At 32.0% G+C, this 50,252-nt stretch carries 45 protein-coding genes (1 of these 45 only partly in view); 21 read left to right on the forward strand and 24 right to left on the reverse strand.

All coding sequences use genetic code 11. The features are described from left to right. The 5 genes from BM024_RS10835 to BM024_RS10855 form a co-directional block, all read left to right on the forward strand. Nucleotides 1-197 carry the 3' portion of a chloride channel protein gene (locus tag BM024_RS10835; RefSeq protein WP_090680110.1) on the forward strand. It extends 1,618 nt beyond the left edge of the window, so 197 of the gene's 1,815 nt are visible here — the last part of the coding sequence; the start codon falls outside the window, past its left edge; its stop codon occupies nucleotides 195-197. A 422-nt stretch (nucleotides 198-619) separates the two neighbouring features. Further along, nucleotides 620-1,447: a serine O-acetyltransferase EpsC gene (gene epsC / locus BM024_RS10840; protein WP_090680111.1), complete on the forward strand. Its 828-nt coding sequence runs from the start codon at nucleotides 620-622 to the stop codon at nucleotides 1,445-1,447. A gap of 11 nt (nucleotides 1,448-1,458) precedes the next feature. Then, nucleotides 1,459-2,394, forward strand: a complete 936-nt coding sequence (gene cysK / locus BM024_RS10845; protein WP_090680113.1) for a cysteine synthase A — start codon at nucleotides 1,459-1,461, stop codon at nucleotides 2,392-2,394. Nucleotides 2,395-2,529: 135 nt separating this feature from the next. Then, nucleotides 2,530-3,345, forward strand: coding sequence for a 5'-nucleotidase, lipoprotein e(P4) family (locus BM024_RS10850; RefSeq protein WP_394333276.1), 816 nt, complete (start codon nucleotides 2,530-2,532; stop codon nucleotides 3,343-3,345). Nucleotides 3,346-3,420: 75 nt separating this feature from the next. Continuing rightward, entirely contained in the window at nucleotides 3,421-3,849 is a 429-nt protein-coding gene (locus BM024_RS10855) for a hypothetical protein (RefSeq protein WP_090680118.1), read from the forward strand. A gap of 93 nt (nucleotides 3,850-3,942) precedes the next feature. Here BM024_RS10855 and BM024_RS10860 read toward each other — a convergent pair whose 3' ends face one another. From BM024_RS10860 to BM024_RS10870, 3 genes are read right to left on the reverse strand one after another with little or no spacing between them, the layout of a single operon-like run. Next, on the reverse strand, nucleotides 3,943-4,698 hold the full coding sequence (locus tag BM024_RS10860) for a LytR/AlgR family response regulator transcription factor (RefSeq protein ID WP_090680119.1): 756 nt from the start codon (nucleotides 4,696-4,698) through the stop codon (nucleotides 3,943-3,945). After that, nucleotides 4,698-5,063, reverse strand: a complete 366-nt coding sequence (locus BM024_RS10865; RefSeq protein WP_143077764.1) for a hypothetical protein — start codon at nucleotides 5,061-5,063, stop codon at nucleotides 4,698-4,700. Before BM024_RS10865 ends, BM024_RS10860 begins: the two co-directional genes overlap by 1 nt. Before the next feature lie 2 nt (nucleotides 5,064-5,065). Then, nucleotides 5,066-6,418 (reverse strand): 2TM domain-containing protein, encoded by a 1,353-nt coding sequence (locus BM024_RS10870; protein ID WP_090680122.1) that lies wholly within the window; start codon nucleotides 6,416-6,418, stop codon nucleotides 5,066-5,068. A 405-nt stretch (nucleotides 6,419-6,823) separates the two neighbouring features. On the opposite strand from BM024_RS10870, the gene BM024_RS10880 reads away from it, so the two are divergent. Beyond that, on the forward strand, nucleotides 6,824-7,372 hold the full coding sequence (locus BM024_RS10880) for an IS1096 element passenger TnpR family protein (RefSeq protein WP_090680125.1): 549 nt from the start codon (nucleotides 6,824-6,826) through the stop codon (nucleotides 7,370-7,372). Nucleotides 7,373-7,444: 72 nt separating this feature from the next. Continuing rightward, nucleotides 7,445-8,509, forward strand: coding sequence for a nucleoid-associated protein (locus tag BM024_RS10885; RefSeq protein WP_090680186.1), 1,065 nt, complete (start codon nucleotides 7,445-7,447; stop codon nucleotides 8,507-8,509). 173 nt (nucleotides 8,510-8,682) lie between these two features. Here BM024_RS10885 and BM024_RS10890 read toward each other — a convergent pair whose 3' ends face one another. The 3 genes from BM024_RS10890 to BM024_RS10900 all read right to left on the reverse strand — a co-directional run bounded on the left by BM024_RS10890 (nucleotide 8,683) and on the right by BM024_RS10900 (nucleotide 10,665). Continuing rightward, entirely contained in the window at nucleotides 8,683-9,462 is a 780-nt protein-coding gene (locus BM024_RS10890; RefSeq protein ID WP_090680127.1) for a hypothetical protein, read from the reverse strand. 376 nt (nucleotides 9,463-9,838) lie between these two features. Then, nucleotides 9,839-10,315, reverse strand: a complete 477-nt coding sequence (gene ybaK, locus BM024_RS10895; protein ID WP_090680188.1) for a Cys-tRNA(Pro) deacylase — start codon at nucleotides 10,313-10,315, stop codon at nucleotides 9,839-9,841. A 113-nt stretch (nucleotides 10,316-10,428) separates the two neighbouring features. After that, complete coding sequence (locus BM024_RS10900; protein ID WP_090680129.1) at nucleotides 10,429-10,665, reverse strand: hypothetical protein; 237 nt, start codon at nucleotides 10,663-10,665, stop codon at nucleotides 10,429-10,431. A gap of 201 nt (nucleotides 10,666-10,866) precedes the next feature. Here BM024_RS10900 and BM024_RS10905 point away from each other — a divergent pair, with 201 nt between their 5' ends. The 8 genes from BM024_RS10905 (at nucleotide 10,867) to BM024_RS10940 (ending at nucleotide 19,924) form a co-directional block, all read left to right on the forward strand. After that, on the forward strand, nucleotides 10,867-11,817 hold the full coding sequence (locus tag BM024_RS10905; RefSeq protein WP_090680131.1) for an isopenicillin N synthase family dioxygenase: 951 nt from the start codon (nucleotides 10,867-10,869) through the stop codon (nucleotides 11,815-11,817). Between the two features lie 7 nt (nucleotides 11,818-11,824). Beyond that, on the forward strand, nucleotides 11,825-12,175 hold the full coding sequence (locus BM024_RS10910; protein WP_090680133.1) for a translation initiation factor: 351 nt from the start codon (nucleotides 11,825-11,827) through the stop codon (nucleotides 12,173-12,175). 18 nt (nucleotides 12,176-12,193) lie between these two features. Further along, nucleotides 12,194-13,063 (forward strand): nucleoside phosphorylase, encoded by an 870-nt coding sequence (locus BM024_RS10915; RefSeq protein ID WP_090680135.1) that lies wholly within the window; start codon nucleotides 12,194-12,196, stop codon nucleotides 13,061-13,063. A gap of 537 nt (nucleotides 13,064-13,600) precedes the next feature. Further along, the gene (locus BM024_RS10920) at nucleotides 13,601-15,121 is read left to right on the forward strand and encodes a succinate CoA transferase (protein WP_090680137.1); all 1,521 of its coding nucleotides are present in this window, start codon (nucleotides 13,601-13,603) and stop codon (nucleotides 15,119-15,121) included. Nucleotides 15,122-15,425: 304 nt separating this feature from the next. Next, nucleotides 15,426-16,274, forward strand: coding sequence for a substrate-binding domain-containing protein (locus tag BM024_RS10925; RefSeq protein ID WP_090680139.1), 849 nt, complete (start codon nucleotides 15,426-15,428; stop codon nucleotides 16,272-16,274). Between the two features lie 23 nt (nucleotides 16,275-16,297). Next, complete coding sequence (locus tag BM024_RS10930; protein WP_090680141.1) at nucleotides 16,298-17,233, forward strand: transglutaminase domain-containing protein; 936 nt, start codon at nucleotides 16,298-16,300, stop codon at nucleotides 17,231-17,233. Nucleotides 17,234-17,429: 196 nt separating this feature from the next. Next, the gene (locus BM024_RS10935; RefSeq protein WP_090680142.1) at nucleotides 17,430-18,563 is read left to right on the forward strand and encodes a TlpA disulfide reductase family protein; all 1,134 of its coding nucleotides are present in this window, start codon (nucleotides 17,430-17,432) and stop codon (nucleotides 18,561-18,563) included. Between the two features lie 239 nt (nucleotides 18,564-18,802). Beyond that, nucleotides 18,803-19,924: a redoxin domain-containing protein gene (locus BM024_RS10940; protein WP_090680144.1), complete on the forward strand. Its 1,122-nt coding sequence runs from the start codon at nucleotides 18,803-18,805 to the stop codon at nucleotides 19,922-19,924. 160 nt (nucleotides 19,925-20,084) lie between these two features. Here BM024_RS10940 and dnaN read toward each other — a convergent pair whose 3' ends face one another. From dnaN to BM024_RS10965, 5 genes are all read right to left on the reverse strand, one after another. After that, nucleotides 20,085-21,203: a DNA polymerase III subunit beta gene (gene dnaN / locus BM024_RS10945; protein WP_090680190.1), complete on the reverse strand. Its 1,119-nt coding sequence runs from the start codon at nucleotides 21,201-21,203 to the stop codon at nucleotides 20,085-20,087. Nucleotides 21,204-21,281: 78 nt separating this feature from the next. Beyond that, complete coding sequence (gene gldG, locus BM024_RS10950; RefSeq protein WP_090680146.1) at nucleotides 21,282-22,976, reverse strand: gliding motility-associated ABC transporter substrate-binding protein GldG; 1,695 nt, start codon at nucleotides 22,974-22,976, stop codon at nucleotides 21,282-21,284. Further along, on the reverse strand, nucleotides 22,973-23,698 hold the full coding sequence (gldF, locus tag BM024_RS10955) for a gliding motility-associated ABC transporter permease subunit GldF (RefSeq protein ID WP_090680147.1): 726 nt from the start codon (nucleotides 23,696-23,698) through the stop codon (nucleotides 22,973-22,975). Before gldF ends, gldG begins: the two co-directional genes overlap by 4 nt. Nucleotides 23,699-23,703: 5 nt before the next feature. Continuing rightward, a complete protein-coding gene (locus BM024_RS10960) occupies nucleotides 23,704-24,000 on the reverse strand; it encodes a putative quinol monooxygenase (RefSeq protein WP_090680149.1) in 297 nt (98 codons plus the stop codon). A gap of 1 nt (nucleotide 24,001) precedes the next feature. Further along, a complete protein-coding gene (locus BM024_RS10965; protein ID WP_090680151.1) occupies nucleotides 24,002-24,844 on the reverse strand; it encodes an SAM hydrolase/SAM-dependent halogenase family protein in 843 nt (280 codons plus the stop codon). A 97-nt stretch (nucleotides 24,845-24,941) separates the two neighbouring features. Between BM024_RS10965 and BM024_RS10970 the strand changes: the two genes are divergently transcribed. Then, entirely contained in the window at nucleotides 24,942-25,922 is a 981-nt protein-coding gene (locus BM024_RS10970) for a PhoH family protein (RefSeq protein ID WP_090680192.1), read from the forward strand. Nucleotides 25,923-26,030: 108 nt separating this feature from the next. Here the strand turns inward: BM024_RS10970 and BM024_RS10975 are convergent, their stop codons facing one another. From BM024_RS10975 to BM024_RS10990, 4 genes are all read right to left on the reverse strand, one after another. Next, nucleotides 26,031-26,519: a hypothetical protein gene (locus tag BM024_RS10975; protein ID WP_177190204.1), complete on the reverse strand. Its 489-nt coding sequence runs from the start codon at nucleotides 26,517-26,519 to the stop codon at nucleotides 26,031-26,033. 36 nt (nucleotides 26,520-26,555) lie between these two features. Next, nucleotides 26,556-27,506: an NAD(P)-dependent oxidoreductase gene (locus BM024_RS10980; RefSeq protein ID WP_090680152.1), complete on the reverse strand. Its 951-nt coding sequence runs from the start codon at nucleotides 27,504-27,506 to the stop codon at nucleotides 26,556-26,558. A gap of 100 nt (nucleotides 27,507-27,606) precedes the next feature. Further along, nucleotides 27,607-28,674, reverse strand: a complete 1,068-nt coding sequence (gene serC, locus BM024_RS10985; RefSeq protein ID WP_090680193.1) for a 3-phosphoserine/phosphohydroxythreonine transaminase — start codon at nucleotides 28,672-28,674, stop codon at nucleotides 27,607-27,609. A gap of 72 nt (nucleotides 28,675-28,746) precedes the next feature. Continuing rightward, entirely contained in the window at nucleotides 28,747-29,805 is a 1,059-nt protein-coding gene (locus BM024_RS10990; protein ID WP_090680154.1) for an acyl-CoA reductase, read from the reverse strand. A 74-nt stretch (nucleotides 29,806-29,879) separates the two neighbouring features. Between BM024_RS10990 and BM024_RS10995 the strand changes: the two genes are divergently transcribed. Continuing rightward, nucleotides 29,880-30,230, forward strand: a complete 351-nt coding sequence (locus BM024_RS10995; protein ID WP_090680156.1) for a 4Fe-4S dicluster domain-containing protein — start codon at nucleotides 29,880-29,882, stop codon at nucleotides 30,228-30,230. Between the two features lie 87 nt (nucleotides 30,231-30,317). On the opposite strand, the gene BM024_RS11000 is transcribed toward BM024_RS10995, so the two are convergent. Beyond that, nucleotides 30,318-32,375, reverse strand: a complete 2,058-nt coding sequence (locus BM024_RS11000; protein WP_090680158.1) for an LTA synthase family protein — start codon at nucleotides 32,373-32,375, stop codon at nucleotides 30,318-30,320. A gap of 415 nt (nucleotides 32,376-32,790) precedes the next feature. On the opposite strand from BM024_RS11000, the gene rpmH reads away from it, so the two are divergent. The 4 genes from rpmH to mgtE all read left to right on the forward strand — a co-directional run bounded on the left by rpmH (nucleotide 32,791) and on the right by mgtE (nucleotide 38,870). Beyond that, complete coding sequence (gene rpmH / locus BM024_RS11005) at nucleotides 32,791-32,952, forward strand: 50S ribosomal protein L34 (RefSeq protein WP_090680160.1); 162 nt, start codon at nucleotides 32,791-32,793, stop codon at nucleotides 32,950-32,952. A gap of 128 nt (nucleotides 32,953-33,080) precedes the next feature. After that, on the forward strand, nucleotides 33,081-35,930 hold the full coding sequence (carB, locus tag BM024_RS11010; RefSeq protein ID WP_090680162.1) for a carbamoyl-phosphate synthase large subunit: 2,850 nt from the start codon (nucleotides 33,081-33,083) through the stop codon (nucleotides 35,928-35,930). A gap of 142 nt (nucleotides 35,931-36,072) precedes the next feature. After that, nucleotides 36,073-37,422 (forward strand): DNA recombination protein RmuC, encoded by a 1,350-nt coding sequence (locus BM024_RS11015; protein WP_090680164.1) that lies wholly within the window; start codon nucleotides 36,073-36,075, stop codon nucleotides 37,420-37,422. A gap of 131 nt (nucleotides 37,423-37,553) precedes the next feature. After that, entirely contained in the window at nucleotides 37,554-38,870 is a 1,317-nt protein-coding gene (mgtE, locus tag BM024_RS11020; protein WP_090680166.1) for a magnesium transporter, read from the forward strand. Between the two features lie 123 nt (nucleotides 38,871-38,993). Here the strand turns inward: mgtE and BM024_RS11025 are convergent, their stop codons facing one another. The 8 genes from BM024_RS11025 to BM024_RS13750 all read right to left on the reverse strand — a co-directional run. Beyond that, the gene (locus tag BM024_RS11025) at nucleotides 38,994-39,593 is read right to left on the reverse strand and encodes a hypothetical protein (RefSeq protein WP_090680167.1); all 600 of its coding nucleotides are present in this window, start codon (nucleotides 39,591-39,593) and stop codon (nucleotides 38,994-38,996) included. Nucleotides 39,594-39,667: 74 nt separating this feature from the next. Continuing rightward, on the reverse strand, nucleotides 39,668-40,369 hold the full coding sequence (locus BM024_RS11030; RefSeq protein WP_090680169.1) for an OmpA family protein: 702 nt from the start codon (nucleotides 40,367-40,369) through the stop codon (nucleotides 39,668-39,670). A gap of 17 nt (nucleotides 40,370-40,386) precedes the next feature. Beyond that, nucleotides 40,387-42,372, reverse strand: coding sequence for an OmpA family protein (locus BM024_RS11035; RefSeq protein ID WP_090680171.1), 1,986 nt, complete (start codon nucleotides 42,370-42,372; stop codon nucleotides 40,387-40,389). A gap of 11 nt (nucleotides 42,373-42,383) precedes the next feature. Next, nucleotides 42,384-43,316, reverse strand: coding sequence for a PorP/SprF family type IX secretion system membrane protein (locus BM024_RS11040; protein WP_090680173.1), 933 nt, complete (start codon nucleotides 43,314-43,316; stop codon nucleotides 42,384-42,386). 184 nt (nucleotides 43,317-43,500) lie between these two features. Continuing rightward, on the reverse strand, nucleotides 43,501-44,757 hold the full coding sequence (locus BM024_RS11045) for a T9SS type B sorting domain-containing protein (protein ID WP_090680175.1): 1,257 nt from the start codon (nucleotides 44,755-44,757) through the stop codon (nucleotides 43,501-43,503). Between the two features lie 6 nt (nucleotides 44,758-44,763). After that, a complete protein-coding gene (locus tag BM024_RS11050) occupies nucleotides 44,764-47,316 on the reverse strand; it encodes a hypothetical protein (RefSeq protein ID WP_090680176.1) in 2,553 nt (850 codons plus the stop codon). Beyond that, nucleotides 47,306-47,824, reverse strand: coding sequence for a ferritin family protein (locus BM024_RS11055; RefSeq protein ID WP_090680179.1), 519 nt, complete (start codon nucleotides 47,822-47,824; stop codon nucleotides 47,306-47,308). Before BM024_RS11055 ends, BM024_RS11050 begins: the two co-directional genes overlap by 11 nt. Before the next feature lies 1 nt (nucleotide 47,825). Beyond that, on the reverse strand, nucleotides 47,826-50,252 hold a 2,427-nt coding region (locus tag BM024_RS13750; protein ID WP_090680181.1), incomplete at its 5' end, for a beta strand repeat-containing protein.

Raw genomic sequence — 50,252 nt, forward strand, 5'->3', positions numbered from 1 at the left:
CACCACTTAAAGATCTTATTGAAAGACCATTAATTGTGTCCTATTCCGACAGTACCGAAATAATTATTGAAACAATTGAAAGCAATAAAGTAGATTACGTTCTAGTACAAAAAGACAAGAAATATTTTGGATATCTAGAAAAAAGCGATCTACTTGAGGCCTACAGAATAAGCCTAAAACAAATGAGAATTGAATAAAAAAAAAGCTACCTTTGGAAAGGTAGCTTTTCTTTTTCATAGCAACTCTATGTTTTTCGTATTGGACAGAACAACAAAACAACAAAACCAAATTCTATTCTTGAGTAGCCATCTCTAAATAGTTTAAAATTTAATCCCATCACAATCTCGAAACACAAAGATGTTTTTTACTCTTTATTTGAAGACAAATGTAACACAAATTCCAATATTTCCTATAGCCAAGACTGCATTTTAACATCAATTATCGTTTAGCGATACCCCTTGTTAAATATCCATTTTCCAAAGTTCTCTTCTACTGTATTTTGAAATACATTAATCTTTTGTTATTAGTTTTTGTTTAAATATTTTTTTAAAATAAAATCCTTAGTTTTGTTATACATCTCGCTTAAGAGCCCTAAAATACATTAATTTTTAACATTACTATGACAAATCAATTCTTCAATAAATTACTTGAAAACAATTTAGGTAGCGATATATATTTCGACAAGAAAAGAATTGAAAAATTTACTGATAACCTTTTTCACTTCCTATTTCAATTAGAGGATCGCAAATATCACTCTAAAGAAGCATTACAAATTAGAATCGACCAATTCAAGAATGAATTGACAGCTCTTCTATTCAATATTAATAAGGATGCTGATTACACTAAAAGTGTTGTAGATTCTTTTTTTGATTCTTTGCCGAAAATTTATTTTAGTCTATTAGATGACGCACAATGCATATTAGATAATGACCCTGCCGCGACTTGTCTTCAAGAAATTTTTATATCATATCCTGGTTTCTATGCTATTTCTATTTATCGTTTTGCCCATCAATTACATCAACAAAAAGTCAAACTGATTCCAAGAATATGGACGGAATATGGTCATAGTAAAACTGGAATAGATATACACCCTGCAGCTGTAATTGGTAATTCCTTTTTTATCGACCACGGAACAGGTATTGTTATAGGCGAAACATGTATCATTGGAAAAAATGTAAAACTATATCAGGGTGTCACATTAGGTGCTATTTCAGTAGCCAAAGAAAAAGCAAATACGAAAAGACATCCTACAATTGAAGATGATGTTGTTATTTATGCTGGTGCAACAATTCTTGGAGGAGAAACCATTATAGGAGAAAATAGTGTCATTGGAGGAAATGTATGGATTACTAAAAGCGTAATTGCAAACTCAATCATATACAGTAAAAGTAAAGCTTACTCAAAGAACCAAGATACCGTTCCCACTCCAATTAACTTTATTATTTAAATATTTATATTATGAAAGTCAATTCTATATTAGAAACCATTGGAAATACTCCACATGTCAAAATAAATAAACTCTTTCCAAATAATTCAAACGTTTGGATTAAAGTAGAGCGCCAAAATCCTGGCGGTAGTTTAAAAGACCGTATTGCTCTAGCAATGATAGAAGATGCTGAAAAAGCTGGTATAATAAATAAAGACACCACTATAATTGAACCTACATCAGGTAATACTGGTGTCGGTTTAGCAATGGTATGCGCTGTAAAGGGCTACAATCTAATTCTAGTTATGCCAGAGTCAATGAGTATTGAAAGAAGAAAACTAATGGCTGCCTATGGAGCGAAATTCATCCTTACTCCAAAAGAATTAGGAACAGCTGGAGCTGTAAAGAAAGCCACGCAACTCGTTGAAGAGACTCCTAATTCATGGATGCCAAATCAATTTGAAAACAAGTCAAACCCTAATATTCATGCTACAACTACTGCTCAAGAGATTTTAAAAGATTTCCCCCAAGGAATTGACTACTTAATTACCGGAGTGGGAACTGGAGGACACATTACTGGAATTGCATCTGTTTTAAAACAAAAGTTTCCAAATCTGAAAGTATATGCTGTAGAACCAAAACTTTCTGCTGTTTTAAGTGGAGACAAAGCTGGACCACATCCTTTACAAGGAATTGGGGCTGGATTCATTCCAGAGATTGTAAATCCAGAACTATTCGATGGAATCATCACTATCGAAAAAGAAGAGGCTTACGCTTATACCATGAGAATTGCAAGAGAAGAAGGAATCCTTGCTGGGATTTCAACAGGAGCTTCCTTAGCTGCTGTTGCTAAAATTCTACCAAGCATAAATGCTGAAGCAAAAATCTTAACTTTCAATTACGACACTGGGGAACGATACTGGTCAGTAGATGATTTATTTGATGAAAGCCAAGCTATCATAAAATAGGTAAATACAAATCTCAAAAAAGTCCTCTCTATTCTTATAGGTGTAAGAATAGAGAGGACTTTTTTAAATAAAATAATTAATTAGTCTAAGGAACCCTAATCAAAGTCTTATTTTTGCAGTATATAAAAAAGAAAAATAATGAAAAAAACTATTCTTACAGTTGGATTAGTTTCCACATTACTTGTAGGTTGCTCAACAAACAAGATAAACCAATCGTCTTCTAAAACACCGTACTCAAACATTGAATTAAATGGAAAATTGTATGCAGCAATTTTTCAACAAAGTACAGCTGAATACCAAGCATTATGTATTCAAGCTTTTAATATAGCTACTTTGCAATTAGATTTATTGTTAAAAGAAAATCATTCAAGACCCTTAGCAATTGTTACAGATATAGACGAAACTTTCTTAGACAACTCTCCTTATGCTGTACAGATGGCAAGAGAGGGTAAAGTTTTTGATGAAGCTACGTGGAATTCATGGACATCAAAAGGCAATGCAATACCATTGGCAGGAAGTCTTGATTTTTTTAATTATGCTGCTTCTAGAGGTGTTGATATTTTTTACATTACGAATCGAAGTCAGAATGATAAACAAGGGACTTTAGAAAATTTGAAAAGATATAATTTTCCTTTTGCCGATAAAACACATGTTATAGTTAGAGATATTGAATCGAGCAAAGAAACTCGAAGACAAAAACTTAGCGAAACTCATGAAATAGCTATGCTATTAGGTGATAATCTTTCTGATTTTTCTGTTGTATTTGATAAGAAAACTATGGTGGAACGTGTGGAAAACGTTCATAAAAACGCAAGTCTATTTGGTAAGAAATTTATAATACTTCCCAACACAGGGTATGGAGATTGGGAATCAGCAATTCTTGATTACAAAAGAGATTGGTCTTCTACTCAAAAAGACTCTATCTATAACAGTAAACTAAAAGGTTTCTAAGGTATTGTAATACTTAACATTGTTTAATACAAAAGTAGTATCTTTGCAAAAATAATTTTCAATAACTTTATTTCAATGAAAAAATACATTTTAATTACCGCTTTAGTCCTGATGGGAGCTTTAACTTCTTGTAGTAGTGATGATAATAAAGATACAGCAGCTGCTTATGAAGGAACTTGGATAGCTGATGATTTATCATATAAATTTGGAGAAAACACAATGAATCATAAATTCATTGAAATGCCAGGAGATGATTATGCTGTTTATGACAATGATAAATTAGTTCTTACAGCAGATACTGCTACACTTTATGAATATAAAAAATCTATAGGTAGCGAAACTATTCTAAAAGCGAGTGTCAAGGATAATGTTATTTCTTTTGAAGATAGTGACTATCCTGCAAGAACTATCATTGGTGTACAAAACAATAGACTTACTGTTGTTTATGATATTACTATGAGAGGCTTTACACTTCCTGTGACCGTTATTTATAACAAAAAATAAGAATTATTTTCAGTTAAATAAAAAACCTCTTCTTTAGAGGTTTTTTCATTTAACCTCAATTCCAACTAGTTACTGGATTTTTAAAATAAAAGATTACTCAATCCATCTTTTAAAATCATTTACACGTTCCCTACTCACCAACCACTCTTCAGTTGTATTCATATTCTGTAATATCAACTTTAATCGCGAATTACTATAAACCATAATTTCTTTCACCTCCGGCAATGAAATTATATGTTTTCTACTGATTCTAAAGAAATACTTAAGATCTATACAGTCTTCCAATTGTTCTAATGAAAAATCTATTAAATAGTCTCTATTGTCTTTTGTTCTAATATAAGTTGACTTGTTCTCACTAAAAAAACCGACTATTTCCTTCAAAGTTATAACCTTAATTTGATTACCTATTTTGATAGTAAATCTTTCTTTATACTCCTTCCGATTTCCTTGCATAAACGACTTAAATACTTGAAGTTGCTCTGAAAAATCAAAAAAAGAAGCACGTTGATCCATAAATTTCTGAATAGCATGATTCAACTCTTGGTCTTGTATCGGCTTTAAAATATAATCAATACTATTCAATTTGAAAGCCCGTAGGGCATATTCATCGTATGCCGTAGTAAAAATTATAGGACTCTTCACCTCCACTTGCTCAAATATTTCAAATGAAAGCCCATCCGATAATTGAATATCTAAAAAAACTAATTCCGGAGCTTCATTATTCTGAAACCATAGTATAGATTCTTCTACTGAAGATAAACGCACTAATACTTCATATCCTAGCTTATTTATTTTTCGCTCTAATAACCTTGCCGCAGGTTTCTCGTCTTCAACAATAACAATCCTCATTACTTATATAAATTAGATTTACTAATAGTTTCTAAGTATTTATTTTCCGTTGACTGATTGTATTTGTCATAATATCTCTTGACCAAATTTCTTTGCCAAATTTTTAATAATGGTAACCTATCAGCGTAATACAACGCAAATTGAACTAACAAACAAAAAGTCCAAACAAGAGGTACTTCATAGATGGAAATAAAATTTCCGAAGTGCACATTCTCTAAATTCAAATAGTAAATAAACAAATACGCTCCATTAAACAATAAATAAAACAACACTTTATAATACAATCTACGCAAGCGTCTAATGCGATAAATTGCATATTCGTTTTGTGCTTCTACTAATTTTGAAGTTGGGATTAAATATTCCATAACTAACTCCATTTTTCAGTTTTTCTCTTTTCCTTATCAATCCATTCTTGCATCTTTCTATCTTCCCAATTCTTTCCCAAGAACAAGTTGTAGTCATATACTTTCATTCCTTGTGATACAATTCCAATTCCCCAAGCAAATAATGGAATTAAGAACCACAAAAAAGAAGGTTCTGTCAATAGATTAATTGCCATTAAAAACAGATTAACAGCTAAATAGGTTGTAAGGTGCCCATAAAACTTCTTGAGTTCTTCAACTTTCTTTTTTGCTTTTATTAATACTAGCTCCTCATTGTTGTCTACTAATTCCATATCATATGTTTTTTTAATTAATATTGGTATTTTAACGATAAAATTTTCTTCTGTTTGATTTAAAATCACTTTCCTATCTGTTAATATTGCGTATCTGTTTGCAATATTTTCCAATCCAATTCCAACTCTTCTCTCGTGGTTTACTTTTTTATTGAGATTATTCTCAATCATCAGGTAATTATCTTTTTCTTTTATTGAAATATGTATAGGACTTAAGCTTGACACCTTATTATGTTTGATAACATTTTCGAGCAACAATTGTAATGCTAATGGTACTACTTTACCTTCTTTCAGTAACAAACTATCAGGAAAACTATATGTCAGGCCATCTTCATAGCGCATCTGTAATAATTCCATATAACTTTTAGCAAAACTAAGTTCTTCTTCTAACATTACTAATTCCTTGTTTTTCTGATCTAAAATATATCTATATATTTTTGATAGAGAATTGGTAAACTCTTGTGCTTTTTCAGGACTCTCGTCTATTAGAGCATTTAAAACATTAAGGCTATTAAACAAAAAATGTGGATCCAGCTGATGTTTCAAACTTTCAAATTGCGCGGATACATTTCCAGTCAATACTTTTTGTTGGGCTAAAAGCTTCTGTTGTTTACTACTTGAAAAGTAAATAGCATAAGATATATATACCAAAACCCCAAGAAAAAAACTTGTTTTCAAGATTACTTTGAAACTATCTAAAGAGAATATAGATGTCATTGATAACTGAGAGATAAACAATACATCAAACATTGCAAACAAAAAAGAAATGAATATTGTTAGAATCAAGTTGATAAGTGCAATCAAAAAAGGGATTGTATAATAATATTCTCTTTTACTTATAATATCGTCTAAATATATCGCTTTCCATTTTCGAATGATATTAACATTAATAAACAAAATTAATGAAGCAACCACCAAAAAATAAATTAAAAACTTACCTGTAGTAAAGATGTTACCGTTTAAGTCTTTTATTACAAAAAACAAGAAAAGAATAAAACCAACTAACATTAAACGCTTAAATATGCTTATAAAGTAATCACTCATTCCAATTATCTTTTTTTTGTTTACAATTATCTTCTCCAGAAAAAAAATCTCTCCTTTTCTCTACTACTTGTTTTGTTGTGATATCTAATTTACATCTTATAACTTGTAAATCATCTAGCTTTTCAAAAATTTGATTTGTCAAAAATACACTTAGAATTAGAAATAGTTTCATGATGATTTTTTTTATTTATAATTCAAAAGTCTGAAACTCAAATGGACAAACAAAAAGAATACTACCGAACCGTCTATTAAGTATACTGAATTGCAACAAAGTCATTATTCACGTAATAAATTGAGATTCAGAACAACTAAAATAGAATCTTAAAAATATTAGAAAATCGAGTATTAATAACCTGTTTAAAGAATATTAAGTTTAAATTTGTCCTTCACAAAACAGAGTTAACCATGGTTTATAAATTCAGAGTAATCCTTGATACAGAAGAAGATATCTTTAGAGATATTGCCATTTCAAAAGATGATACTTTAGAAGATTTGCATAACGCAATTGTCAATTCATTTGGTTTTGACGGAATGGAAGCAGCTTCTTTTTACGCTTGTGATGACGAGTGGACACAATTAGAAGAAGAAATTTCCTTATTTGATACAAGTGACGAACCAGGAGAACACAAAACCATGAGTTCTTGTACCTTGGGAGATATTTTAGATGAAGAAAACACTAAAATCATCTACGTATATGACTTTTTAAATATGTGGACATTTTTCGTCGAATTAGCAGCCGTGGAGGAAGATGAGCCAGGAGCTACTTATCCTGAGGTGATTTTTGCACATGGAATTCTGCCAAGTGAAATCCCAACCAAAAGCTTCGGAACAGATCCCGTATCAAATGAGGACATTTACGATGAATTCAACGATGATTATGATGATGAAGATTTTGATCTTTATGGAGATGGAGAAGATTTTGAAGATATTGGATACGAAGACAACTGGAATTAGTTCTATATTTTTCCCTTTTACATTTATTAATACCATGTAGGCAAAATTATGCCTACCTTATATTTTATTGCTATGATTAATCTATTCAATACTCATATTGAAACGCTTTCTCTTCACAGAGTAGGTAACAAAAGTAGGAATGAGGCTTATTTCTTATCTGATATACCTTATAACTTAAATGATGAAATTGCTCCATTGTTAAAAGAGTATTTTTTTAAACCTTTTAGAGAAAAAGAAGAGAACTATTTTCAATTCGCTCATGATGTTGATTTAGAATTCAATGAAATGTATAATTTTGCATCAGAGATATTCAATACACCAACTGTGGAAAATGTACATGAAGTATCTAAAAAAATCACCAAACACTTATTCGAACAATCAAACCACCCACATATTAAAAATGGAGAGGTTTACGTTTCATATTTAACAAATGTTTCTATCGATAACAACATTGTTGATGCAATTGGAATTTTTAAAAGTGAAATAAAAACAGATTTTTTACAATTCGAAGAAAATGGTTCTAATTTGGAAATGGTACTACAACAAGGTATTAATCTACACAAATTAGATAAAGGCTGTTTAATCTTTAACTACAAGAAAGAAGAAGGCTTCAAAATATTGACCATTGACAGTAATAGATATGATGCACGTTATTGGTTAGAACATTTTCTTTCTGTAGACGCTTTTCAAGATGAAAACTTCATGACAAAAAAATATTTGAAATTTTGTCAAGACTTTGCTAAAGATGTTGTTTTACCTGCAGAAGATAAAAAAGAAGAAGTTATGTTCATGAATCGTTCTGTAAACTACTTTGCAAAAAATGACGAATTTGAAGAAACTAATTTTTTAAATGAAGTTATAGACAATCCTGATTTGATTTCCGAATTTAAAAATTACAAGGTTGACCGTGGGGAAAAATACAGCATTGAAGACACAACAAATTTCCCAATTGCTAATAATGCTGTAACTGATGTTAGAAAAAAACTAAAGAATGTAATTAATTTAGACACAAATGTTCAAATTAAACTCGACTTCATAAATCCAGAAAGTGCAGAGAAATTTGTAGAAAAAGGCTGGGATGAAGAAAAACAGATGTATTACTACTTAATATATTTCAATAAAGAGCAAAAGCAATAGAAGGTATTTTATTCCGTTAATTAAGAACCACTTATATAAGTTACTCTTAATTAACTCTGAAATTCTATTACAAATTAATTTTCTTCTAGATATTATTAAACAAACAAAAAAGCCGATTCATATAATATGAATCGGCTTTTTTGTATAATTTATAATCTAGGATACATTATGCCTTAATAAGTATCCTTAATAAAAGAAAGCTTTAGCTTTTCTTTTTGGAATAGATACAGAAATTCTTCATTGACTTCAAATCTATCACACTCCTGTAGAACCAAAAGCAACTCCTTTTCGTTAAGAAACTCCTCGTTCTTAGGTTCAGGTGCCATAATCACTTCAAAGTCTATAAAATCACCCTCACATCTGATATTCCCATAGATCATGTAATTCCCCCCACTCCCAGAAAAACTTCTAGTATGAGTATCTATACAAATCATTGGTATTTGATTTATATTTAACTGTTCAATTCTTTTATCTTCAAATGTCTGAAATATCCAATTTCCAGACAACTCGTGATTATACTGATAATAACCAAAACCAGCAAAATCTACAACAATATCCTTTAGTTCCTGCTTTCTCACAAGTCGAACAGCAACAGAATGATCAAATCTGCCATCTAAAAATTCTCTTGAGGTTTCATCTTCATAGATTACAATCTCAATTTCTTCATTTTTAGTTTCTGAAACAAACACACGTCCCTCACCTTCTGTTCTTGCTTCAACAAAAGGAAACACAATTCTCTGATTCGGTTTTATACTAGTATAAACAATCCCATTCTTACTTATCGAAATGGATTGCAGGGATTCCTGCGCTATGGCTTTAAAAAACGTTCCTTCTAAATCTGGTTTATTTAAAAGATCATGCTTTTTACTTATTTTCTCATCTTGCGACTTTAATTCGTTTGCGTTATCCATACCCGAACTTGGGAACAATGACACGGTTAATGCAACAATCATATAATAACTTTTTTACAAAGATAAAGTCAAACAACATACCAACTAAACCCCTTTAAGTGCTTTTAGTAATTATTTAACCTTTACAGATTAATAATATTTTTTAAAAATTCCTTTCACTCAATTCTTCACCTACTTTAATTCAAAATCCAATTGTATTTAGTATTTGAAGTATAATTATACCGATTACAACTCAAGGTGTTATCATAACATTAACAAGCCATGTATCTTATGTTTAAAAAAAGACATATAACAGAAGTCTAACAAAACAGTTAAACACTAATATTCAATAGATTAAACAGTAAATACTTTCTTAAATAGAAAGGGAATTTGATATTCTTATAAAATAGAAAAGGACTAATTAACACGAAAGGTCAACTCATAAAGTCAAAGAGTTGACTTTGGCTCTTGTAACATCTAGAAAATCTTCAACTTGAATCTGAATTACAATTCCTATTTTACCTCCGCTTATAATAATAGTCGATATATTCTCTATGCTTGAGTCTACATATATTTTAAAGTTCTTTTTTAAGGCAATAGGAGAACAACCACCTCTATGATATCCTGTTAAGGCGAACAACTCTTTTACAGGTAATAATTGTAAACTTTTCTCTTTAACAAGTTTAGATGCTTTTTTTAAATCCAATTCTTCCAAAACAGGTACTAAAAAAACGAACACCCCATTTTTCTTATCAATAGTTACTAGCGTTTTAAAAAACGTTAAAGGATTTCCATCTATTTTTTCACATACAGATATTCCGTCTATTTTACCATCATCGATATCATAAGAGAATATTTTATAAGGAATTCTTAAAGTGTCTAAATAACGTAATGCATTTGTCTTAGATTGTTTCACAGCTTTATTCACTTAATGATGCTAACAAAATACAAACATACTTTTAATTAAAGAAATTGTCTACTTTATGATTCAAATACTATATTAGTACAACTCTTAATTAGCTTATTCTATTAAATCAATTTTGCCTTATATCCGGTTCTCCCCATATTATTGACGAAGTCATTTTGGCAATTGCACAAACAATAAACCTTGATTATAGGTTGGCTATAATCAACATATAAAGGAACAAAAGAATCAGGGAGAGGTTTAATTAGATCTTCAATAGGAATACGATCAAAGTCTTTATTAATCTCAATGAAGACTAACACCATAAATTCTCCTTTTTTCATTTCAATAGGCAAAATCATACATAACAAATTTAAATCAACAAATCTAATATATAAATTATTTTTCATTTGACCACATTTAATTCGAAAAATTAACACATACACTCTCCATTTCCTACTATAGCTCTTTTTCTGCGCACTAAATATAGTTTCATACTTATGCAAAAAAATTGTAATTTTGATACTTTAAAACCCAAGTATGCATCCTTAATAATTTAAAAAATGCAAAACATTCCTAGTGTTGACTTGCGTGATTTCCTATCGGACGACCCGATACGTAAACAGAAATTTGTAAATGAAATCGGAAAAGCTTACGAAGAGATTGGCTTCGTAGCATTAAAAGGTCACTTCTTAAATGACGAATTAGTTAAAAACTTGTATCAAGAAGTACGTAATTTCTTTGAATTACCTTTAACCATCAAAGAAAAATATGAAATTCCAGGTATCGGTGGACAGCGAGGCTATGTATCTTTTGGAAAAGAACATGCGAAAGGCAGAAAAGAAGGTGACTTAAAGGAATTTTGGCATTTTGGTCAATACGTTGAAAACAATCCAAAATTAGAAAACGAGTATCCAAAAAATGTAGAAGTTTTAGAACTACCTAACTTTAATAGAACAGGAAAAGAGGCTTATCAAATGCTTGAGAAAACAGGGGTTTATGTTTTAAGAGCTTTAGCCTTATATTTAGGTTTAGATGAATTCTATTTTGATTCTTTTGTGAAAAATGGCAATAGCATATTAAGACCTATTCACTATCCTCCAATAAAAGAAGAACCGAAAAATGCATTAAGAGCTGCTGCTCATGGAGACATAAACCTTATTACATTATTGATGGGAGCTCAAGGAAAAGGGTTACAAGTTCAAAATCACAATGGGGAATGGATTGATGCAATTGCTGAAGAAGATGAACTGGTCATAAATGTTGGAGACATGCTATCTAGACATTCTAATAATCGCCTTAAATCGACTATCCATCAAGTGATAAACCCTCCTAAAGAACTATGGGGAACTTCTAGATACTCAATACCTTTTTTCATGCATCCAATAAGTGAAATGCCACTAAATTGTCTAGAAAATTGTATTGATCAGAATCATCCAAAACAATTTAGCGATATTTCGGCAGGAGAATATCTTCATGAACGATTGGTTGAATTAGGTTTGATAAAAAAATAATAACGCAATGGCAAAGAAAAGCAATAGCTTACAAGATTTAGGTGGATTTGTATTTTCTACAAACGATAGTTTTTCATTCGATGCGGAAGAATCATCTATTGAAACACTCCCTCCAAATCAACAGAAATTAGAAGCTCATCTCGACAAAAAAAATAGAGCAGGAAAAGTAGCAACAATAATAAAAGGCTTTGAAGGTTCAGACGAAGATCTTAAAAACCTAGCTAAACAGCTTAAAAACTTTTGCGGTGTCGGAGGAAGTGTCAAAGATGGAGAAATACTAATACAAGGTAATTTTCGAGACAAAATCATGACACTTCTAGTCAAGGAGGGTTATAAAATAAAAAGAGTGGGGGGTTAATATTACAATAAACTATTTATGGAAATTAAATCATCAGAACTTATTCTAAATCCAGACGGTAGTGTTTACCATCTTAACATCAAACCTGAAGATCTTGCTGAAAATATAATTTTTGTTGGAGACCAAGATCGTGTTGAAAGAATCTCAAAACACTTTGACTCTATTACTTTCCAAACTCAAAAAAGAGAATTCAAATCTCAAACTGGATATTATAAAGGCAAGCGATTTACTGTGATCTCCACAGGCATAGGACCAGATAATATAGATATTGTAATGAATGAGATAGATGCCTTGGCTAATATCGACTTCAATACAAGACACATCAAAAAAGAAATTTCTACTTTAAATATTGTAAGAATAGGTACTTCTGGCTCATTACACAAAGATATCCCAGTCAACAGCTTTTTATTATCAGAATATGGAATAGGTATGGACAATATGCTTCACTCCTACCTATCTGAAGCAGTTTGTGACAAGATATTAGAAGAGGCATTCATGGAACATACTCAATGGAATCCTATAATGGGAAGACCTTATGCTGTTTCTTGTAGTAAAAATCTAGCTGCTAAATTAAAATCAAATAATATCTTTGAGGGAATTACAGCTACAGCTGGCGGTTTTTATGGAGCACAAGGTAGAATTTTACGTCTACCCATACAAAACCATTCTTTAAATACACAATTAGAATCCTTTAACTTCAACAATAAAAGAATTACTAATTTAGAAATGGAAACTGCCGCTATCTACGGCATGAGTAAATTACTGGGTCATAATGCAGTCTCAATGAATGCAATCATTGCTAATAGAGCAAACGGAACATTCTCGGAAGACCCATATGCCGCTATCGACAAGTTGATTCTATACACTCTTGAAAAGCTAAGCAAATAAAACTCTAAATTTCAAATTTATAGCGACCAATGTAAATACATTGGTCGCTTTTTTTTGACTATTTAACAACTACACCTAAACAATAAAATAATCCATTAGGCATATATTTTAGACAACAATAAACTTCTCCAATTCACTACTTGAAACTGCTGTAAAAACTTATTAACTATTTTACAATTTCCTCAAACGTCTAGAATTTAAAACTACTTTCTTAACAAAACACAATAACCCAACATATTAAAGAAAACATCTTAAATAAATACCTAAATTATAATAAAACAAAAATAAATAAAACTTAATTACTGTTTACGTAAAAATGTTAAATATTTAAAAGATTAATAATACTATTTTTAAGGTAACAATCATACACAAGAGCCGCAATCAATTGAAAAAAAATCATTATAAATCAAAATACACTGTATAATTGACTTTTTTAAACAAAGCTATTAACAATACTGTTCTAATAATTTCAAACAAAACTTTGATTTATATTTAAAAATATGGCTATTTTTAGGAACTTTTAATTTACAAATAAACATGACAAAAGAAGACATACAGTTAGATAGGATCAAGTTTGACGACTATAAGAAAAAGATTATTAGTGCAGAGGAGGCGGCAAACTTAATTCCAAACAAAGCTGTTGTAGGGGCAAGTGGTTTTACAAAAGCAGGAGATAGTAAGTCTGTATTGCCAGCATTTGCTCAACGAGCAGCTAAAGAAGATGTAGCCATATCATTAATTACTGGCGCTTCTCTTGGTCAAACTACTGATGCAGATTTAGCTGCGAACCACGCACTGATACGCAGAATGCCTTTCCAAGCTGATGCAGTATTAAGAAAAAGTATTAATAATTCAGAAGTAAAATATGTTGACCAACATCTTAGTGAAACCATAGAACAATTACAATGTGGTCATATAGCTCCAGTAGAATTTGCAATCATAGAGGCATCTCATATAGATGAAAATGGTTTTATATATCCAACTACCTCAATTGGAAACTCAGCCTATTTTGCTGCTGCAGCTGATAAGATTATAATAGAGATAAATACACAAGTACCTACTTCTTTCAGCGGAATTCATGATAATTGTGTACCCTCAAAATACCCTAACCGTGAAATTATTCCAATTCAAACAGTTAAAGACCGTATTGGAGAGAATTTTATCCGTCTTGACCCTTCAAAGGTTATTGGAGTTGTATTCACAAACATATTAGACACTCCTGCCCAACTATCTGAACCTGATGTTAAAACAACAGCTATTTCTAAAAATCTTTTAAAATTCTTTGTAGAAGAAATTGAAAAAGGAGCACTAACAAAATCCCTTCTCCCATTACAAGCAGGAATTGGTAAAGTTGCAAATGCGGTTCTAACAGGTTTTATTGATGGTCCTTTTGAGAATCTTACTATGTACTCCGAAGTATTACAGGATAGTACATTTGATTTATTCGATTCAGGAAAGATGACTTTTGCTTCAGGTTCTTCCATAACCGTAACAGAAGATTGCTATCACAGAATTATAGACAACTTTGAAACTTATAAAGATAAATTAATTCTACGTCCTCAAAACATTAGTAACGCCCCTGAAGTAATACGTCGTTTAGGAATTATAGCAATCAATACTGCTATCGAATTTGATATTTACGGAAATGTAAATTCTACTCATATTGGAGGAAATAAAATGATGAATGGTATCGGTGGTTCTGGTGATTTTGCACGAAACGCATACTTAAGTATTTTCGTTACGCAAGCTGCTTCTAAGAACAACAACTCTATTTCACATGTATTACCAATGGTATCCCACGTTGATCACACTGAACACGATGTAGATGTTTTAGTAACAGACCAGGGGTTAGCCGACCTAAGAGGTCTTTCTCCAAGGGAAAGAGCTGAAGTAATTATTGAAAACTGTGTACACCCTGATTACAAAAACGAAATAAGAGATTACTATGAAAGAGCTAAAGAAAAAGGAGGACATACTCCCCATATTCTCGAAGAGGCTTTTAATTTTCATATTAGATATTCAGAAACAGGTTCTATGAAACCACAACAAGAAAAGTGATATAAAAAGAATCATTTATCTTAAGCTTCAAAAAAGTGATAACGCAAAATTCTAGATTTGCGTTATCACTTTTTTTTTATCATCACTACTTCTCAAATTATGACTAAGAGTTTTAACTTAAATTATATCTATCTCAGTCTCTTAAGCTCCAATTCATCTAAACATAGTAATCTCATTACGCAAGGGCTTCCGTTGAAACACTCAAAACAAAGAATAATCTTTGACTAACTTTTTTTATTGGTTTTAACCTATAATTATTCAAATTAGCTTTCTCTTTTATTATCTTAGCAATTAAATTTCGAAAATGAAGAAAGTTAGAATTGTTGGCGTGCCAGAGCACTTTAATTTCCCTTGGAATATGTGTATTGAAAATGGAGAGTTTAATGATGGCGGTATAGAACTTGAATGGTCAAATATACCAGAAGGTACAGGGAAAATGTGTCAAATGTTAAAGAACAATGAAACAGATTTAGCTGTTATTCTAACAGAAGGAATTATAAAAGACATTACATTTGGAAATCCAAGTCAAATTATTCAAGAATTCGTTTCTTCACCCTTATTATGGGGAATACACGTTGCAAATGATTCCGAGTTTAAGAAAACAGAAGACTTAAGAAATAGAAGGGTTGCTATTAGTCGATTTGGCTCAGGTTCTCATTTAATGGCAATAGTACATGCCAGACAAATGAATTGGAATCCAGACGAACTGGAGTTTATTGTCGTTAACACCTTAGAAGGAGCTATAGAATCTTTATCAAAAAATAAAGCTGATTATTTCATGTGGGAACGTTTCATGACACAACCGATAGTAGATAAAGGTATTTTTAGACGTCTTGATGTTTGTCCTACACCTTGGCCTTCTTTCGTTATTGCAGGGAGGACGGATTTTATAAATAATAACTCAACTGTACTAGAACAAATATTAGATATTATAAACACAACAACAGAAGAGTTCAAACTAATACCAAGCATAGACCGGACACTAGCTGTAAAATACCACCAAAAATTAGAAGACATCCAAGAGTGGTTACAATTAACCCAATGGTCACAAAGTCAAATTAAAACAAAATCACTTTTAAAAGTACAACAGACACTTAAAAATTTAAATTTGATAGAAAACACTTTAGAACACGAATCATTAATCCGTTCCTAAAAAAAACGAAACGGTTGTCTTTTATGAAAGATAAGTCCATAGATTTTAATAACAAAAAATGGTATTCAAAGCTTGCTTTACCCAAGCCTTTGGACTCTATTATTATTTTTGTTCTAAATATTCTATTGACTATCCCAATATTTATCATCTTACATCAAAACATTATTGACCCGAATTGGCCATTTCAAATTGACCGTATTTTATTATTTACAAGCATATTAATTACCTTACAACTTATCCTTAGGTTATTAAAAACGTTTTTAGTTCTTTGTATAATTGGCTATTTTGCCTTTCTAATTTGGGGTACTTTATTCGGAGGATACAGTCTAAGCTCTGTATATGAAGATTATCGAGCAATTGTTTATTCAATGGCTGAAGACCCAAATCCTCAAGATGTTATTATAGCAAAACTGCTTCCTTTCCCTAATAAAAATAAAATTATTAATGCTATTGAGTTTAATAACCCAAAGGTTCGTAATTTTGCTTTATTAGCTACTACTAAACATTTTACAAACATTAAAGGACATAACGAATACAGACAAATTATACAATGTTTTGCAATTTTTAAAGAAGTCAGAAATCGCTGGAATTATGTAAATGACCCTAAAGGTCGAGAATATATAGCTACTGCTTCTGAGTCACTTATGCACTTTTCGGGTGACTGTGATGATCATGCTATTTTAATGTCAGCTCTTATTAGAGCAATAGGTGGTACACCTAGAATAATACACACCAAAGAACATTTATATCCCGAGATGTTAATTGGTACCAAAGCAGATTTAGATAATATTATTTATTTAATCAAAGAGGTATTATTTAAAGATGAAAGTCTTGGAAAAGAAATTCACTATCACATTGATGAACGTGGTCAAGTGTGGCTGAATTTAGATTACACTGCTTTGTATCCAGGTGGTCCATTTATGTCTAAAGAAATACTTGGAGCACTTACTTTAAATTAAAAAGACTCTCTCCCTATCTCCTCCCCTTCTCGTTTTATCCATTGGACAAACCCACACTCCCAATTAGAAGCTAATATTTATAATTACTTCATGCCCTTTCTAATATCATTAATATTAAAAAGCAAATAAAGTTTTATTCTAAAAATTCACAAAATAAAAACTATTAACTACAAATAATTTTAAACTATGTCACACAATGAAAAAAATATTTTTTATTCTCGTAGGAGTCTTTTTAATAATGACCTCTTGCAAACAACAACAAGATAGCTTTACTATAATAGGTAAGACAACAGGAATTAACGATGGAACAACCGTAGTTTTATGTAGACACGTAACAGCCATACCAGATACTGTTGCAACAACACTACTTAAAGATGGTAAATTTGAATTTAAAGGTGTTGCCGACAAACCCTATTTAGCATCCATTAAGTTCGATGATGACAATCGAAATACAATGAAACTAATTCTAGAAAACGGGAATATCACAGTTCATTACGATGCTAAAATAATGGAAAACACCAAAGCAAATGGTACTAGACTAAACATCCAATATACTGAGATGCAATTAGGGCAATTGAAAATCATAAGAGAAGAAGAAGCATTTAATGAAAAAGCTAAAATACTATATGAAAAAGCTATTGAAAATGAAGACATTGAAACAATGAATTCACTCGGCCAACAAAAAAATGAATTCCAAATAAAAATCAGGGAATATATTAAAGATTATATCAATGAAAATAATGACGATTTATTAAGATTATTGTTATTATATAACTACTCTATATATAATGATGCCCTCTCTCCTATATCAAAAGGAGTAGCTTATGAAGCATTCAATAACCTGAGTACTAATATGAAGAGATCAGAATTAGGTATAGGGCTAGAATCTTATTGGAGAAAAGAATTTTCTCTCCTAAACGGAGACAAAGCACCTGAATTTACTGCTCCAGATACAGAAGGAAAAGTAATTTCGTTAAAAGATAATTTAGGTAAAATTACAATACTAGATTTTTGGGCATCTTGGTGTGCACCTTGTCGTGCAGAGAATCCCAATGTTGTAAAGTTATATAAGAAATACCATAAAAAAGGACTCAACATTATTGGAATCTCCGTTGATGAAAATGGAGAGCAATGGAAATCAGCCATAATACAGGACAGCTTACCTTGGATCCAAGTCTCAAATCTTAAAGGTATGAAAGACCCTATAGCTAAAGAATACTCAATAAAATCTGTACCAACAGTCTATATATTAGATGAAAATGGTATCATTATAGCTCGTGACCTTAGAGGAAAAGATCTAGAAGAAAGAATTTCAAAACTACTCAAATAAAAAACTCACAATCAATAAGAGGCTATTACATAACACATAGCCTCTTTCTTTTTGATATCGCTATTAAATTCAAAATAGTAAGAGTATTAAACATTTCCCCTCTTTATAGACTAGTAAAGTAAAATATTTTGTTAAATCATCCGATTGAGACAGCACTATATAGGACTAAATTGTTTTTTACCTATATTTGTTACAAACAATAATTTATAATACACCAATTAATAAAACAAATTAGAATAATGAAAAAAATCTTTTCAATTTTAGGAGCTGCAGTAATCTTAGCTTCGTGCAACAATAATACCGTTGATGGTTATGCCATTTCTGGTGAAGTTAAAGGAGTAGAAGACGGAACAAAAGTGTTTTTGAAAAAACAAGTAGGAATGGATTATCAAAGTTTAGATTCAACAGAGGTAAAAGCTGGAAAATTTGAGCTTAAAGGTTTGGTTGAGGAAGTTGGTCTATCAGCATTAACTTTTGGAAGTGATGATGTAAATATTCCATTAGTATTAGAAAACGGAAAAATCAATGTTAAATTTAATGCTGAAAATATTGAAGAATCAAAAGTAAGTGGAACTAAAAACAATGACTCATTTAATAGTTTCAATGAAAATGTAAGTAAACTACGTAAAGATATTCAAGAATTTCAACAAAACGCTAATTCAATATTTGAAGAAGCAAGAAGTACAAACAACAGTAAAGTAATGGACTCATTGTTAGCAATTAACGATGAAAAAATGGAAAATTTAAACAATTACAATAAAACTTTTATAAAAGAAAACAATGATTCTTATATAGCTACTTTGCTATTAAGTCAAATGGCACAAGGTGGCGCAGTACAACCTGAAGAAGCTCAAGAATTGTTTTCTAAATTCACGGAAGAAGCAAAAAAATATCAACCAAGTAAAGAATTATCTGAATTCCTAGGTAAAATAGCAAAAGTAAGTATTGGACAAAAAGCACCAGATTTTTCGGCTCCAAATCCAGAAGGAAAAGAAGTTTCTTTAAAAGAAAGTTTAGGAAAAGTAACTATTATTGATTTTTGGGCTTCGTGGTGTTCACCTTGTAGAATCGAAAATCCTAATGTAGTTAGAATCTATAACAAATATCATGAGCAAGGTTTAAACATAATTGGAGTTTCATTAGATAGAGATGCTGATAGCTGGAAACAAGCTATTGAAAAAGACCAATTAACTTGGACTCAAATTTCCCACTTACAATATTGGAACGACCCTATTGCTAAAGAATATTCTGTTAAAGGAATTCCTGCTACATTTATTCTTGATGAAAATGGAATAATTGTTGCAAGAGACCTTAGAGGTGATGAATTAGAAAAGAAAATTGCTGAGCTACTAAACAAATAGTCAAATAATAGCATATATTAAAAGCTATCTCCATAACAAGAGATAGTTTTTTTTTGACATTAATAAAAATGTGCAATTAAAACTTTTAAACGTCAATAAACAAAAAAGGTGTTCCAATTAAAATTGGAACACCTTTTTTGTTTATTATTACAATATTTTATTAGCTATTAAGCATTACAGGCATAACTAACATAGTAACTGTCTCTCCGTCATCTAATCCATCAACTGGAGTCAAAATACCCGCACGATTAGGCAAAGACATCTCTAATTGAATCTCATCTGACTGTAGATTATTCAACATCTCAGTTAAGAAACGAGAATTGAATCCTATTTGCATATCATCTCCTTGATAATCACAAGTAAGTCTTTCATCTGCCTTATTAGAATAATCAATATCTTCTGCTGAAATATTTAACTCCGTTCCAGCAATTTTCAACCTGATTTGATGGGTAGTTTTATTTGCATAAATTGCAACACGACGAACAGAACTTAAAAACTGTGCTCTATTAATCAATAATTTATTAGGATTTTCCTTTGGAATAACTGCTTCATAATTTGGATATTTTCCATCAATTAGTCTACAAGTTAAAGTATAACTATCAAAAGAAAATTGTGCATTTGAATCATTATACTCAATAGAGACTTCTGCATCTGAGGTCATTAAAATATTTTTTAAAATATTTAACGGCTTTTTAGGCATAATAAAATTTGCCTCGCTTGAAGATGTAATATCTACTCTTGAATATTTTACTAATTTATGAGCATCTGTAGCAACGAATATTAATCCTGATGGAGCAAATTGAAAAAACACTCCAGACATAACTGGGCGCAAATCATCATTACCTGCTGCAAAAATAGTTTTACTGATTGCCGTTGCTAAAATCTCTGCAGGAACCTCCGTTTTTGAAGGATCATCAAGTGATTCTGCCTTTGGAAATTCTTCACCATCAGCATAAGCTAAAACATACTTTCCTAAATCTGAACTTATTTCAATAGTATTATTGTCTTTAACTGTAAACGTCAACGGTTGTTCAGGAAAAGTTTTTAGAGTTTCTAAAAGTAACTTTGCAGGAACCGCAATACTTCCTTGACTAGTAGACTCAATTTGTAAAGCAGCAGACATAGTAGTTTCAAGATCTGATGCAGAAACTTTTAATTCACTATTATTTAATTCAAATAAAAAATTGTCTAAAATATGTAATGTATTACTGCTATTAATGACACTACCTAGAATCTGCAGTTGTTTAAGCAAGTAAGAACTCGATACTATAAACTTCATATTAATTATCATTTTAATTGTAAAAATAACCTTTTACAAGTTACAAATATATTAGATTAATACTAATAAAGAAAGGTTTTAATCTACCTTTTTAGCGAATTTTCGTTTTCTCAAATAAGTTAAAACACATCCAAATAATACTAAAAGCACTATAGGAATCACTATTGTAATTATTTGAATAAAACGATAACTTTCAAATACTTTTTGTTTGTCTAGCAAAGGAAAATAAACTTCTTTTGTTCTAAGACTAATCAAACCACTATCATCCAAAAGGTATTGAACCGAATTCATAATAAACTCTTTGTTTCCGTAAAGTTTATTTGTCCACTTATCATAACCTAATTCAAGAGGTTCATAGTTTTGGTCTAATTGATTTCTGATAATATCTCCATCAGAGATAACAATCATTTTATTTGGCACACTTTCAGTCGAAAAAGAATCGACTTTAAAAGGCAATACCCTATTCTTAAACACGGATTCAAATTTCCCCTCCATTAACACAGCTAAGTTAAACCCCGCATGTAATTTCAGTTCATCCTCATTAACAACCTCATTTAAAACATCCAGGCTTAATTCCGAAGGAGTACCAAATAAACTTGAATAGGGTGAGCTTTTTAGCAATATCGTTTTCTTAACTGTGCTTTTCAAAGTGTCAATCGGACTTGTAAAATCAAACCGAATTCCATCAACATTATTCACGATTGCGTGTTTTGAATCAGGATAAACAAATGGTGCAAATTTCCATAAAAAATCCTGATATTGTGTTTCGCTTCCTTGTCTACCAACAGCTAGCTTAATTGGTGTTGCAACTTCATCCTTTACTAAAACTGGATTAATCCTAACCCCGTATTTAAAAAACAATTCACCAAGACTTTGATCTTTCGCAAAAACAGGCATACTACCTGTTTTTTGCAAGCTGTCAAAATCAGCTTGCACCTGATCCATCAACCACATCATTTTACCTCCCTTCATAACAAACTGATCTAAAACCAATAATTGTTTATCAGTAAACGGGGTTGTTGGTTTTGCAACTATAGCTAAATCAAATTTTAATAACTCAGCTAAAGTCTCTGTAGATTTTTCGCCTACAAATTCTAAAGAATAAGGAGCTATATGATAATTCTCACGAATGCTCTTCAAAAAATCAGCAATATAAATATCGTCTAATTCGCCATTACCCTTTAAAATAGCAATCTTTTTAGTCTTTTCTGAAATAACTTTATTTATTGATTCAGTAATTGCAAACTCTAAATGTTGAACAGAACTAATAACTTTTTCCTCAGTATTCGCTCCCATCATATTTTTCAGAAGTTGTATCTTAGAAGAACGTTCCCCAGCAGATGCAATAGCCCAAGGAAACACAACTTCCTGACTTTGCTTTCCTTTATCATTTACTGAAATACTAATAGGTTTTAATCCATAATCTAGTAGCAATTGCATATTTTCACCCTCAGAACCATCATTAGCCAAAGGATTGATAAATTGAAATTTAATATTATTATTTCTAGTTTGATACTCTTCTAATAACTGTCTAGTTTCTGTTTGCAACCTTCTAAATTCATAAGGAAAATTGCCTTCCAAAAACACATCAATTACAATTTCTTCATGAATATTATCTAACACCTTAAGAGTTACCTCCGATAATGTATATCTTTTATCCTGAGTTAAATCAAACCGTTTGTAAAGAAAACTACCTGCAATATTCAGAACTATTAAAATCACAATAACTCCTAGAAATGATTTGAAGCTATTTATTTTAGTCATGTTTTTCATTTCTTCAATAATTTTAATTTAAAAACAGTAGCTCCTAGAAATAATGCAGAAAAACTAATAAAATAAAGTAAATCTCTCGTGTCTATAACTCCCCTACCCATACTTTTAAATCGATAGCTAATTCCCACCTTCTCAATCCATAATCCTGCATTTCCTAAAACCTTAGATAACTCTTCCAATCCTAGAAAGAAAAACAAACACAAAAGAACAGCAATTATAAAAGCTACTATCTGATTTTCTGATAGAACGGAACTAAAAATCCCTATGGATGTATAAGCAGAAGCTAAAAACAATAGTCCAAAATATGAACCAATAATACTTCCGTAATCTAATGTCATAGTAGCCAAGCTAAATTCAGAAAGAACATATACATAGAAAACAGTCGGTAGAATTGCAATACAAAATAACACGAAGGCCCCCATGAACTTTCCAAGAACAATCTGCCAAACAGTCAAAGGCTTAGTAAGCAGCAACTCTATTGTGCCTTGTTTAAGTTCCTCTGAAAAACTTTTCATTGTTACTGCAGGAATTAAGAACAAAAGAATCCAAGGCGATAGTTTAAAAAAAGGCGACATATCTGAAAAACCTGATTGAGGAATATTGAACTCAGTATTCAACCCCCATAAAAACAATCCATTCAGTACTAAAAAAACCACAATTACGAGATACCCCATAACTGATCCGAAAAATGATTTAATCTCGCGTAATAATATCGATTTCATAGAATCTAATTAAGGGTTGCTATCTTATCAACACTCCAAGCCTCAGGTTTATCTTTAAACAAAGTTTTTACGAATGGCCATATTTCTCTAAATGTTTCAGAATTTTTATAATTTTCCAAATTCTGAACATCATTCCAATAGCTATATGTAAAGAACACATTAGACTGATTTTTATCCTTATATAATTCTAGAAATTCACAACCTGGAAAATAACGAATCCTACTTTTAATAGTTTCAAAATACTCTAAGAATTCTACAACTTTATCCTCTTGAAAGCTAAGTTTCACGATACGTATAAACATATTATAATATTATTTCATCTGGTTTATCTTCAAATTCAATAGTAATTGAGTCTCTAAGTTCAAGACCAATCAAGCTTTTAGGTGATCCTGGTCCATTTGGACTTGAGTGAAATATACTGATTTGCAAATAATCTAAATCATTAAAAATAGCTAACAAGTCACCCACTTTATCATTTATTGAAACACTTTCTGAAGTATTAAAGTCGGAAAAATACTTATTTATTTTCTTAATAAACCTATTTTTTACTTTAATCTCAAAATTCCTACCATTTCTAATATCCTCAAAAATAGATTTACTGATATTTGTTATAGCATTACCAAAATGATCTTCATATATCACATTTCCACGAATGACTCTTCTATCAGAGGATATAGTAAGATTAACCCCACTAAATTGTGTTATTTTATCCGTTAAAACACCAACCTCTTCAAGTTCTTTTCCTTGATTCAATTGTTTTACAGCATTAATAAAAACATCTATAGATTCTTCAAAATTTTCATGGTGTAAATATACGACTTGGGCTCTATCTGGTTCTTTAAATAAAAAACTTAAGGTTCCGTTATCGGCAGAAACAAAATAATGACCATCAAACAAAACTAATATTGGTTTTGTCGATTCTGTTATTTCACAACTTACTGCGACTATATGAATAGTCCCTTTCGGAAAGTGCTTGTATGCTGCAGAGACTACAAAACCTGCCTCTTCTATATTGTAAAAGCTAACACCATGGGAGATATCTATGACCTCATTTTCAATTCCTTTAGAGCGTATTTTTCCCTTAATCGCTCCAACGAAATAATCTTGATATCCTAAATCGGTTGTAAGTGTAATTATTCTATGCATTATATTTTTTTACTATAACAATAAGAATATATTGTTTTTTATGTTAGCTTTGAGTAGTACAAAATTAGTTTATTTTTTTAATTAAATCTTATTGCTTTTGAACGAAAGAACATTTGAACTTACAGGTATTACAGCAAATGAGTTTTGGGGTCCACAAGACATCCATTTAGAAACATTGAAACAGCTTTTCCCTAAGCTAAAATTAGTTGCAAGGGGCTCCATTTTAAAATCATATGGTGAGAATGAAATACTTGATGAGTTTGAGCTTCGTTTCGAACGTATAATCAAATATTTTTCCAAATTTAATAAAATTGACGATAATGTTATCGAACGTATAGTTATGGACAACGGTCCACAAACTATGTCTTCTTCGGAAAACATTCTTGTACACGGCGTTGGAGGAAAAATCATTAAAGCTATCACCCCGAACCAGCAAAAATTAGTTCATTTCGTAGAAAAAAACGACATGGTTTTCGCCATAGGTCCTGCAGGAACTGGTAAAACATACACAGGAGTAGCATTAGCTGTTAGAGCGTTGAAAGAAAAACAAGTTAAAAGAATCATATTAACAAGACCAGCTGTAGAAGCAGGTGAAAACCTTGGTTTTCTTCCTGGAGATATGAAAGAAAAGCTTGACCCTTACATGCAACCATTATATGATGCACTTAGAGACATGCTTCCACCTCAAACACTAGACGATTACTTACTCAAAGGTATTATCCAGATAGCTCCATTGGCTTTTATGAGAGGAAGAACACTAGATAATGCTTTTGTAATATTAGACGAAGCTCAAAACACCACTCATTCACAAATGAAAATGTTCTTGACTAGAATGGGGAAACATGCGAAATTTATAATTACAGGAGATCCTGAACAAATTGATCTACCAAGAAAAGTTAGTTCTGGTTTAAAAGAAGCACTTCATATCTTAAAAGACGTGGATGGAATTGGAATGATTTATTTAGATGATAAAGACATCGTAAGACATAAATTAGTTAAAAAGATTGTAAACGCTTATAAAGTTATGGAAAACAGAAAAGATACAATTTCTGTTCAGGATATACCAGTTTCAAATTAACTACACAAATATTTAAACAAAAAATGATCTGAGAATCCTCAGATCATTTTTTGTAATATCGTTCAAAAATTTAAAATTTCCCTGAAAGGACTGCAATTGATAAATCTTTTATTTAAACATATCTTTTAATGCATCCATAGCTCCACCACTTTCAGAAGATTTATCTTTATTAAATAGATTATCAGTTATCCCTCCTATCATATCTCCTATTCCACCACCAGAAAAAGCTCCAATTAAATCTTTAAAATCAAAACCGCCTTCTTTAGATTTAGAAACTATAGTTTCTATTACTTTAGGTATAATACTATTTGCAAAACTAGTCGAAGTTCCTTGATCTATACCTAACTTTCCTGATAAACTCCCTACCAAGTTAGTAATCATTCCTGACACAAGTGGATTTGAAGCCAAATTCGTAGTTCCACCTTGAAATAAATCGGTAACCTGACTCAAATTTCCCGAAGAAACTGCTGTCTTAAACCCAGATAATATAGAATTCCCTGTTTCTTCTGTAACTTGTTTTGTTAAATCTGTTGGAAGCCCATTGTTGCCTTCCTGATTACTTACTTGCTCTATTATTTTTTTTATTTGATCTATCATTTCTTTTCCTATTTATGTTGATATTAAAAATAAGAATTATTTTTTGATCTTCAATATTTTTTCAATCAATTCAGCATCAATAGATTTCTTACTCTCTTGAGTAGCACTATTAATATTTGGCGATAATGAAAAAGCTGGTTGCATCAAAACTTGAATAGCAGGATTTGGTTCCTCTTCAAAACGATCTAAGCCAGCAAATAAAATAGTTTCTTTATTAATTTCTTCTACTAAATCCACTTCATTAATAGCTTCTGGATAAGCACAATTTATTACTCCTATCAGATTATTAGCAACCTCAAATGAATTTGCATTAATTAAATACTTCTCATAAAAAGTTGTATGTATAGTAATAAAGTGCGCATACTCCAAAACTTCTTCAAAAGATATTGATTTTAACTCTATCGGAAAAGATATCCCATTTGGCAAAACAACAACCTCAGAAACACTTGATCTATTTTCGTCATAATAAATCACATCCATACCAAGTCCCAAAGCCTTCTGGGCCACTTTAAGTCCTGATCTACTCATTCCTAAAATCCCTAATGTCTTACCTGAAAGTTCAATCCCATTACTATAAGATTCGTGTAGAAATTTAAAACTTGTATCCCCTTCTAAAGGCATATTTCTATTTGCTTCAGGTAACAAACGACAACCATTAAAAAGGTGTGCAAAAACCAATTCCGCAGTCGCATTTGATAAAGCTTCCTCTGCCCAAACTACTAATATACCCAATGATAAAGCGTAATCAATCACCTCAAGTTCTACACTTTCATTTGCTAAAACCAAAACTTTAACATGAGTTAAGTCATTTAACAGATCCCTATCTAACAATCCTGTATGAATTAACCACAATATATCTACATTATTCTTTTTCGTATAACTAGAAAGCTGTTCGTATGCAACTTGAACTTCTTTTACTTCAAAACCAGAAGATTCCAAAATCTCTTTAACTTCGTCAACGAGCTGACCATTAGCTAATATTTTCATGCTTATTTTATATAATTAAAACAAAATGTATGTATACATCTGTATCACAGTACATTATGACAACATCTCTTTAAAATTCTTTTAAAAAACTCCCTTAAACTTATACTTGTTTTTCTAATTGATTTAAAACCTCTATTAAAACATGAACACTCTCAATATCTAAGGCATTATACAAAGAAGCTCTATACCCTCCCAAAGTTCTATGTCCTTTTAAATTTACTACAGATGCTTCTTTACATAAATCGTCAAACATTGCGTCTATCGATTTATTATTAAAATGAAAAACTACATTCATATTTGACCTGCAGTTCATATCCGAATAAGTTTCTACGAAATCTAAAGTATCTAATGTTTCATAAAGCAATTTTGCTTTAGATTCATTCCTTTTTTCAATAGCTTCAACACCACCCTGATTTTGCAACCATCGTAAATTTAACAAGCAACTATACACTCCAAAAACATTCGCTGTATGATATAAATTATCTGTTTTTAAATGCTCATTATAATCTAATATATTTGGAATAACTCGATTTGTTTTCCCCAGTATTGACTCATTAACCAACACCATACTCAAACCTGCTGGTCCAATATTTTTTTGAACTCCTGCATAAATCAAATCAATTTTACTATAATCAAAAGTTCTTGAATAAATATCAGAACTCATATCACAAACTAGAGGAACATTTACTTTTGGAACTTCATTGAATTGCGTCCCATAAATAGTATTATTAGAAGTGAAATGTAAATAATCTAAACTGCTGTTTTCTAAAACTAATTCTGGTATTGTTCTATATTGGGTAATTTTAGAACTCCCCATCAACCTAACCTTTCCAAATAATTCAGCTTGTGCAATTGCTTTACTAGACCACACTCCTGTATCTATATAACCAGCTTCAGTCTTTAGTAGATTATAAGGAACACGTAAAAACTCCAGACTTGCACTACCTTGCATAAACAACGTCTTATATTTAGATTTATCAAGATGTAATAAGTCTAAAGCAAGAGAACGAGCTTCTGCTAAAATAGATAAAAAATCATCTGACCGATGCGAGATTTCTAGTATAGACAACCCACTTCCTTGGTAATCCAAAACTGCCTGTGCTGCTTGCTGGTAAACTTCACGAGGTAATACACAAGGTCCTGCACTAAAATTATGCATATCACAAATATTTAAGAAGTTAATAGTAAGGATAAATATTTTACAGTAAATCAAATTGCTATTAGCAAAACGAAAAAAGCACTATAATTTCAACAAGAACTCCATGGTATCAATTCCATCTGCATAATCCCATAGTTTAGGTTCCTGAGTTTCACCAAAAGCAATACTACCATCAATCAAATCATTTGAAACAATACATTGTATTTTTTGTTCTTCATCTAATAAACGATTACTCAACTCATTCAAATCATCATAGTATTCATAAAATACAGAAGAAATTGGAGAAGCATACCCTTTATCCTCCATGATAGTCATAAACCCATTATCTAATATTTTGAATTCACTCATCAAGAAAACCGCCTTATTATAATCATAGTTATTTGAATACTTCTCATACTCAATCAACTCTTTATAATGAAACATTGCATTAAAAAAAGCATCAAAATTATAACCCGTAGGCACATAAAACTTCGACACATTTCTACATCCTAACCCAAAATAGGTAAAAATATCCCTACCTAAAGCTATCAATTGTTCTTCTGATTCATTTCCATCTAAAATAGCTACGGAATTTCTGTTCTTCCGAATAATACTTGGGTATTTTGAGAAATAATACTCAAAATAACGCGCTGTATTGTTACTACCAGTTGCAATAACAGCATCAAACCCCTCTAAACGACCTTCTACAAAAACAACTCGTCCATCAAAACCAGGTTCTATAGAAATTAAATAGCGAACCAAAAAAGGTAAAACCTTTTGATCATTTGAAGACAATTTCACTATTGCGATATTACCAGAAAGTAGTACAGAAAGTAGGTCATGAAAACCAACTAGAGGTATATTTCCCGCTAAAATCATTCCTACCTTTTTTAATGGCTCAGATTCCAAATTATATTTAGAAGTCCAAATATTAATATTCTCTTCGGTTAATGAGTTAGACCATGTCCGAACCGCATGCATAACTTGTTCTATTGTAAACCAACCATTATAATGAACTGAACTATGCATTAACTCTACAAAAGAATCGAAAAAAGAAGCATTATTGGGTACTTGAGCATCACTTACAAAAGGAACTGCAGTAAATTGACTCATGAATTTTCCTAATGTAATAAAAGCCTTTTTTTTATCGTCTAGAACCATATTGATTTGTTTGTGAAATGTTTTGGGTGTATTTTTGTAGCAAAGTTAATACAATAAACACAAAAATATAAGCTATGGCAATCATAATAACAGACGAATGTATCAATTGCGGTGCTTGTGAACCTGAATGTCCAAATAACGCAATATACGAAGGAGCAGATGACTGGAGATACAAAGATGGAACTCAATTAAGAGGTACCGTCATACTACCAGACGGTTCAGAAGTAGATGCTGACGCTGCACAAGAACCAATATCAGATGACTTATATTACATTGTACCAGATAAATGTACAGAATGTAAAGGTTTTCACGAAGAACCACAATGTGCGGCAGTATGCCCAGTAGATTGTTGTGTCCCAGATGACAATCACGTTGAAGACGAAGATACCCTATTAAAAAGACAATCTTTTCTTCACAATCATTAGCAACCACAAAAGGTATACGATACCTTTTAAAATATTTTATTTCTAAAAAAGGACTGCTTTTATTTAACAGAAGTAGTCCTTTTTTAATTACCTAAACACCATTTTCTTACTTCCGCGGCTATTTTCAATATCCAAATAAAGCTGAGTAGTTTGTAAGGTTTTGAAAGACTTCATCTTCTCCATCATAAATATTGCATGTTTCTCTTTTACACTTCCCAACTTTAATTTCCCACGAGAACCATTTTCCCACTTATAATAAACTGGTTCAGCCCCTTCCATTGTAACCACTCCTAAAGAATCTGCAATAAAATCATAGTTATTCAAAGCAAAACGGTATCCTTCAGATTTCTTAAACATATCATCTCCAGAATAAACATACTTTTGATTAGATAAACTCAAGTTAAAAATGGTAGGAAAAATATCTTTATGTGACACATAGAGATTTTCATCAAAATAAGATGGCTTATACTTTTCTGGTATGTAAAAAAGTATGGGAACACTTTTCTTCAAAAACGCATTAACATCTGAATACTCAAACACTTGTCTAATATTATGATCACCAGTTGCAACAACAATTGTATTCTCTCCAAATTCAGACTCACGAATATCACGGATAAACCGCGCTAAATGATTTGCAGCATATTGATGAGCATAAAAGTTATCATAAGCCATTTTCTCATCAACCCGAATCATCCCTCTTATTTCCTCATTCATCTTAATAGGATATAGATTCTCTCTATTAGGTACCTCAAAAGGAGTATGATTACTTATAGTTAGAGCAAATATAAATTGAGGCTTTTCCTTATTATCTTCTAACCGCTCTCTTATGTAATCAAACAAATACTCATCATGGACTCCCCATGCAAATGAAGATGCATCAGGATACTTCTCTTCAATAAAAGGTTTTCCTTCTACCCTATCAAAACCTTGATGCATAATGAATTTATCAACATTTCTCCAACTAGTATTAGCACCAGTCAAAAAAGAAGTATCATAACCTTTCTGTTTAAAAGGCCTAGCAACAGATGAAGAAAAAGAAACGTCGTAATAAGCTGACTGAGAAATGATGTTTTTAGGAGTATTAACCAATAAGTTTTCTAATGTATAAATAGTTCCATTAAAAGCAGACAAACCATTTTTAAAATAATATAAATTTGGAAGTTCATCAGCGAGATCTCCCAACACATTCAAATCCTTACTATTTAGCTCAAAATAATGATTACTCATACTTTCCATTAAAACAAATACAACATTAGGAGGGTTTTCATCTATAAACGAATCATACTTGGTTTTCATTAATAGCTCGTCATCATAACTCTCTACAATAAAATTATCATACTTATCACTCAAGTCTCCAATAGAAGCATAACCATTAGAAGTCAATTCTAAATTATAATCAGGCTCAATACTATTATTTTTTAATTCTGAATTAGCATACTTTAAAGCATAAACAGCATTATAGCATAAAGAATTTACAAAACTATTTGACGATATATTTGTATGATCTCGTTTCAAAGTAAAAACACCAATACTTCCTCTCATACCGATAAAAAACAATGGAAAAACCAACAATAAAAGCCAGAAATTCATCTTTAAAGTACGAGTATTTCCCATTCGATTTGATATCTCCGACTTCTTGTTAAGCCACACAAAGATGAAAATTGCCAACAAATAGCAAGTAATTATTTTAAAAATGGGATAATCTGTCCAAACAGAATTTAAAACCGCAACTGTATCATCTTTAAAGATTCCGAAAAACAAAATATCAATGTGAGATTGAAAAAATTGATAATAAAAATAATCTATTATCTGAAGACTTAACAAAACTATTAGTGCTATAAATAGATAAATATCAATAAAGCATCTATAATATTTTAAAAAACTTACTTCCTTTTTTTTAGGAATCCAAATAGCGGCAAGCCAAAGCAAAACGACAGGTAAAAAAACATAACAAATTGCAGATACATCAAATCTAGCCCCAGTAAGAAAAGCCTTTAACACACCTACCTTGTACTCCTTCAACTCTACCCAATTACCGAAAGTAATCAAGAATATGAGCCTACTTAGAAAAAAAAGAACAACTAACAATCCAAAGTAACGAAGCCCATACAGTACACTTCTACTGAACAATTTTTGATTTACCATTAATTTCAATGTTTTTTAAAACAGTATTTTAGCATGTAAATTTAATGTTTAATTAACTTACACATAACATTAATTACACATTTTTAGGTTTGGAGTCAAAAAACGCAATACAATTATAATTCCAAAACCTAAACTTCTTCTCCTTGAAAAGCTTTTCAGCTAAAATTCAAATTATATGGATGTATTCGAACATTTTAGTATATTCGCATTGGTAAAAGTAGATTATCTAAAATTTGAGCAAACCCGAGATGAATATCAATTTATTCTTTCTATGAATAAATTAAAGATATATATTCAAAAAAAATCAAAAAAGGTTTTGTAAGAGTAAAAAGACTTTCTATATTTGCACTCGGTTTTGGAGCGGGCGCTCTTAAAGCTGAAGTATTGTAAAATTTAAGATTTAAAGATAAGAGCAATGAGCAAGAGAACGTTTCAACCGTCAAATAGAAAAAGAAGAAACAAACATGGTTTCATGGAAAGAATGTCAACTCCTAACGGAAGAAAGGTATTAGCTAGCAGAAGAGCTAAAGGAAGACATAAATTAACTGTTTCTTGTGAAATAAGACATAAAAAATAATGTTTAGATTCAAACATAAACAAAGGTGTTACTATTAATCGTAACGCCTTTTTTTATACTTTTTTTTATCTAAACAACTAATTTCATTATATTTAAGGGAATTTTCTCTCAAAAACACCACACCTAAAATGCCTAAAGACACATCAATCAAAACGGTTTTGATCATCGGCTCAGGACCCATTATTATCGGACAAGCTTGTGAATTTGATTACGCTGGATCACAATCCGCTCGCTCATTAAGAGAAGAAGGAGTAAAAGTTGTATTAATCAACTCTAATCCAGCAACCATTATGACGGATCCTTCAATGGCGGATCATATCTATTTAAAACCACTTACTACCAAATCAATAATTGAAATCCTAAAAGCTCATCCTGAAATCGATGCAGTTTTACCAACCATGGGAGGTCAAACAGCACTAAACTTATGTTTAGAAGCAGACGAAAAAGGTATTTGGCAAGATTTTAATGTAAGATTGATTGGGGTTGATATCAATGCTATTAATATTACTGAAGATAGAGAACAGTTCAAACAATTACTAAACAGAATAGATGTACCTGTAGCACCTGCTAAAACAGCTACTTCTTATTTGGAAGGAAAGGAAATTGCACAAGAATTCGGTTTTCCTTTAGTAATCCGACCTTCATTTACACTTGGTGGAACTGGAGCAGCTTTTGTACACCATGCAGAAGAGTTTGATGATTTACTTACAAGAGGTCTTGAAGCATCGCCTATACATGAAGTCTTAATTGACAAAGCATTACTAGGTTGGAAAGAATACGAATTAGAATTACTACGTGATAAAAATGACAATGTTGTTATTATTTGTACTATTGAAAACATGGATCCTATGGGTATCCACACAGGAGACAGTATAACTGTAGCACCAGCTATGACATTATCAGATCGTACTTTCCAAAGAATGCGAGACCTATCTATCAAAATGATGCGCAGTATAGGAAACTTTGCAGGAGGTTGTAATGTACAATTCGCTATATCACCTGATGAAAACGAAGACATTGTAGCTATTGAAATCAATCCACGTGTTTCACGCTCGTCTGCATTAGCGTCTAAAGCAACAGGTTATCCAATTGCTAAGATTGCATCTAAACTAGCTTTAGGGTATACACTAGATGAATTACAAAATCAAATTACGAAATCTACTTCTGCTTTATTTGAACCGGCTTTAGATTATGTAATTGTAAAAATACCACGTTGGAACTTTGATAAATTTGAAGGAGCAGATCGCACTTTAGGTTTACAAATGAAATCGGTTGGAGAAGTAATGGGGATTGGACGCTCATTCCAAGAAGCTTTACATAAAGCTACCCAATCGTTAGAAATAAAAAGAAATGGCTTGGGTGCTGATGGTAAAGGATACACTAATTATGACCAAATCATCGACAAACTAACACATGCTAGTTGGGATCGTGTTTTTGTAATTTATGATGCTATCCAACATGGAATTCCATTGAGTCGTATCCACGAAATTACCAAAATAGATATGTGGTTCTTGAAACAATACGAAGAACTACACTTACTAGAAAAAGAAATTTCAAAATACGCGATAGATACTTTACCAAAAGAATTATTATTAGAAGCAAAGCAAAAAGGATTTGCAGACCGTCAAATCGCACATATGTTGAATACACTTGAAAGTAAAGTGCATCAATTACGTGAAGATTTGAATATTAATCGTGTATTCAAATTGGTTGATACTTGTGCTGCAGAATTCCCAGCTAAAACACCTTATTACTACTCTACTTTCGAAGCTGAAATTCAATCAGCTGAAGGAGTTACTTATGTAGCAAATGAGAGTGAAGTCTCTGACAAGAAAAAAATCATCGTTTTAGGTTCTGGACCAAACAGAATTGGACAAGGAATTGAATTCGACTACTCATGTGTACATGGAGTATTAGCTGCTGAAGAATGTGGCTATGAAACCATCATGATCAACTGTAATCCAGAGACTGTTTCTACCGATTTCGATACGGCAAACAAATTATATTTTGAACCTGTATTTTGGGAGCATATATATGACATTATACGTCATGAAAAACCAGAAGGTGTAATTGTTCAATTAGGTGGTCAAACAGCCTTAAAATTAGCTGAAAAGTTAGAAAAGTACGGTATTAAAATCATCGGTACAAGTTTCGATGCTTTAGACTTAGCTGAAGACCGAGGAAGATTCTCTGCATTGTTACAAGAATTAGATATTCCTTTCCCTCAATTCGGAGTTGCTCAAACAGCCGACCAAGCATTAGCATTAGCAGATGAATTAGACTTTCCACTTCTAGTACGTCCATCTTATGTATTAGGAGGACAAGGAATGAAGATTGTTATCAATAAGAAAGAATTAGAAGAACATGTAATAGATTTACTAAATTCTATTCCTGGAAACAAACTTCTATTAGACCATTATTTAGATGGAGCTATCGAAGCAGAAGCAGATGCAATCTGTGATGGAGAAAATGTATATATCATTGGAATAATGGAACACATTGAACCTTGTGGTGTACACTCTGGAGATAGTAACGCTATGCTACCACCTTTTAATCTTGGAGAATTTGTGTTACAACAAATAAAAGACCATACTAAAAAGATTGCAGTAGCTCTTAAGACAGTAGGTTTAATTAATATACAATTCGCAATAAAAGATGACGTTGTATATATTATTGAAGCAAATCCACGTGCATCTAGAACTGTTCCTTTCATTGCTAAAGCTTACGGAGAACCGTATGTTAATTACGCAACTAAAGTAATGCTAGGTGCCAAAGTTACAGATTTCGAATTTAATCCACAGTTAAAAGGATATGCGATCAAACGTCCAGTATTCTCATTCGATAAGTTCAAAAATGTAAATAAAGCATTAGGACCAGAAATGAAATCAACTGGAGAAAGCATATTGTTTATTGATGATTTAAAGGACGACCAATTCTATGAAATCTATTCAAGAAGAAAAATGTATTTAAGCAAGTAAATAGTTAAAGGGTATCAATATATTGATACCCTTTTTTTTTATACAATAAAGAGCATTACATTTTTCATGGTTTATATAAAAACATTCTCCTTCGAGGTTAAAATTTTGTAATTTTGAATATTACATTTTATCTCTATCCTCCATGCTCCTCAACATCATATATCTTTCAATTCTTATCGTAACGGCTTCTGTTTTCTTCTTGATTGGAAAAAAAAATCAAAATAATAAAAACAGAGAGACCACTATTAGATTAGATGAAAAGAATTCACACCTAACAATTCAATTAGAACAATTACGACTTCATATTGAAAATTCGAAAAAACTAGCTTTAGACGAAAAAAGACTTTATCAAGAAAAGGAAGAACTATTAAGACTTGATAATCAAGAACTAATTGCCAGAATTTCCATTCGCGATACAGAATATATTAATCTCAAAGAAAAACTATCTCAACAACAAAAAGAAACACTCTCCTTACAAGAGCGTTTCACACATGAGTTTGAAAATCTGGCTAATAAAATACTAGAAGAAAAAAGTGAGAAATTCAGTAAACAAAATCAGACAAATATTGAGAACCTCCTAAATCCTTTAAATGACAAAATATTAAGTTTTGAACAAAAAGTAACTCAAACTCACAAAGAGAGCATTGACTATCATGCAGCATTGCGTCAACAAATTATTGGTTTAAAAGAACTGAATCAACAAATGAATCAGGAGACAATCAATTTAACTAAAGCTTTAAAAGGAGATAATAAAATTCAAGGAAACTGGGGAGAATTAATTTTAGAACGTGTTTTAGAAAAGTCAGGACTTGAAAAAGGTAGAGAATACGAAGTTCAAAAAAATTATCAAACCGAAAATGGCTCACGATATCAACCCGATGTAATCATTCATCTTCCTGACAATAAAAAGATGATCATTGATTCAAAGGTTTCCTTAGTTGCCTACGAACGATATATCAATGAAGAAGACGAGACTAAAAGACCTAAATTATTACGAGATCATATTCTTTCTTTAAAACAACACATAGACTCTTTAGCTTCTAAAAATTATCAAGATATATTTGACTCTTATTCACCAGATTTTGTGTTGCTTTTTATTCCTATAGAAACAGCTTTTTCAACAGCTTTACAAGCTGAAGCGAATTTATACACCCAAGCATTTGACAAAAATATTGTGATAGTCACACCTTCTACTCTATTGGCAACCCTACGTACTATTGATACGATGTGGAACCAGCAAAAGCAACAAGAAAATGCTTATGAGATAGCAAGGCAAGCTGGTTTACTTTATGACAAGTTTCAAGGACTAATACAAGATTTGGTCAAAGTAGGAAACAAAATTGAAGAAACAAAAACAGAATATCATAAAGCGTTTAATAAATTAAGTGAAGGAAGAGGCAATCTCATTGTCTCAGTCCAAAAATTAAAGGACATGGGAGCCAAAGCAAAAAAATCACTTGATGCAGAACTAGTAAATAAAGCTGCTAATTAGGTGTTGTAAAAAACTATTTTACAAGTATTGCAAAACATCTTATAGCATTTTTTTCGTAATCAAAATACTTAATGTATTTTTGATTTAGAACTACCCACCCTAATATCCATCAATTCTAAAAATAAACCATTATGGATACTTTCAAAGATTTACATCCAGCAGATATAGCCGAGGCTTTATCTGACATGAAAAAGAAAGATAGAAATCTTGCTTTTTTAAAACTTACTCCAGAAAAGAAAGTTGAAGTATTCGCATTTTTAGAAATTCCTTTACAGCAAGAAATTGTAAAAAGTTTAGCTGACAAAGAATATGCAGAAGTTCTAAACAACTTAGAACCAGATGACCGTACAGAGTTATTTGAAAGTTTCCCAGATGAATTAATAAAATATTCAATCAATTTATTAAACAACGAAGAGAAACAAATTGCATTAAATCTAATAGGGTATAAAGAAGACAGTATTGCCCGCTTAATGACTCCTTTATATATACAAATCAAACAAAACAGAACGGTAGATCAAGTTTTTAAACACATTAAGAAATATGGAAAAAAAGCAGAGACATTAAACTATATATATGTAGTTGATGAAAACAATGTATTGATTGACGATTTAAAAATAGGAGAGTTATTACTATCAGAACCCGAGACCCCCATTACAGATTTAATTGATTATAATTTCGTTGCAATTATTTCAACTACACCAATGGAAGAAGCTTTCGATATTTTTGAAAAATACGATAGATCCGCATTACCAATAATAACTGAAAATGGTGTACTAGTAGGGATTGTCACCTTTGATGATATATTAGATAGAATAAAAGAGCGCGATACTGAGGACATTCATAAATTTGGGGGAATGGAGGAATTAGACCTTTCCTATACTAAAACACCACTAATAGAACTAGTTCGAAAAAGAGCAGGTTGGCTTATTATACTTTTTATAGGTGAAATGATGACCGCATCAGCCATGAGTTATTATGATGGAGAAATTGAAAAAGCTGTTGTCCTAGCACTCTTTGTACCACTGATCATCTCAAGTGGAGGTAACTCAGGCTCCCAAGCTGCCTCTCTAATCATTAGAGCTATGGCACTAGGTGATTTAAAACTTAGCGACTGGTGGTATGTAATGAAAAAAGAAATTGCATCAGGTTTAATGTTAGGTGGTGTACTTGGATTAATAGGATTTGGAAGAATTATGCTTTGGCAAGAACTTGGCATCTATGATTACGGAGAATACTGGATTCATATTGGATTAAGTGTTTCTGTCTCCTTACTTTTCATAGTACTTTGGGGAACTCTATCAGGGTCTATAATTCCATTCATCTTACGTAAATTTGGTATGGACCCCGCAACAGCTTCTGCTCCGTTTGTTGCAACATTAGTTGATGTATCTGGACTAATCATATACTTTTCAATTGCAGCCTTCTTCCTTACAGGAAAGTTACTGTAATTATTTACTAAAGTTTAAACCCACATGATTTAAAAGCAAAAAACACGAATTGAAATTTCGTGTTTTTTTTTCTTTATCATTCAAAATATTAGTAACTCAATATTGCTTGCTCAGATTTAGTCACTAGAGTTTTGCTAAAACTCCATTGACTTTAAAAATAGTAGCAATTTCATTTCTAGTAAAAGAAAATCCAGTAAATCTTTCATTATCATTTTCAAAAACATATAAATTGTCATTTTGTTCTTTAAAACGAGTTATAAAAATACCCTTATTCAAAATACTAACAACATATATTTCTTTAGTTCTTAATTTATTAATATCAATTTCTCCACCAAAAACGATAGAACTTACTTGTAAAGTTGGTTCCATATTTTGACTTATTACCTGAAACCCTATCTTTGATTGATTAATATTAGGAATGTTATATTTCGGTAACTTGGAAATAACCTCCCTAGGATTCAAGTAGTATGAAAACAAGTCTTCTGCCATTAATACAAAAACTCCATTATCTTCACCTTTCATTTCCTCATTATGAAAAATATTGTTGAAGTTCAAATTGTTATTAACACCATACTTTACCACTTCCTCAATTAACTTCCCTTTACTTCTTTTCCATGACGAAAAAACGAAAGGGCTTACATTGAAGATTTCTGCTAATTCTTGATCTTTCTGAGCTTTAAGCTCCTTTTTAAGGCGATCTACTAGGCTTTTATTAAATGACATATTATCTCTTTATTGAAAAGAAAATCTCAGAAGTTAGGTAAGGTGATGATTTTCTAAATTAATTATTCTACTAATTAGTTAATTATTTCTATACTACATCTTCTGTTTTCTCGGTGTTGATCCGCCGAACATTTAACTCCATCACTACAATGATTACTCAGTTGAGTTTTTCCAAAATGATGTTCTTCAATTCGATTAGCATCAATTTTACCCTCCTCAATCAACCAACTACGCACACGATCAGCTCGACGGCCAGATAGCCAATTGTTATACTTACTAGTCCCACGACTATCGGTGTGAGCATTCAATCGCAACCTTACATTAGGATTATGATTCATGTATTCGATTACGCCTTTCAATTCTTTTTTAGCATGGGTAGTTAGATATGAACTATCAAAATCAAAATATATCATTGGAAAACTCATTGCACCTACAACACTTTTTTCTCTATTTAGCCCAAAGTTAATCTCTACATTTTTTTTACTACTATCAATTAAAACCTCAGCCTGATTAAAGTTTTCTGCTTCAGCTTCTACTTTAAATTTATCAGAACTAGTTTTTATCTGTATATCATAAGCTCCTTGTGAATCTGTTGTTGCAGTTTTCAAAACAATTCCCTTAAAATCAATTAAGTGAACACTAGCTTTACCTATTCCCATTTTATTTTCTTTGTCATAGACCTTTCCCTTTAAAGTTAACGATGGCTCTTGTGCAGAGACCATCGTTGTAAATAAAATAAGAATAGCTATTATGATTTGTTGTATTTCTTTCATCATTTCAATTATTTTTCAAATTAAAGTTCTAATACGATAAATTCGCTTCGACGATTCTCTTGATGTGCTGCCTCTGAACATTTTACTCCATTGCTACACTCATTCACCAATTGCGTTTCTCCATATCCTTTACCTGCTACTCTATCTTTAGATATACCTTGTGATACAATCCATTCAATAGTTGACTTCGCTCTACGATCTGAAAGGTTTAAATTATAAACATCATTTCCTCTGCTATCGGTATGAGAACGAACATCAATTTTCATTTCAGGATAATCACGTAATACCTCAACAACTTTAGCGAGCTCTATTGCTGCATCTGGTCGAATATTTGACTTGTCAAAGTCGAAGTAAATAGGATTCAACTTCAACACTTTAAATAAATCATCTCCTTTCTTAACCTCTACTCGTGTTTTCTCTAATCCGAAATCAACTTGAGTTCTACCAGTTTGCATAGGTAAATCAACCGTTACTTCTGCAGTATTATAATCATTTACCTCAGCATTTATACGAAAACGCATACCACATTTTAAGTCTTTGAACTCATACCTTCCATCGGCAGTGGTTTGAATGCTTTCTATTTTTCTAAAGTTCCCATCATACAATATTAAATTCGCATGTGACAAAGGTGCTTGTGTTTGTTTATCATACACCCTTCCAAAAATACTTTGCAGGCACTCCAAACTCAATCGTCTTGTTTCTAAAAAACTATAGATATCATCATTTCCCATCCCTTCATCACGATTAGAACTCAAAAATCCTATTCTGCTTTTTGAATCTATATAATAAGCAAAATCATCTAAAGAACTATTAGCTGGTGCACCAATATTTTGAACGTCAGTAAAACTTCCATCCCCATTGATTTTAGTCGCATAGATATCTAACCCCCCCAAACCTGGACGACCGTCCGTTGAGAAATACAATTCGTTGTCTTGGGTGATAAAAGGAAAACTCTCCCTACCCTCTGTATTGATAACATCACCTAAGTTGATTGGTTGTCCAAAGCTACCGTCTGCATTGACAGCAACTTTATAAAGGTCTGACTGCCCCTTTCCATTTTCACGATCAGAAGCGAAATACAACCATTTACCATCTGCTGTTAAAGCTGGATGAGCTGAACTATACTCATCTGAATTAAATGGTAATTCTTCTACCTTATTCCACTTTCGATTTTCTAAAGTAGCCTTGTAAATTTTCAGCAATGTAGTCTTGTGAGAGTCCTTACCTCTTTTTCCTTTATTAAAGTTGTTTCTAGTAAAATACATCGTTTGTCCGTCAGCGGAAAAAACAGGAGTACTTTCATTAAACTTCGTATTCACTTCTCTAGCAAAACGCTTTGGTTCTCCCACCGTTCCTTCTTCATCTAATGTTGAAGCATATAAACTCGTAAAAGAACCTCCTGTCCAAGTATGAACCTTTTTTGCTAAATTCCCTGTATCTCTAGATGATGTAAAAATCAATTCATTATTATAGACTGTAGACCCATAATCAGAATACTTACTATTTATGCCTAAACTCTTGATATTGTATCGACCTGAGTTCTCTTTTATCTCTGCTAAATAATCCTTTTCTACCTGAGCCAAACGCCCTCGAGAATCGCCTAATTCTTTATCAGAAAACATCTTTAAAACATCATCAGATTTTTGATAATTACCAACGGCTTTAAGCGTTTGTCCATATCGATAATAATACTCAGAAGGTAGGTTTGCCTTTTCAGCATCCGCAGTGATATAATTTGGGTTTTCAAATAATCCAAACATCTTTTCATACCATTGATTTGCATCGACAAGTTTTCCATTAAAATAATACGAGTCACCTAGATTCTTGTACATCTCCACAGACTCATAACCTTTCTTCGCAACTCGCTCGTAGATTTTTATAGCATCTATATAAGCATAGCGTTCTACTTGCTGTTCCCCTTTCTTCTCTTGACGTTCTTGGCCTTGCATTCCTAAACTGGAAAACAATAAACCAAACACCCCTAGTTTAAATATATATTTCTTCATAGCTACTATAGTTAAAAGAATCGCGGTGTCGTGATTCGGTTATAACGATTGAATAATTCAAAACGTAAAAATACTTCATGAGAACCCGAGTTATAACGAGCCAATTTTGTTGTTTCTGCATCATACGCATAACCAACAAATAGTCCATCCTGTATCTGGAAACCAGCCATTACACTAAAAGCAGCATCGAAGCGATAAGCCCCTCCTAGCACAAACTTATCATTCAACATAAAGTTAGCACTTACGTCTGCTTGAAGTGGTGATCCCTCAACTGCTTTTAACAAAAACGCAGGTTTAAACTTAAAGCTTGGACTCAAATCAAATACGTGGCCTCCTATCAAATAGAAGTGCATACTTTTTTTCATTGTTGATACTGAATTATCGTCGTAACGATCAGTCTCTAAGAAATGAGGTACTGATAATCCAAAGTAAGTTTTCTCAGAATGCATATAGATTCCAGCTCCAATATTTGGAGAGAACTGATTCTCGATATTCTCTTGTAATAATCCATCATTGGGATTATAAACATTTAGCCTATCATATTCAACGTTCAACAAATTAGCCGAAGCTTTCACTCCAAAAGACAGCTTCCAATTCTCACTTGTAGGTACGCTATAGGATACATCTACAGCCAAATTGTTTTCATCCATAACTCCCAAACGATCATTATTAAACGAAATTCCCAACCCTAAACGAGAATTGTTAATAGGAGTGTGCATGGAAACGTTTGCTGTTTTAGGAGCGCCATCTAAGCCAACCCATTGAGTACGGTACATTCCAAAAATACTCATAGCTCCTCTAGAACCTGCATAAGCAGGATTAACTTGTATAGTATTATACATATACTGAGTGTACTGTGGGTCTTGTTGGGCAAAGGTTTGAGGAATAACAACTAAAAGTGTTATTCCCATCGCCAATCCTCTGATTATAGTGTTTATTTTCATAATTTTTTCTTTTTATTAGATGTGTGATTTTCAATGTTCGATATTGAATAGCTAGGAAATAACAATAGAAATGAGGTGGATAAAACTCTTAGATACTCTCAAACTCTTTAATCTTATTTTTAACCTACTTCATTCTAATTCATATTTAACACAATCCATTCTATCCAGCATCGAAAACCGGTATCTATTCAGTTTCTAAATGCAAAAAACCAGATTTTTTAATCATACGATTACCTTTAGCATCTTTATACTCGTACTCTACAATGTAGTAATACGTACCCGTCGGTAATTGCTCTCCTTTGTTTACAGTTACACGTCCTTCGGAATATCCTTTGAAATTATTGTCCGCATTGTTATAACTAGAAGTTGAATATACTTTTACCCCCCATCGGTTAAAGATCTCTACCTTATTGTTAGGAAAACGTTCAATATTATCAATTACAAAGTGGTCATTGAATCCATCTCCATTTGGAGTAACTGCATTATAAATAACAACATCCCCATCTAATATTAAATACTCCTTAACTGTACCTAATGTAAAGATTCCATATCCATCAACTGTGGTAGGTGTAGTAACTGTTTTAGCATCCATATCCACAATACCTCCCTCATCTACCCAAAGATTTTGAGCTACATCCCATCGTACAATTCTCAATTCCTTATTGGCATTTTTAAGTAGTTCACTTGGAGTGGTTCTAGAATCCCAGCTCAACGTTAAAATGATATCGCTTTTAGTAGCATCTTCTCTCTCTATGCTCCAGTACTCTTTGTTATCTATTAATTCAATCACCCCTGCTCTACTATTGTGAGGATGATTAAGATTGGAGTTCTTAAAGTAGTATTTTCCAAGAAAAGAATCTTTCATCGTTTTAGGTGCTGAAATTTTAGCAAAACGATACATTCCTTCATCACCTATCGGATAGATAAATGTTTCGTTTCCTACCTTTTCAACCTCACCGTCAGCGTGACTTTTATCTGAAGTATTGATTCCCTTTGCTCCTTGTTGAAATACCATTGCTCCATTCAAAGAGTCTATTTGAACAATTCCCTCATTAAAATTAGCCGTTCCAGCAACACTCATATCATTTTTAAGTTCAAAAGCACGAAATGCTTTTGAGTTGTTAAACAAAACATCATAGAACTCGATAGGTGCTGTTCCTTTAATCTCTTGAGAAATATCAGCTCCTTCATAAGGCTGAAAAACAGCATAAGAACTTTTTCTCTTATCATCAAAAGTGTATAGCCCTTCGTTATTAAAATGAGCATAAAAGTAAAAGCTTCCATCGTTTTTAACAGCTGCATCTTTTTCATTTGAGAAAGAAGATACCGTAGAAATATCTGTATTAGGAAGTACAGTTAAAATTCCTTCGTTTACAGTTTGAGCTAACCCCAAAAAAGGGATTAGCATAGCAAACAGTAATTTATATATAGTTTTTTTCATAGCTTCTTAATTTTTAGATTTATTCGGAAGCATTGGATTCGTAATAACCTGACAATCTTTTATTTCAATAGAAATTTCATTTGAACTCTTTTCACAATCAGTGTTATTCTTACCAATCAAACGAACTTTTATTCCATCAATCACTTTGGTAGCATGTGAAATATTCAAAGTGCCATTACTTACAGATATCACACTCGAGAATGTAGAATTATCTAAAGGATTCCAAACTGTTGGAGAAGTAACACTTGCATATTCCCAGTTAAAATTAGATACAGCTGTTGTTGATACATTAAGTGAATAATCATTATTTTCACAAGTACTAACTTTAGCAACATCTTGTGCAACAACTGGTAATGGGTTAATAGTTATTGTAAATGAGACTTTAGGTCCTGTACACAGTATTCCATTCGATACTTTTCCTTCAGCAACCCAGAAAGTATATACATCTACATCCGTTGGAGAAGGAGGACTAGTTAAAGGCGTTGTATCAGTCTCGGTTGAGAAATAATACAATCCATAACCATTAGCAACACCTGTTGAAGATAATACTACATCCAACACCACATTATCTCCTTCACAAAACGCAACGTCCTTAGCAGTGGGTGAAGAGTTAATAACCTCTAATGATGTTTCCAATCCAATATAACATCCAGGATCCATTCCAGGAATCATAGCATAATATTTGGTTTTCGTTCCATTTGTAGGAACAGCAAAACCGTTTGAAACAACGCCAACATTTGAATCAAATGAACTCGGTACCTGATTAAAAAATTTTGTACCTAACGGATATAAATCAACAATTTGAGCTCTTGGAAATTCATTATTTAACAAAGAACAAAACGCTTTAAACTGTAGGTTTTTATTGTCAACCGGAAGATTACACGCTTGTAAGAACGCTTCATCTACAGTGATTGTAGTTTTAAAATCATCATAAATAGGTCCAGCACAAGCTCCTATTCCATACTCTCTAACTAAGTCAGAACTAACAACACTATTAGATGTAGCACCTTTCCCAGTAATTTTTCCATTTAAACTCACCTGCAATGCACAAGGACCTGCTGTAGCTAAAAATGCACAATTCGCAGTTACTTTCAATTTATACTTCAATGTACCTTGCAAAATAGACTTGCTCAAATCTTTTGGTAAATCCCCAATATTCCACACTAAGGTTCCTCCTAAAGTATTCTGAGGAGTCGCACCTGGAGCCGAACCAACTGGTGGAGTCCATGTTACTGTAGTATTACTAGGAATTTTTATCGTAGAATTAGAACCGATTACAATGGTTGCGCCATCATAATGAACATTAAATGGTATAGGAATCTCAACCTTTAAATCTTTGACAGCTTCCTCTCCTTTATTATACATTTTAAGGTCAAACTCTAATTCCTGACCTGGAATAACTGGAGTCCCATGAATAGTGTTAGCATTTGCGGGTGTATTTTCTCCTATCACTTCTGGCACATAAGCATCCACAGCAAATACAATACTAAAAATAGAATATAAATCTCCATTTGTACCATACCTGAATCTAGTTGAGTTTTGATTATTATTGATCAAAACATTACCATCATTAGGTAAATCAAACATACTAATATCCATTCCAGTATTATTTAATGTAATAGGATTTCGATTATTTCCACCAGTAAAAATTGAAGAGTTAAAAAAGTTGTCTGTAGTGTTATTAGTATGACTTAATTTAGTGTAATTATTAGTCAACCTTTGACGCATTTCAATATAATCTCCAGTAGTCACAACATCTCCTTCTCCTGCCATCAATCCCATCTTAACTTTCACATCTCCACTTTGGACCGCCTTAAACCCAGAAATATCTAATGTTTGAGTACTACCATTAGCCGAAATATATGAATAGCCATCAAAGACAGTTATATCACGCCACTTCATAGCTGAATTTTTGTACACTACAACCATTCCCCATCCTCCAAAATAACCTGTCTGATTAGTTCCAGCAAGCAATGCCATATCTGCGACCCAATAATTCCCAACTCCTTCCGCTCTTACATAATCTGTAATATCTGCATATCCAACGTAAATAAAGGAATTTGATGAACCAGGATATGCAATTTGATTTACAGCATCCACTTCAAAATAAGTCTTCCCTTCTTTTTTAAACTTAACTTTATTCTTGAAGTAATTTTTGTTGTTGTAAGTAACATAACTACTTTCTGTACCACTATTCTCCGCTCTACCTGTCCAATAAAGTCCTGCATACAGAATCTCAGAACACTCAGAAGCCAATGTTCCTAGTTTAAGTTCTGCCATAGACGAGTTATAAGTTGTACCATCATTATCTTTATCAACAACTACCATTGGATTTGAATTGTTGTTTTTCAAATCGTTATAACTTGCTAATGTCATATTGGTATTCCCTAACATTACAAAATCTCCTTGAATATTGTAGGTGGATACACCTTTGTAAGGTAATGGAGCTTTTTGAGACGAACGAGGAGTAAATGAAACAACGCTTTGAGCGAATAGTTCAAAACTGAAGATTATAAATAAAATTACAATCCACGAACTCTTATGTATATCATTCTTCATAGCTATCCATTTTATAAATTCGTTCTATTAACAACTCTACTTGTTTAAATTTTCCACTTAACTGTAATTCTTGGAACTTATCTATAATTTGTTTCAAAGTAGCCTCTTCATCAAATTGGATAACCAAAAACTCAAGATTATCGAACAAAATAAAATCCTTCTCTGTTAGTTCCAATTTCTCTCCAGTATTTAATCTTAGAACCAAAGATTTTACATTTTTATAGTCAGCCTTAAAATTAGAATCTAACAATATTTTAAACTGTTTAGCTCCAATTATTTCTACACTTTCAATCTCTTTGTCCTCATTCCAAATATAAATGGGGTTCATTGAATTATCAAAAAGCAGTTTAGGAGACATACCGTATACAAGAAATTGTAATTTTTCTTTTGTTTTTCCTTCGAAAGATTCAATGTCAAAATTCTTTTCTTTACTATTCTGTTGAGCCTGTCCTTTGAAAACAAAGCACAGACAAAAACACATCGCTATGTATAATATAAATGTTCTCATATTAGTTCTCTTTTACAGAAAATACAATATTGATAAAGCTTCCGTTATTAATGTCAGCACCAGAAGCAACAGTGTATGTTAACAGACCACTAGGTGTAATACTATTAATAGTAAACACGTTAGATGTTGCATAAGTAATATGATAATCCAACTCGCTAGATGGCAAAACAGGGAGAGTTCCTCCACTACTCATAACTGGACTACCAAACTGTGCTGAATAAATAGCATATAGATTAATAGTTCCCACACGAGTACCATTGTTAAATGTAACTCCAGCTTGCCCTAACTGACTTTCTGCTGTAGGGACTAACACTGATGGCATGTAGAAGAATTTTGGCATTGCTGCTTTTAATGCTTTCACAACATCTCCGTTCATATCAACAGCTAATAAATGTTGTGTAACACCAGTATTATCTGTTCCTTGTGTTTTTGTCTTATCCAATCCTTTAACAGCTAATGTATTTGAAGCTGAAGTTGTAATTTCAGTAGCCTTGACTAAAGCACCTCCTAATTGAACATTATTAAGTGTTTTGGTAAGTCCATTATCCGCTGTAACTTCTAATGTAGATTGATTAACCCATACTGGCTTATTATCAGATCCCGTTACCAACACTTGATTTGCTCCAGCATCCGCAATGTCTTCTGGTTTAATTGTGCCATTTTTAATTTCAGAAGTTGTGATTGATTCTGACTTAACACGCAAACTTGTTTCAACCAATGTAGCACCCGTTCCTCCAGTTACAACTTCTATTGTGGCAGTAGTTGCATTACCAGCAGCAGTTAAATTTTTTGCATTTGTTACATTTCCAGCATTTACACTAGGAGTTTTTGTTATCCATTTATCCCCTTCAAACACCAATACATTCCCTTCTAAAGGACTGGTAGCTTCTAAAACTTTACCCTGAATCTTTGAAAGTGTTGTTGCGCTAGCATTCCCTGTTACATCACCATTTAAAGCTATAGTAGCTGGGTTAGCTGCCACTGTGTAAGTCGTAGTGTTATCTACTGTTAATGGTGTAACAATTATACCTGTTCCTTGTTCAACTACAGTTAATAATTGATTGTCTTGTATGGCTGCTTTAGAAACATTTACCTTATATTTATCTGCAGAAGTTCCACTACCACTAACTGTAGTATTGATACCATCCACCAAATAAGTTACTTGCAATGCTGATAAATCGATTTCTTTTTCTCCTCCCCTCTCTAAAATGATTTTTAAAGTATTTCCAGTAAGAGTAAAAGAAGTAATCTGTTGATTATCTGTATTGGTGTCTACAGCAGCTGCTATATCCGCTAATGGAACTGTTACAGTATTTCCCCTGTCAATTGTTATGGATAAGTTAGTACCAATAATCTTAAAATCTTTAAGCTCTTGATTATCCGTATTATCCAAATATTTAGTCAAATCTACTGCTGGTGTTGAAATTACTCCATTGACGTTGCTCACAAGATTATTATCTGTGAGTTCCAATATATTTGTAGTTGTAGGAACTATTTCAGATTGATCCACCCAAGCAGTATTACCATTTTTAGTCACCATCACTTGACCATTAGTACCTGGTGTTACATTTAAAGTCACATCGGTTAAGGTTGCACCTGCCCCTCCTGTAACTGTAATATTATTACTAGTAATACCTTTTGTTGAAGTAACGACATCTTCTAAAGTAACAGAAGAATCTACACCATTTACAGTACTTGTTAACTCATTTCCTGAAAGACTAAGAAGATTAGTTGTTGCATCAGTTTTAGACATCCATTTTACTTCTCCTCCATCAGTCACCAAAATATCTCCATTTACCCCAGCTTCAATTTTAGCCGTAGTTACTGCATCATCAGCAATTTTAGCTGTTGTAACAGAATTAGGAGCTAATTTAACCTCTGTTACTCCTCCATCTGCAATTTCTATGCTTGTATTCGCCAACAATTTATTCGCTCCGTCATTTCCAACTGTAAAAGCAATACCTCCTGCTACACTTAAATTACCTTTCGTTCCATCTACTGTGTTTATTTTAGATAGTAACTCTTCAATCGCCGCTTGTACATTAGTAGATGTAAAACCATTTGTACTATTATTAAAAATAATTGAATTAGCATTTGTGTTAATTGTTGTAATTACATCTCCATTACCATCTTTAAAAGTATAAATACCCCCAGCAGTTGTCACAGTAGTTGTGTTAGCGCTAAAGGTTACAGTACCATTATCTTCATCAGTATAAGTAAATGTCCCATCTCCATTATCTGTCAAAACTGTCAAAGTCTCATTTGCTTTAACCAAAGCTCCTAGATCAATAGTTTCAGCTTCTCCTTTTGAATTGGTGTAAGTCAAAACGTTTGTAAGAACATCATAAACTAAGCTAGTCTCATTCAGTGTCAATAAAGTAGGAACTCCTTTTTCATCAGTATAGGTAATAGCATTGTCAGTAGCGCT

Source organism: Myroides guanonis (assembly GCF_900114085.1).
GTDB lineage: Bacteria > Bacteroidota > Bacteroidia > Flavobacteriales > Flavobacteriaceae > Flavobacterium > Flavobacterium guanonis.

Bases quoted from the DNA above. Each gene is read 5' to 3' on its own strand.
- BM024_RS10960 (WP_090680149.1), bottom strand. From the start codon at position 24,000: ATGTTTATACGTATCGTGAAACTTAGCTTTCAAGAGGATAAAGTTGTA.
- BM024_RS10920 (WP_090680137.1), top strand. From the start codon at position 13,601: ATGACAAAAGAAGACATACAGTTAGATAGGATCAAGTTTGACGACTAT.
- BM024_RS10865 (WP_143077764.1), bottom strand. From the start codon at position 5,063: ATGGAATATTTAATCCCAACTTCAAAATTAGTAGAAGCACAAAACGAA.
- BM024_RS10860 (WP_090680119.1), bottom strand. From the start codon at position 4,698: ATGAGGATTGTTATTGTTGAAGACGAGAAACCTGCGGCAAGGTTATTA.
- BM024_RS11030 (WP_090680169.1), bottom strand. From the start codon at position 40,369: ATGATGAAAGAAATACAACAAATCATAATAGCTATTCTTATTTTATTT.
- BM024_RS11050 (WP_090680176.1), bottom strand. From the start codon at position 47,316: ATGAAGAATGATATACATAAGAGTTCGTGGATTGTAATTTTATTTATA.
- epsC (WP_090680111.1), top strand. From the start codon at position 620: ATGACAAATCAATTCTTCAATAAATTACTTGAAAACAATTTAGGTAGC.
- BM024_RS10995 (WP_090680156.1), top strand. From the start codon at position 29,880: ATGGCAATCATAATAACAGACGAATGTATCAATTGCGGTGCTTGTGAA.
- dnaN (WP_090680190.1), bottom strand. From the start codon at position 21,203: ATGAAGTTTATAGTATCGAGTTCTTACTTGCTTAAACAACTGCAGATT.
- rpmH (WP_090680160.1), top strand. From the start codon at position 32,791: ATGAGCAAGAGAACGTTTCAACCGTCAAATAGAAAAAGAAGAAACAAA.
- BM024_RS10905 (WP_090680131.1), top strand. From the start codon at position 10,867: ATGCAAAACATTCCTAGTGTTGACTTGCGTGATTTCCTATCGGACGAC.
- BM024_RS10880 (WP_090680125.1), top strand. From the start codon at position 6,824: ATGGTTTATAAATTCAGAGTAATCCTTGATACAGAAGAAGATATCTTT.
- BM024_RS10910 (WP_090680133.1), top strand. From the start codon at position 11,825: ATGGCAAAGAAAAGCAATAGCTTACAAGATTTAGGTGGATTTGTATTT.
- BM024_RS10915 (WP_090680135.1), top strand. From the start codon at position 12,194: ATGGAAATTAAATCATCAGAACTTATTCTAAATCCAGACGGTAGTGTT.
- mgtE (WP_090680166.1), top strand. From the start codon at position 37,554: ATGGATACTTTCAAAGATTTACATCCAGCAGATATAGCCGAGGCTTTA.
- BM024_RS10890 (WP_090680127.1), bottom strand. From the start codon at position 9,462: ATGATTGTTGCATTAACCGTGTCATTGTTCCCAAGTTCGGGTATGGAT.
- BM024_RS10980 (WP_090680152.1), bottom strand. From the start codon at position 27,506: ATGAAAATATTAGCTAATGGTCAGCTCGTTGACGAAGTTAAAGAGATT.
- BM024_RS10965 (WP_090680151.1), bottom strand. From the start codon at position 24,844: ATGCATAGAATAATTACACTTACAACCGATTTAGGATATCAAGATTAT.
- cysK (WP_090680113.1), top strand. From the start codon at position 1,459: ATGAAAGTCAATTCTATATTAGAAACCATTGGAAATACTCCACATGTC.
- BM024_RS10940 (WP_090680144.1), top strand. From the start codon at position 18,803: ATGAAAAAAATCTTTTCAATTTTAGGAGCTGCAGTAATCTTAGCTTCG.
- BM024_RS11055 (WP_090680179.1), bottom strand. From the start codon at position 47,824: ATGAGAACATTTATATTATACATAGCGATGTGTTTTTGTCTGTGCTTT.
- BM024_RS11035 (WP_090680171.1), bottom strand. From the start codon at position 42,372: ATGAAGAAATATATATTTAAACTAGGGGTGTTTGGTTTATTGTTTTCC.
- BM024_RS10885 (WP_090680186.1), top strand. From the start codon at position 7,445: ATGATTAATCTATTCAATACTCATATTGAAACGCTTTCTCTTCACAGA.
- BM024_RS11040 (WP_090680173.1), bottom strand. From the start codon at position 43,316: ATGAAAATAAACACTATAATCAGAGGATTGGCGATGGGAATAACACTT.
- BM024_RS10930 (WP_090680141.1), top strand. From the start codon at position 16,298: ATGAAAGATAAGTCCATAGATTTTAATAACAAAAAATGGTATTCAAAG.
- BM024_RS11025 (WP_090680167.1), bottom strand. From the start codon at position 39,593: ATGTCATTTAATAAAAGCCTAGTAGATCGCCTTAAAAAGGAGCTTAAA.
- BM024_RS10990 (WP_090680154.1), bottom strand. From the start codon at position 29,805: ATGGTTCTAGACGATAAAAAAAAGGCTTTTATTACATTAGGAAAATTC.
- gldG (WP_090680146.1), bottom strand. From the start codon at position 22,976: ATGAAAAACATGACTAAAATAAATAGCTTCAAATCATTTCTAGGAGTT.
- gldF (WP_090680147.1), bottom strand. From the start codon at position 23,698: ATGAAATCGATATTATTACGCGAGATTAAATCATTTTTCGGATCAGTT.
- BM024_RS10925 (WP_090680139.1), top strand. From the start codon at position 15,426: ATGAAGAAAGTTAGAATTGTTGGCGTGCCAGAGCACTTTAATTTCCCT.
- carB (WP_090680162.1), top strand. From the start codon at position 33,081: ATGCCTAAAGACACATCAATCAAAACGGTTTTGATCATCGGCTCAGGA.
- BM024_RS10900 (WP_090680129.1), bottom strand. From the start codon at position 10,665: ATGATTTTGCCTATTGAAATGAAAAAAGGAGAATTTATGGTGTTAGTC.
- BM024_RS10935 (WP_090680142.1), top strand. From the start codon at position 17,430: ATGAAAAAAATATTTTTTATTCTCGTAGGAGTCTTTTTAATAATGACC.
- BM024_RS11045 (WP_090680175.1), bottom strand. From the start codon at position 44,757: ATGAAAAAAACTATATATAAATTACTGTTTGCTATGCTAATCCCTTTT.
- BM024_RS11015 (WP_090680164.1), top strand. From the start codon at position 36,073: ATGCTCCTCAACATCATATATCTTTCAATTCTTATCGTAACGGCTTCT.
- BM024_RS11000 (WP_090680158.1), bottom strand. From the start codon at position 32,375: ATGGTAAATCAAAAATTGTTCAGTAGAAGTGTACTGTATGGGCTTCGT.
- BM024_RS10855 (WP_090680118.1), top strand. From the start codon at position 3,421: ATGAAAAAATACATTTTAATTACCGCTTTAGTCCTGATGGGAGCTTTA.
- BM024_RS10975 (WP_177190204.1), bottom strand. From the start codon at position 26,519: ATGATAGATCAAATAAAAAAAATAATAGAGCAAGTAAGTAATCAGGAA.
- BM024_RS10870 (WP_090680122.1), bottom strand. From the start codon at position 6,418: ATGAGTGATTACTTTATAAGCATATTTAAGCGTTTAATGTTAGTTGGT.